The organism is Sediminispirochaeta bajacaliforniensis DSM 16054, from assembly GCF_000378205.1.
Taxonomy (GTDB): Bacteria; Spirochaetota; Spirochaetia; order DSM-16054; family Sediminispirochaetaceae; genus Sediminispirochaeta; species Sediminispirochaeta bajacaliforniensis.
Genome location: NZ_KB899413.1, coordinates 57,672 through 115,342 on the forward strand (window position 1 = coordinate 57,672; position 57,671 = coordinate 115,342).

Here is a 57,671-nt window from a genome sequence, read left to right on the forward strand (position 1 = left end):
CTGCAGCCGAACAACGGCCAGCAATCCATCTCCTGTTTGTACCAGAATTCCCCGTTTCCTGTCTACTCCCGCTATCGTGCCGGGCGCAGATAGGCTTTTTTCGGCCGACAAAGGGAAGCTATCCAAAATCAGCAACTCCTTCCCTTCCAGGGTAGTCCGGGTTCTGGGCCAGGGATTAAATGCTCTCACCATTCTATCGATCTGCACCGCAGAGAGGTTCCAGTCGATTAAAGAATCATCCGCATCGATCTTTTCCGAATAGGAGGCGAAAACCTCATCCTGCTCTTCCTCGGTAAACTCCCCACGTTCCAAAGCATCGATGGTCGAAACCAGCAGCTTTGCCCCCTCTTCCGCCGCCCAGGCGCTGAGAGAAGCGGTGGTTTCACGACCGTCGAGATCGCGGACAAGACGGGAAAGAACGGCACCTCTATCCATTTCCCGAGCAAGGCGCTGAATCGTTATACCACTCTTCTCATCACCAGAGAGGATTGCGGATGGAATCGGAGAGGGGCCGCGGTGGAGAGGCAGGAGGGAAGGATGCACATTGATTCCCCCCTGAGAAAAGAGGGCCAGAAATTTCGGTCCGAATATGCGGCCAAAGGCAAACACTGCAAGCAGATCCGGTTTTAAAGCGGCAACAGCCTCCCGAGCTTCCCCTTTAAGGTGATCAAACTGGAGAAGCGGGATGGGCTTCCCGCTGTCAAGCAGGGCCTGCTTCACAGGCGACGGAGAAGGGGCACGCCCCCTCCCCCTGGGCCGATCAGGATTGGTCAATACTCCGCACAACTGATGGTTTGAGAAAAGCAAAGCCTTAAGAGAGGAAACAGCGATTTCCGGCGTACCGGCGAAAAGAACCCGCATTACCCTCGCCACCGCTTTTCGTAGAGCTTCAGCAGGCGCCGTCTCTTACGCTCTTCGAGGTGGTCGATGAACAATACACCCTTGAGATGATCCATTTCATGCTGGATGACCCGGGCGAGCATGCCCTCGGCGGCAAGTTTAAAGGCCTTTCCATTCTCATCGATTGCCTGGACCTGGATTGATTCCGGGCGCAGCACATCGGCATAGACTCCGGGAATACTGAGGCACCCCTCTTCATAGCGCACCTGTTCCTGGCTTGTGCCGATGATCTCGGGATTGACGAATACCCGCGGAACATCGCCTCTGACGTGGCAGACGAAAAGACGCTTGAGTACCCCAACCTGAGGGGCCGCCAACCCAACACCGTCGTCCTCATGCATTGTTACTATCATATCATCGGCAAGGCGGCGAATGGATTCGTCGACATCCGCAACCGTTGCAGCACGCTCCCGCAGGAGCTCATTACCTAATGTCAATATCTTCATCGTTTCATAATAGTATAAAAAAGAGATAGGTACCGTCAATCGCCCTGTCAAAGAAGTGAAACAGGATCGACATCGTACTCAACGTAAAGACCTTTCCCCCTTTTTTGCCGCCGATACCCAGAGACAGCCGGTAACAGCATGGAAAGTTTCCGGGCGCGCAGGATCAACTGAAATCGATAGTTCTTCGCAATAATGGCGATCGGACATTCGGCGGGACCAAGAATTTCAGAACCTCGGGGAAGCTGCGACCGTAAAAAGGAAGCGGCTCCCTCACAGGCAGCTTCAGCCGCCTTTTCATTACGGCTGCGAAAAACAAGACGAAGCAGCCGAGAGGCAGGGGGAAAACCAAGCGCTCTGCGACTCTCCAGCTCCTGACGATAAAATTCCTCTACCCTTCCCTCTGAAGCCAAGGCTATGGCAGGGTCCTCCGGGGTAAAGGTTTGAATTACCACACGTCCATCGCTGTCGTAGCGTCCTGCCCTTCCCGCAACCTGGGTAATCAGGGCAAAGGTCCGTTCACGGGAACGAAAATCGGGTAGATGGAGCGAACTATCGGCTTGAACAATGCCGACGAGAGAGACTCCGGGAAAATTGAGCCCCTTGGCAACCATTTGGGTTCCAAGGAGAACATCGGTCTGTCCCTTTTTAAAGTGATCGAGGATACGCTTAAGACTTCCCTTCTTTTTAACCGCATCGGTATCAGCCCGCTCGAGACGGAAATCGGGGAAATGGTTTCGTACATCTTCCTCTATTTTTTCCGTTCCGAAGCCGGAATAGCCGACATCAAGGGAGCCGCATTCCGGGCAGGCCTCCACAGGAGGACGACTCCACCCGCAATAGTGACACACCATGCGTCCGCTGCTCTTATGAAAGGTAAGGGCCACCGAACAGCGTTTGCATGTCATCTGATAGCCGCAGCTTCGGCAGTGAAAAAAGTAGCTAAACCCCCGCCGGTTCAGAAAAAGAATTGACTGGCGACCGGCCTCTTTCGCCGAACGCATCCTGGCGATGAGCTCATCGGAAAGGGTTCCGTTCCTGCCCTTCATATCGACGACCTCAACGGAGGGAAGCACGCCTCCTGCGATCCGCTCGGTGAGGGAGAGACGCTGAATGCTCCCCTCTTCCATAAAGGCGTAGGCCTCCACCGATGGGGTTGCACTGCCCATGACAAGCCGGGCTCCGGAGACAGAAACGCGTCGCATGGCAACCTGCCGGGCATGGTATCGGGGAGAAGAACCCGACTTGTAGCTGGCCTCATGCTCTTCATCGATGATGATCATGCCGAGTTTCCTGATCGGAGCGAAGACGGCACTGCGGGCTCCCACGGCAAGCAGGGCCTGGCCCCCGCGTAACTTCTTCCATTCGGCAAGACGCTGGCTTGGAGTAAGGGCCGAGTGGAGAAGAGCAACCTGATCGGTAAAACGGCCTCGTATCGCATCGACAAGCTGGTGCGTAAGGGAGATTTCGGGCACAAGATAGATCACACCTTTACCAGCGGCGATCGTCGCCTCCGCAGCCCTGAGGAAGACCTCGGTCTTTCCTGAGCCGGTGACCCCGTAAAGGTATTTTGCCCGCTGGTCATTACCGAGGATTGCCTCGAGGGCGGACGACTGCTGCGTGGACAGCGAAGGGGGCTTGATCGCGGCTATCTCCTCCTCCACGCTAAAGGAGGGGACCGCACTCTCCCGCCTTCCGCCGGGAAGCATCGCGGCAAGGGCCTCACCCTTGCTTGCCAGGTACATCGACGCCATCCATGAGGCAAGTTCCAGCTCCTGATCGCCGAAAAGCGGTTCATCATCGATGCACCGAGTCACCCTGCGAATGGTAAAATCGCCTCTTGGGGGATGATCGGCAACGTCAATCACAAAACCGGTGACGGACCTGCGGCCGAAAGGGGCTATTACCCTTCTGCCTCTCCACCGGGCTGCAAAAGCTTCCAGAGAAGATGGCTCCTCTTGTGCTTCATCAAGAGGAGGAAGATAGGTAAAGCTATCATCAAGAGGAAGATTAAACAGAAGTTGAAGAAAGTAGTCGTTCAACCCAACTCCCCGAGCAGCCCCCGCAGGGCTTTAAGATCTTCCCATACAGGGGCACGATATTCCGGATTACGAAGCACTCCGCTTGGATGATAGGTGGGAACAAGAGGAATACCGCGATACTCAAAGCGCTTGCCGTGACGCCGTCCGATTCCATCGGTGGTATCGAGCAAAAGCTGCATGGCTATCCGTCCCACCGTCAGAATGGCCTTCGGACGTAGGATATCGATTTGCCGGTCAAGGAAGGGACGGCAGGCCGCCGCCTCGTCGGGAAGAGGATCACGGTTGCCCGGGGGCCTGCACTTGATGATGTTCCCTATGAAGAGATGCTCCGACCGTGAAAGGCCGATGGCCTTCATCCATTTGTCGAGATATTGCCCGGCAGGACCGACGAAAGGCCTTCCGCTGGCATCCTCCTGGGCCCCCGGTCCCTCACCGATGATCAGGACCATGGGACGGACCACTCCCTCACCGGGAACCGCGTGGTGCCGTCCTTCGTGGAGCCTGCAGGCGGTACAGGAGGAGACCTCCTGAGCAATCTCCTTTAAGAGCAGGGCGGGATCCGTATCCTTTGCAGGAGCGGACCGAAGTGCAGGAGAGGCCTTGAGCCCCGTGAATCCCGCATCCCGGAGGCTGGGATGGCTCCTTTTCCTGCCACAGCGCAGATAATCATCCCCAAGATTCAATAGGTTCCAATAGCCTTCAAGAAGTTTTTCATCCATAAAGCTGCTCCATGGTGTAATGAACCCGCCAGAAAAAAAGCCCCCTTGCCGGGGCAGTCGTTCCGGCGAGGCTCCGATCCTTCTCATCAAGAATGAGCCTCATGGCTCGGGCGGGGTCCTCGGCAGAAGCCACCTCAAGAGCGGTTCCGACAATCGAACGGACCATACGCCACAAGAAGGCGTTTCCCGTTATCCTAAACTCTATCATACCCCTGTGCTGCAGGAAAACCGCCTGATAGATCACCCTGACTTTTGAGGGCGATGGATCGCCAGCTGCGGAAAGGCTAGAAAAATCATGGCTGCCCAATAGCGGAGAGACGGCCCTGTTGAGAGACCCAATAGACGGCAGGGACCTAGGAGCATAACAATAGGGGCGTAGAAACGGGGAAACGCAAACTCCCGGGTAAAGGAAATAGCGATAACTTCGGGCCTTCGCAGAGTAGCGGGCGTGAAAATCATCGGGAACGGCAGAGGAGCCGACAATACGTACGTCGGCGGGCAGGATGGCGTTCAAGGCAGGAGCGAATCTATCCGCTTCAATTGAGGAAAGGGTCGTATCAAAATGGACGACCTGGCCCCTGGCGTGGACCCCCGAATCGGTACGACCGGCGGCGGTCACCCTCACCGTTTGCTTCTCCATCGACTCCAGGGCGGCTTCAATAACACCCTGGACGGTTCTCTCTTCCCTTTGGACCTGCCATCCGGAAAATTTTTTTCCGTCATAGGCAACGATCATCTTTATCCTTCGAGCCATGTTACCCCAAAGAGTCCTGAAGGTGTTTTACCTCATTGCCGATGGCGGAATGCAGCTCCTTGGCCTTTTCAAGAAGAGCCGCAGGCTTATTCTTAGAGGCCTTGCCCATTCCGAAGATACGGGCTACGGTCCTTTTGGCACGCTCAAGGCTCTTAATCCTGGAAGAAATATCATCGTCGCTGCCGTGATAGTACTCAAGCAAAGCCGCAATGTAGAGTGCACCGTCATAACCGTAATTCTTGTCAAGATCGGGGCCAAGGTGACCTGCGTCGCTGATACTCTGATGTCCGTCCCCTTCATACTCAATGGCAAGGGTGTAAAAAAAACGGGCCTTGTTGTAAAGGACATTTGCGAGGTAGTCGTAGTTTTCCTCAGGATACTTATGATGAAGGTCTCCTGCGAGCCAGGCGGCCCGGAGAGAGGAGAGTCCCTGTTTGATGGTGGGGCTCCTATCGGAGGGAAAGGCGTCCATGGAGGAAGTGGTGAGAATATAGCCGGCCGTTCCTTCGGCAAGCGTTCGCCGTCCACGAAAATCGAGGGAAGGGAAAAGTGAATCGACAAGCCGGTGTCTCTGATCCTGCTGATCACGCAGCTTAGCAGCAACAGACTCTTCGACCGTAGGAAAATCTGCCGCAAATGCCGCATAAAAGCAGACGGGGCAGACGGTGATGGTATAGATGAGGGGATAGACCTCGCCATATTTTTGGCTGGGCTCATAGAGACGACGAAGTTCGTCGGTCAATTCACCGGCAATTAAACGCCCCCTACCGGTACGGAGCTCTTCCCGGTAAAATGTGGCGCCACAGACAGGGCATTCGATCTCATCCTTGCTGAAAAAGGTCAAAGTGGAAACAGCTTGTTCATCACTCATATGGGATCTCCTTCTATGACAACCATTGCCACGGCAGCCTTTTTTTCATGGGTGAGGCTGAGATGGAGAAACCTGCCGCCGGAGCGCCTGAAGGCCCTGAGGGCCGTTCCGTAGAGCTGAATCTCCGGTTTTCCGTTATGTTGATTGATTACCTCTATATCACGCAAAACGAGCCCCCGCATACCGGTACCGAGGGCCTTGCCAAAGGCCTCTTTTGCGGCAAAACGCGCCGCAAGGGAGAGAACCGCGGCTGCCCCCCGATCCAGGGCGGCGGCTACCTCAGCGGGATGAAAGAAACGGGCGAGCATCTTTGGATTGTTGACCCAATGCTCAAGCCGTTCCGTGTCGACGACATCCACCCCTATTCCGATAATCACTGTTGCTGCTCCTGAACTTCGGCATAACGCACATCAACCCTCACCTCCGCAGGATCATAGCGCAAAACGAGGATTCCCTGAGGCACATCGGGAACCAGCGGCAGGAGATAGGTTCCCGGACGTTCAATGGCGCTGCAATCGATGGTAAATCGAATATCCCCCTGACCAAGCCCTTCAAGGAGAAGCTGCCGTCCCTGAATCCGCATCTGATTCGGCGGCATCTCTCCACTAAGTTCAAAAGAGGGATCAAGATCGAGGGCAATCACATCAAGGTTTTCAAGGCTTTTCAGAATCACACTCTCCTGGACCACTCCGTAGAATTCAACCACATCACCACCGGGGAAGCGGGTTGTCTGATCAGGTCGTTCCAACCTCACCCTGACGGTAAAGTCCTCGGTCTTACCGCCGATATCGATATCTTCGGTGGAAACAGAACTCAGATGTTCGATGGTGCTGCGCACGCCCTCCACCTCAACGGTGGTGGGGGTAAGAAAATACTGACCCAATTCGTATCCCTTGGCAGGAAAGCCCGTCACATTAGGCGAGACCTCCACACTTTTGCGCATTCGTTTTTCAAAGCGTATCGTCAAGGTCGCAGGATCGACCCTAATCTCTATGGGGTCGGCATGAAGTGCTGCACCTTTTTTCTCAATCTGGACCGCTGCCGAAAATGTTCCTTCGTGATCGAAATCGCTGAAATCGATCCAGGCCCTGATATCTTCGGCCAAAATCAAATTCACCTCCTGACTTCGCCCCCGAATTGTAACCCTTACGTTTTCGGGAAGTGATTCTGCAGGGATGAAATTCTCGCTGCTGAGGACCTCCAGAGGGACAGAAAAGAAGCGTTCCTCGAGGGTCGCCATACGGTTGAAAAGAAAAAGAAAGATCGCAATGGCAACGGAAAGCACCTTTGCAGGCCAGTTATGCAGAAGCCGTTCAAAGAGCAGATCAGATCTCATCCTCTCTCTCCTCTCCCCGTATTTCTCGCTTTTGCTCCTGCTTTTCATCTGCGGGGGATTCAAGAAGTTCCCGCAAGGTACCGGCCACCTCTGCAGAGGAAAGATCATATTGAAGGTTCGCGTCGAAGGCAAGGGAGATAGCTCCGCTCTCCTCCGAAACCACGAGTACCACCGCATCGGTATCCTCGGCCATACCTAAAGCCGCACGGTGACGGGTCCCAAAGCTCCGGCGAATATCGGTCTGCTCACTCATAGGCAGGAAGCAGCCGGCGGAAAGAAGCTTTCCCCCGGAAACGATAACGGCTCCGTCATGAAGAGGGGTGTCATGCCCGAAAATCGTCAAAAGCAGGCTGCTTGAGAGATCGGCATTCAACTTTGTCCCCTGATCGATCAAATTCTTAATACCCACCTTACGGGGGAATACAATTAACGCCCCCCGACGACGTGCTGCAAGAATTTCCACGGCATTTATGACTGTATCAAGTTGTTCCGGCCTTGCCCGGCTAGCGCTTCTAAACCATTCTCCTCTTCCGATTCTAGTAAAAATATTTCTTAGCTCGGGTTGGAAAACAATAGCAATAATAATGACAATAACAGTCGCCAAGCTGTTCATGATCCACAGCATGGTTTCCAACTTCAGAAAAAAGGCGACGGCATAAAGTATTCCGAGAAATAGCGCACCCTTTATCAGCTGAATCGCCCTGGTCTCCGCCACAATCATATAGAGCTGATAGAGTAAAAACGCGAGTATGGAAATATCAAGGAGAAGCCGAAGGACTTCTCCAACTGTTCCGATATCGACAAACAGATCCATGCTGGTTCAACCATACCGCAGGAACGAAAATTGTTCCAGCGCTTTTCACTGTATCCCCGGCATCAAAGTACGGGCGCAATCATCCTAAAGACGCCGTTACGCAGGCGAGCAGGAAAGCTAAGTTTGTTATAGATATCGGGGGTCAGCTTTCGACATTCCTGCAGATCCCTCCGGAACTGTTCAACAAGTCCTTTACAGACCGTCTCACCATAGAAGAGCATGTTAAGTTCATAATCAAGGTGAAAGCTCCTTACATCCATGTTGCAGCTGCCCACCGTGGCAATATTGCCATCGACAACCAGCATCTTCGGATGGAAAAATCCCTTTTCATAAAAATAGATGTTGACGCCGGCCTTTAGCAGGGACTCGAAATAGGTATGAGCCACCCAGAAAGGAACACGTTTGTCGGCAACCCCGGTCATGATGAGATGGACTTCGACCCCGGAAAGGCTCGATGCCTCCAAAGCACTCCGAATACTCTCGTCGGGAATGAAGTAGGGGCTTTGAATGAGAACTTCACCGTTTGCATTTGCTATTAAGTTAAAATAGAGCTTTTTCAGGGTGTACCAATTTGAATCAGGGCCGCTGCAGACCACCTGGATGGGCAGATAGTTGTCTACGGCATCCGGTTCGGGAAAGAAACGCTCGTCGATAATCTTCTCCCCTCCCGAATTATACCAGTCGGACAGAAAAACCCCCTGGAGCATGGCAACCGATTCACCGGTAACCCGTATGTGGGTATCCCGCCAGGATGAAAAGCGCTTTCCTCCGTCTATATATTCATCACCGATGTTCATTCCCCCGGTATAGGCTGTTTTTCCGTCGATAACGACGATTTTTCGGTGATTGCAGTAATTCAGCAACCTTCCGGTAAGAACGTTGAAAGGGTCGAGAAAATAGCGAACCTCGACACCGCTTTCCCGAAGCTCACGCTTAAAGCGCCAGCTCATCTTCCGAAAATTCCCGACGCCATCGAAAAGAACGCGGACCTTCACTCCTCTTCGGGCCTTTCGTTTCAAGATCTCCCCGATGCGCTGTCCGATCCTGTCACTTTTATAGATAAAGTACTCCAGATGGATCGTCTCCGCCGCCCCTTCCAAATCCTCGATCATCCGCTCAAAAAGGGAACCGCCCTCATAAAAAAAATCGACATGATTATCGAGGGTGATAATGGCGTTACTCGAGTTAAGGACAAGAGAAACCGTCTTGGCCATGTCGTTGTCGATCTTCCTGCTGACCGCCTCGAGGAAATGGCGCTGCTGTTCTAAAATCGATCCGAGATATGTTTCAAAGGTCACCTCGGGGAGCTGTTTGACGATTTTTCGCCTCTTCCAGTTGACCCCGCTGAGCAAATAGATCACAGCACCCACATAAGGAAGAAAGTAGATGGCAAGGAGCCAGGCGACAGTCACCTCAGGGGGCTTGTTATCCAAAAGAATAGTAATCGTCAGTACGATAACAAAGAGAAAATAAATATAATACAGGTAGGGGCTTATTACATTGAGAATCGGCATCGTGTATCCTGCCTGCGGTTCAGTCCAGCCACCCTTTGGTGCGCTCTACCGCTTTGTGCCAGAAACGGAGTCGTTTCTCCCGTTCTTCCGTATCCATTACGGCAATCCATCGTTTCTCCTCCCTCCAGTGGCCCGTCAACTCCGATGGACCACTCCAGAATCCTGCCGACAGACCAGCGGCATACGCGGCTCCGAGCGCCGTGGTCTCGGTCACTTCGGGGCGAATAACGGGGATGGAGAGAAGATCGGCCTGGAACTGCATCAAAAGCTCATCGACAACAGCTCCTCCATCCACCTTAAGCTCGCTAAGCGTGAGACCGGAATCTTTCTCCATCGCATCGCAGATATCTTTCGTCTGGAAAGCGGTTGATTCGATGACCGCCCGGGCTATATGGCCCGAATCGACATATCCGGTGAGACCGGCAATGATGCCCCGGGCCTCCGTCCGCCAATAGGGGGCAAAGAGCCCGCTGAATGCGGGAACGATGTAGACACCGCCGTTATCCTTCACGCGGGAAGCAAGCTCCCGGATTTCCCCGGACTCTTTGATCAGACCGAGCTTATCACGCACCCACTGGACAAGGAGCCCCGCAACGGCAACAGACCCTTCGAGTGCATAGGTTGCAGGTTGCTTGCCGATGCGGCAGGCGACGGTGGTGAGAAGACCGTGATGGGAATGAACAATTTCTTCCCCGGTATGCAGTAACAGGAAGCAGCCCGTTCCATAGGTATTTTTGCTGCTTCCCCTCTCGAAACAGGCCTGTCCGAAAAGGGCCGCCTGCTGATCACCGAGTATCCCGGAAATAGGAACAAGTCCCCCCAAAGGACCACCACCATCGGTAACGCCGTAGGCAGTAGCCGCAACAGAGCTTCGAATTTCGGGGAGCATGTTGCGGGGGATGGAGAAGAGGTTCAAAAGCTCCTGGTCCCAACAAAGTTCGGTGATGTTCATGAGAAAGGTGCGGCTTGCATTGGTGACGTCGGTTACCAGGATTCCCCGCCCGGGGCCACCGGTAAGTTGCCAAATGATATAGGTGTCGATGGTACCGAAAACGGCTTCACCTTTTGCGGCAGCCTTTCTGAGACCGGGGATAGTATCCAGCATCCATTTCATCTTCGAGCCTGAAAAATAGGCGGCAAGGGGCAAGCCTGTTTTCAGGCGGAAGCGGTCGTAGCCACCGTCGGCGGCAAGAGCCTCGATATAATCACTTGTCCTCATATCCTGCCAAACAATGGCATTGTAAAAGGGTTTTCCGGTCTTTGGATTCCAGCAGACCACCGTCTCCCGCTGATTCGTAACACCGATCGAGACAAGCTCATCGGCGACAACGCCGCTTTTCTGGAGGGTGGCACGGATAACATCGCAACAACGTTGCCAGATTTCAAGAGGATCATGCTCGACCCACCCTGGTTTAGGGTAGATCTGGCGGTGTTCCAGTTGATGGCCGGCAACAATCCTTCCCCCGTGGTCAAAAAGAATAAACCGGCTGCTGGTGGTTCCCTGGTCCAGGGCACCGATATAACGATGTTGCCCCATACGTTACCTCACTCTTTTTGTTTTCCTCAGGTATTATTGTAAACTGGATTAAAACTATTTCCAACAGGGAAATTATTCCCTATGATGGTGCCATGAATGTCGACACCTATCATATTACGATAGAAAGCCTTGCCTTCGGGGGAGACGGAGTGGGGACAATAGAGGCCCCCCAAAGCTCACTGAATGGCATACGTTGCTTTGTCCCCTTCTCCGCCCCAGGTGATGTGCTCTCCATACGGATACGTCACCGGGGAAAGCGTTTCGTGAGGGGAGAACTGCTTTCGATCGAAATTCCTTCTCCAAACAGAACAAACCCGAGGTGCCCCCATTTTGGCTCATGCGGAGGCTGCCAATGGCAGCATATAGACTACACAACCCAACTTAAAAGCAAGAGTGAGATTCTTCGCCAGAATCTTGCACGCATAGCAACAATAGACATCACGCCGGAAGAAGCCATAGCCTCTCCCAGAGTCTACGGCTATAGAAGCAGGGCCCGGCTTCGATCCGGAGAAAACGGACGATTAGGCTATCATGCGGCATCAAGCCACAGTGTGATAGCGATTGATCGGTGCCCCGTCCTGACTCCCGACCTGGAAAAGAGGGTGATCGGGGGCATAGAAAGCTCAACAGAGTTTCCGCACGATACTCAGTTTCTTTTCCAGGAGACGGGTGGGAACGGGCATCAGGTTCAGTGGGAACGAATAGGGAGCGGAGGGGATGAGTCAATCGGTTTTCGCCAGGCAAACGAAGGGGTCAACCACCTGTTGCAGGATGAAATTGCCCGGTTTATTACTCAAAGTGAAGCCAAAGTTCTCGACCTTTACTGCGGAGACGGTAACCTTTCCCTTCCCCTGGCCAGGCAAGGCTGCCGGATCAGAGGTTTTGATATCGCCACCTCATCGATCAAGCAGGCAAACAGGCTCTGGAGGGAAGGCCCGGCCGATACGCATCAGGTATCCTACCAAAGGCTCGATGCGATAGAAGCAGTAAAGGCCATAAAACGGGGAGCAATACGCCCATTTGGTACAGAAAGGCCCGATGTAATCCTCTTGGATCCGCCCCGCAGCGGTGTGGGAAGTGAGGGGATGCAAGCGCTCTGCACTCTGAAAGCCCAACGCATACTCTACCTTTCCTGTGATCCGGCGACCCTTTCCCGGGACCTAAAAACTGCAACCGCGGCAGGGTATCACCTTCTCACCGTGCGGGCCGCGGATATGTTTCCCCAAACCTACCACCTGGAATCCTTTGCTGTGCTGGAAAGGAGGTAAAGCAGATGGAAGGCGGAACGGAAGAGCAACAAGAGGCTGTGCATCGGTTAAGGAACGACAAACGCGCACTCAGGCGGGAAATCATCGATCTGCTTACAAAAACGACAGAAGCGCAACGCCTTGAGGAAAGCAGCCACGCTGCGAACCGCGTCATTTCAACAAGGCTGTGGCACAGTGCCAAGCGAATTTTTATCTTTCGTTCTATGGACAGGGAGATCGATACCACCCAGATCATCGACCATGCCTTGACCTGCGGTAAGGTCGTTGCCCTGCCGAGGATGGAGGGGAGAAAGATTGTATTTCACCGAATAGAAGATCTAAAAGGGCCTTTCACCAGACATGCTTACGGCATCACAGAGCCGGCTGCGACGCTTCCGGTGGAAGAACCTCGGGACAAAGAATATGACCTGCTCATCGCGCCCGGGGCTGCCTTTACCCGCGAAGGCAAACGCCTTGGATATGGAAAGGGATACTACGACCGATACCTTGCCGCCTACAGAGATCGAGTAATAACAGTCGGTCTTTGCTTTTCCTTTCAGCTTGTCGAAGATATTCCCACCGGCGCTTTCGACATACCCGTGGAATATGTTGTCGCGGGAGAAGATCAGGAAGAGAAATGGTGAGATCGCAGCCGTTCGACAAAGGCCCTGCATGAACCTTCGGGATCGATCAGACTCAGGCAGGGACATACCAGAGCCCTGCGCAAGGTTGCGTTTTTCAGAAAGCGCATCAGCCACGAAAGGGTTTTGAGATATTCATTCTGACGATCGGGATGGCTTGCAATCACAAAAAGCAAATGGACAGGCTGATTGTCGACAGCATCGAAACAGATCCCCTCATGGCATATACCGAGTCCAACGGAAACCCGCCCAACCCCCTCGAACTTTCCATGGGCGATAGCCACACCGTGGCCGATCCCGGTACTTTGCAGCCGTTCCCGTTGGCAAACGGCATCAATAAATCCCTCTTTGTTCACGATTTCCGAAAAAACCTGGCATCGTTCGACAACTTCACGAATGGCTTCGAATTTATCCTTTTGGGTGATCCGACAGATGGGGGAATCAAAATGAGGAAAGCCCTTGATCCCTGCAAAATAACCACCTGCAGCCAGAAGCTCAGGGATTTGTTCCCTGGTCACAGCACGTCGCATCTGTTGCATTTCCAAATAGTACACCTCTACATGCGTCGAAACATTATAAACACCCCAAAAGAAAAGGCCCGCGTTTAAACAAACGCAGGCCCCCTCTCATGTACTCCTATACTTCCTCGGCAAGCATGCGGTTGATCGCAGCAGCCGCTTTACGTCCTTGCCCCATGGCCAGAATAACCGTGGCTGCACCGAGAACGATATCGCCTCCGGCATACACCCGATCCATGGATGTCTTTCCGTCCTCATCGGCGATGATATTTCCCCACTTGTTGGTCTCAAGCCCTTCGGTAGTCTGCTTCAGCAGGGGGTTGGAATCATTCCCAATGGAAACGATGACAGTATCTACATCAAGGATGCTTTCGCTGCCTTCGATTGGTACGGGACGGCGACGCCCCGATTCATCGGGCTCACCAAGCTCATAGCTCAACACTTCGATGGCGCGAACCCGACCCTTCTCATCCCCGATAATTCGTTTGGGATTGCGGAGAAGAAGGAACTCAACCCCCTCTTCCTTTGCATGGCCGACCTCTTCCACCCTGGCAGGCATCTCAACCTCGGTCCGGCGATAGACGATATACACCTTCTCGGCACCAAGCCGAATCGCGGTACGGGCCGCATCCATGGCCACGTTACCACCTCCGAGGACCGCAACCCTGCGACTCTTGTAGGTCGGGGTGGCGGCATGTTCGGGATCATAGGCCTTCATGAGGTTGGAGCGGGTCAGATACTCATTGGCACTGAGCACTCCCACCAGATTCTCGCCTTCGATGTGCATAAACTTCGGAAGCCCCGCACCGCTACCGATGAAAACGGCATCAAAGCCATCTTTATCAATCAGGTCTTTCAGCTTTCGGGTCCGTCCGACCAGAAAATTAGGCTCAATATCGACGCCCATTTCTTCAAGGGTATGAATTTCCTCTTCAACAATACTCTTAGGAAGCCTGAATTCGGGAATTCCGTAAACCAGAACGCCACCGGGCTTGTGAAAAGCCTCGAAAACCGTTACATCATGCCCGGCCTTTCGGATATCGGCGGCTGCGGTAATACCGGCAGGGCCACTGCCGATGATGGCAACCTTTTTCCCTGTTGAAGGGGCTATCTGCGGAATATTCTTCGTGCCTTTTGCACGCTCGTAATCGGCGACAAAGCGCTCGATACGGCCGATCGACACAGCCCTGTTCACATCCTTCAGGCTCTTTCCGACGGTACAGTGTTCCTGACACTGTGACTCCTGGGGACAAACCCGTCCACAGATAGAGGGAAGCAGGCTGCTTTCGCGGATAACCGCAAGAGAATCCTCAAAACGCCCCTCTTCGGCCGCCTTAATAAAACGGGGAATATCGATGGAAACCGGGCAGCCCTTTACACAGGGAGCACTCTTGCACTGGAGGCAGCGGGAAGCCTCGACACGAACCTGTTCCTCGCTGTACCCCACGGCAACCTCAGCCATGTTGCGAATCCTGACCGACGGTTCCTGGCTCGGCATATCCTGACAGGGAATTGCAAGCCGATCTTTCGGTTTAAGCTCCTTTCCCTGCAGGTCGGCCCAAAGCACCTTTGCTTCACTCTTTAACGTATCGACGTTTTTGTGACTCATCGAAGTGCCCCCTGCTTCTTTTTCGCAATCTCCATATCGAGGTGGCACTGATGGTGGTCTTCCTGCTCCCGCTCTTTAAAGGCGCCGAGACGCAGCATCATATTATCAAAATCGACCAGATGGCCGTCGAATTCCGGCCCATCGACACATACAAATTTGGTTTCTCCCCCGACCGTAACGCGACAGCCTCCGCACATACCGGTGCCGTCGACCATGATCGTATTCAAGCTGACGATCGTTTTCACACCATAGGGTCTGGTGGTTTCCGCACAGAATTTCATCATGATGGGAGGACCGATGGCCACGGCCATGGCGGGGTTGGCACTCTCACAGTATTCCTTCAGAGGCTCGGTGACCAGCGCTTTTCTTCCGTAACTGCCATCGTCGGTACACACAATCAGCTCATCGGCAATAGCTTTCATCTCATCTTCCATGATGATAAGCTCCCGATTTCGGGCGCCCATGATGATAACGACATGATTACCGGCTGCCTTCATCGCCTGAGCAATGGGGTGAAGAGGTGCGACACCGATTCCGCCGCCCACACATACGACGGTTCCGACCTTCTCAATATGAGTCGGCTGACCGAGCGGTCCAAGAACATTTTCAAAGGAATCACCAACTTCGAAAAGGGCCATCTCATGGGTTGTTTTACCAACCGTCTGAAAAATAATGGTAATCGACCCCTCATCGGGATCGGCATCCGCGATGGTCAACGGAATACGTTCTCCATAATTGGTGTCTTTCTGGATAATAACAAACTGCCCGGGTTTTCGCTCTCTGGCAATCAGCGGCGCTTCAATCTTCATCCGAAACACTTCTTCGGAAAGCTGCCGCTTTTCGAGAATCTTGTTCATTCTGCTACCTCACTCATAGTTTGCCCCCCTGCACCTGTGAGACCACTATAGATTACACATGAATTTCGTCATTCTGACAACCCTTTTACCGATAATTATAGAGGGTAAAAAAAGCTGACAAAAACGAGAGTTCATGTTAAGATTCAGGCTATAAAGGACAGAATATTGGATAATATTGAATATATAAAGGAAATTGATAGATTTGCTGAAATTCTCAAACGGGAAGCACGGAATACCGTAAAAGAGGGGCTTAATCGCTCCCTAATGATCCCCACGCTCAGGCAGCTTTGGAGGATCCACGGCTATTTTGAGATAAGTCAGATTTACACATCCCGATCAACGGCCAAGGAAAAAAGGGAGGCAGGCGAAACCATCCCGGCTTATATTCCAACCCTTCATGAAGATAATTCGCTTATGCATCACTCGTCGCATAATCCAGAATAATCTCTTTGCTTGCTTCGGAGCGGGGTACATCACATACGATACGGCCACCCGCAAGCACAAGCACACGGTCGCACATACCCAGTATCTCTTCTATCTCTGAGGATATCAAAATAACAGAGGCACCTTTGCTGATGAGATCATTGATGGCGTTGTAGATATCAACCTTGGCCGCGGCATCAACACCACGGGTAGGTTCATCCATGATGTAAATCTTCGCCCGATACATGAACCAACGGGTGAGCAGGACCTTCTGCTGATTCCCACCCGAATAGAAACGGAGGATATCGTCGTGCTGTCCCGGAGAAATCCGCAGGCGCTTCACATACTCGGCGGCAAGCTGCCTCATATAGGGTTCGTTGAGGTGCATACCGTCTTTAAAACGAGAAAGGGTTGCAATGGTGGAATTCGTCAGCAAATCCAGGGGGGGGAACATTCCATTCTGAGCCCTGTTTTCAGGAATCAAAATCAAGCCGCTCTGCATTGCATTCAGAGGATGGGAAAAACGCTTCTTTTTTCCGTCGACAACGATTTCGCCATCGGATATCTCAGCCACCCCGAAAAGACAGTTACTCAAAAGCGTCCTTCCGGACCCCATCAAACCAGTGATCCCCAGTATCTCCTGCTTGCGAAGGGAAAACGAAACATCCCGAAGGATAGGCTTACTCACAAGATGCCGAACCTCAAGGATAGGCTTGCCCGGCTTAATACGCAAGCGCGGGTACCGCTCCTGATGCGGCTCTTCTATCATCATCCCCACCAAGGTACTTCGGTCGATTTCATGAATGGAATTCGTAGAGACAAGCCGCCCTTTATGAAGTACGCTAACCCGGTCACCAACCCGCTTTATTTCATCCATCCTATGAGAAATATAAAAAATACCTTCGGCTCTTACCCGAAGGCGGTCGAGAAGTGAGAAAAATATATCACGCTCGATCTCGCTCATTGCGGATGTCGGTTCGTCAAACATGATAATCTCCGCTCCGGAAACATAGGCTTTGACAGCGGAAAGAAGCTGACGCTGGGCATAGCCCAGATCCCGAACGCAGGATCGGGGAGAGATATCTATGTGTAATTCCTTAAAAAGCCTGTAACAATCGGCATCAAGCCGCGTTCTGTTGAAAAGCCGGAGAAGCGGAACGCTTGCCGCCAAACGATCAAAATAGACATTTTCGGCCACACTTAAATTCTCAAAAAGCTGATTATCCTGATGCTGATAAAAAACACCATTTTTCCTGGCCTCATGAAAGGTTTCAAAGTTCACGCTCTTACCAAAGAGCTCGATGTCCCCGGAATCACGGGAATAGAGTCCACAGATGGTCTTCATCAATGCGGATTTACCCGAGCCGTTTTCACCGAGGATGACATGAACCTCTCCTTCAAAAAGCTCAAGGTTGATGTGATCAAGAAAGAATTCATTTGCAAAGTTTTTCGTCACATTTTTCAACAATAGTATGGGATACCCCACGCCTATACCCTACCCTCAAAAACATTGATGGAAGTGTGTAACTGAATGTTGCTTATGAAAATCCTGTTTTTGAACTCATCCGATATGGAAGGATTGGTAATGATCTTATCGGCCAAACTGAGTTTACCCAGCTTAAAAAAAGCGCTTTTAGCAAAATTCTCAGCGATGCAAACGAAAATTCGTTCTTCGGCGGAGGCCATTGCAGCCTCAATTAATTCGGCCTTTTCATGGCTTACAACGGTAACATCAAGGGCATCGTTTATACCGTCGACTTCGGCAAAAAGACGATTGACGTGAAAGCGACGGAGATTTGCAACCGAGATGGAGCCGTAGAGCGACTTACCGTCGGCGGCAACATCGCCACCCAAAAGAACGACCCGGTTCGCCGGCTGGGACGCGATTTCGACGGCAACGGATATGTGGTTGGTGACAACCGTCACCCCGGAACGTTCCACCAAACGCTTTGCAACACACTCCCCGACGCCACCGCTTGTCAGCATGATCACATCCCCGTCTTCGATCATATTGATGGCAACGGAAGCAATCTCCCTGGCATCGTCGACCGCCTCGGCTGATCCGGAGGGTTCCTCGCCCAATTCGCTGCGGATAACCGCGCCCCCGTAGGTTCTCGTCAAAAGCCCTTCTTGTTCAAGCTTTTCAAGATCCCGCCGGATGGTCACCTCCGAAACATTGAGCATGGTGCTGAGAGAGTGCACCTCCACCTGCTGATTTTCAAAGAGGTAATTCTTTATGATTCGCATTCGTTCAAGTGCAAACATGTCCTTCCGATTACGTACTATAACGCAATAGCCAGAAAGTTGGCAATCGATAAAGTGCCGAGAAACTTTTTGTTGACGGTAAAAAAAAGCAGTGCTACGATTTATTCATATTCGTTCATGAACGATGATTGTTTATGATCATTTAGAAATGCGTTTACGTCCACGCAAGGGATTCATCCCTGGATCTTATGATCAAAGGGTTTTGAATACAACATAACAGAAGGAGAAGAAGTATGGATCGATTCGTAAAGACACTTGCGGCGATTGCACTCTGCTCGGCTATTGTCATGCCCCTGATGACCGGCTGTCAGAAAAAAGACTCAAAGCAGCAGATCGTAGGAATCGCAATGCCGACCCAGTCCTCTCAGCGGTGGATTCAGGACGGCGGAAACATGAAGAAGATCCTCGAGGACCGGGGATACAAAGTAGACCTACAGTATGCCGAAGATAATATCGATGCCCAGGTTAATCAGCTGGAAAATATGATTGTAAAGGGAGCCCATGCACTTGTCATTGCCTCCATCGATGGAGAATCCCTGACCAATGTTCTTGAAAAGGCCGCCGATCAGGATATTCCGGTTATTGCCTATGACCGTTTGATCCGAAACAGCCCTTATGTCAGCTATTATGCTACCTTCGATAACTTTCTTGTCGGTGTCCAGCAGGGAAGCTACCTTGTTGATAAGCTGGGGCTCAAAGAGGGGAAAGGACCCTACAATATCGAAATCTTCGCAGGATCACCCGACGACAACAACGCCTATTTCTTCTTCGACGGAGCCATGTCGGAACTTCAACCCTACATCGATAACGGACAGTTGGTGGTAAAAAGCGGGCAAACCGATTTTGATCAGGTGGCGACCCTTCGTTGGGACGGCGCAACGGCACAACAGCGTATGGATAATATTCTCACGGCTCACTATTCAGATGCGAATGTCGACGCGGTGCTTTCTCCCTACGATGGGATTTCTATTGGCATTCTTTCATCGTTGAAAAGCGTGGGCTACGGCACATCCAAGCCGATGCCGGTCGTGACCGGTCAGGACGCCGAAATTCCTTCTGTCAAGTCGATCCTGGCGGGAGAACAGGCCCAAACCGTCTTTAAGGACACAAGAGTCCTTGCCCAACGTGCCGCCGACATGGTTGATGCGGTGCTGCAGGGAAAGAAGGCCGAGGTCAACGATACCACGACGTATAACAACGGAGTAAAGATTGTTCCCTCATATCTTGAGGAACCCGTCTCCGTCGATATCACGAACTGGGAAGAAGCGTTGATCGATACCGGATACTACACCAAAGATCAACTGCAGTAGCATACAAATTGGGATTCGGAGGCCGATTGGCCTACCGGGTCCCATACTATTCTTCGATTCCGGAAAGAAAGGCAAAACATATGGCTGAGACACATCTTGAGATGCGCAGAATCACGAAACGATTCCCTGGGTTACTTGCCCTCGACGAGGTAACGATGAAGGTCAATACCCAGGAGATACACGCGCTGGTGGGGGAAAACGGTGCGGGGAAATCCACCTTGATGAATATTCTAAGCGGAGTCTACCCCTACGGGAGCTACGAGGGAGAGATCATTCTCAATGGTAATGAATGCAGATTCAAGGATATTAGAGACAGTGAAAAGTTCGGCATCGTGATTATCCATCAGGAACTGGCGCTTATTCCCTATCTCTCTATCGCCGAAAATATCTTCCTCGGAAATGAACAGGCAAAAAACAGCATCATCGATTGGAACAAAACATCCTCCCGAGCCATGGAGTTGCTCAAGGTTGTGGGACTGAATGAGAATCCGGCTACTCTGGTCTCCGATATCGGCGTTGGGAAACAACAAATGGTGGAGATTGCCAAGGCTCTGGCAAAAGATGTGAGGCTGCTGATCCTCGACGAGCCCACTGCCGCCCTGAACGATGAAGAGAGTAATAAGCTGCTTGATCTTTTGCTTGAGCTGAAGCAAAAAGGCATCACCTCCATTCTTATTTCACACAAACTGAACGAAGTCGAACAAGTTGCCGATGCCATTACCGTTATCCGCGACGGGAAAGTGATCGACAACCTTGTAAAAGGAAAAGATACCATTGATGAAGACAGAATCATAAAAAGTATGGTGGGCAGAGACATCGTCGACCGCTTTCCCTCCCGAACCTCTCAGATAGGCGAGGTTGTCTTTGAGGTAAAAGAGTGGACCGTCTATCATCCCCAGCATAATGAGCGCAAGGTTATTAAAAATGCCAGCTTTAACGTCAGGAAGGGAGAGGTCGTAGGCTTTGCCGGGCTCATGGGCGCTGGACGTACAGAACTCGCAATGAGCCTTTTCGGGAAATCCTATGGACAAAAGCACCAGGGGAGCATCGTAAAAGCGGGAAACGAGGTGGTCCTCAATAGTGTCAGCGATGCAATCGACAACGGAATCGCCTATATGACCGAGGATCGCAAAGGCTACGGCCTCGTCCTGATCGACGATATCCGCCACAACATAACCCTTCCATCCCTGCAAAAGGTAAGTGAGAAGGGCGTTCTCAATTCAAATGAAGAAATTATCTCCGCAGAAAAATATCGCAAGAAAATCACCATCAAGTGTTCGGGAATCGATCAGATGGTGGATAGCCTCTCGGGAGGAAACCAACAAAAGGTCGTGCTGGGAAAATGGATTATGGCGGAACCGGAGGTCCTGATCCTCGACGAACCGACACGGGGAATCGATGTCGGTGCAAAATACGAAATCTATCAGATCATTAATCAGCTTGCGTTGGAAGGAAAGTCGATTATCATGATTTCATCGGAGATGCCGGAATTGCTGGGAATGTGCGACCGGATATATGTCGTTGCAGCCGGAGAGATTGCAGGGGAATTACAAAGGGAAGAGGCCAGCCAGGAAAGCATCATGAAAATAATCATGACTCATCAAAAACGAGCAAAGGAAATTACGGTATGAATAGTATCAAAACCTATTTTAGGAGCAATATCCGTCAATACGGTATGGTGATCGCGCTATTCCTGATCATGATCTTTTTTCAGATCGTTACCAGAGGGATCCTTTTCAAACCCGCAAATATCACAAACCTTATCTTGCAGAATAGTTACGTACTGATTCTTGCGGTCGGGATGCTGCTCTGTATTCTGACGGGAAACATCGATTTGTCCGTCGGTTCCGTCGTAGCCTTCGTGGGGGCCATTGCCGCGGTCATTATGGTGGACATGAAGATACCGGTGGCCCCGGCCATTCTCATCTCGCTCTTGGTCGGAGTCGCTGTAGGAGCCTTCCACGGCCTTTTTATCGCCTATTTCAGGGTCCCGCCCTTTATCGTCACCCTCGCCGGGATGCTTACCTTCAGGGGGCTTACCATGGTCATCCTTAAAGGACAGACAAAGGCGCCCTTCCAGAAATCTTTTCAGGCTATTGCTGCAGGGTATCTGCCGGGAAGAGAATGGACGATAGGACCTTTCAACGCCATCGCTCTCATTCTCGGGATACTTTTTTCCACGCTCTTTATCATCGCTATTCTAAGCGGCAGACGAAACAAGGTAAAATACGGCTTCGAAATTCTTCCCTTCGGATTTGAGGTTGTTCGGATTTTCATCGTTGTCGTCGCCATCAACTGGCTCACGCTGAGTCTTGCACTCTACAACGGGATTCCCATTATCATGGTTCTTCTCATCGGTCTGGTACTGTTGTACACCTTCATAACCCAAAAAACCATCTTCGGCCGCCACATCTACGCCCTCGGCGGTAATGAAAAGGCGGCAAAGCTTTCCGGGGTTAAGACAAAGCGTGTTATGTTTCTCGTCTATACCAATATGGGGCTGCTCTCGGCACTTGCCGGCATGGTGGTGGCGGGGCGCCTGAATGCCGCAACCCCCAAAGCGGGAAACATGTTCGAACTGGACGCCATTGCCTCCTGTTTTATTGGCGGGGCCTCTGCTTCAGGCGGCGTTGGTACCGTCGTAGGGGCAATTGTCGGCGCTCTGGTAATGGGTGTATTGAATAACGGCATGTCGATTATGGGCGTCAGTGTCGACTGGCAGCAGGCGATCAAGGGCCTCGTACTTCTTGGCGCCGTCTGTTTCGATGTCTACACAAAATCGAAATCCCAGGCAGCATAGCGGTATCGGGGACGAAAGGGTGCCAAGCATTCTCTCGTCCCACCCTACTCAGCAATTACTAATGACAATTTCTCCTCTAACAGATAGTATGTTCCCATCATACGCATAAGAATGGAGCCTTAAGGTATGGGACATCTGACGTTGGTACTCGGAGGAACAAAAAGCGGAAAAACCGGCTGGGCGCAAAAACGGGCCGCAGAACGAGAAAAGCAGACAGGAAAAACTATTCTCTATCTGGCCACGGCTCAAGGCTTGGATCCGGGGATGGAAGAGAGGATACGGCACCACCGAGCCTCCCGGCCCGACTCCTGGATAACCGTTGAAGAGCCCTACTTTGTCGCTGATGTGCTGGATGAAGCGGCACGGGACAAGGGCGCGGTCATCCTCGACTGCCTTACCCTTCTGGCCACCAATATCATACTCATGAAAGGTGAGGCTCCCGATCCGAAAGAGGCACAGGAGGCCGTATTGGCCGAGGTGGAAGCGATCATTTCCGCCTCACGCCGGATAGAGCCGGAGCTTATCATCGTATCGAATCACGTGGAAGAGGGCCTTGTCTCTCCAACCCCGCTGGGAGGGATGTTTCAGGATATTGCAGGTCTCAGTCATCAGCTTATTGCCCGCCATGCGGACGAGGTGGTTTATATGATTGCGGGAATAGCAAACACGCTAAAGGGGCAGAGGTAATGAAATTACTCTACGCCCTGAGATTTTTGACGATCATACCGATTCCCTATCGTGAGGATGAAAATCTTGAGGCAGTTGCAGCTTCGGCCCTCTATTATCCCCTGGTCGGAACCCTTATCGGAGCACTCCTTTTTGCCATATCAAAGGGGGCTTCACTGCTTTGGTCGCAGGAAACCGCCTCCGTTCTTGTCCTCCTCATCTGGACGCTTGTGACCGGCGGGCTCCACCTTGATGGTTTGTCGGACCTTGTCGACGGAATCGGAGGAGGGAAAACCAAAGAAGAGAAGCTTGCGATTATGAAGGACAGCAGGGTCGGAGCCTTCGGTGCCATAACGCTCATGCTTTTCCTTCTGACCAAGTGGCGTATGGCCGCGGAGAGTATGGAAGCTGGCCTGGCCACGGTCCTTTTAGCGGCTCCGACGGCGGGACGTTGGGCAACATTGCTTGCCATTCGCCTCTTCCCCGCCGCCCGTCGTGAGGGTATGGGGCAGTTCTTCAAACGCTACGGTAAGTTTCGGGAAGTTGTAATCGGAGGAGTTTTTGCCATCCTTGTCGCGCTGCTGGTCTCCGGTCCCGCAGGACTCATAGCCGTCATGCTTGCGGTGGCATTGACAATGCTTGCTGCAGCGTGGGTCTCCTCCCAACTCGGGGGGCTTACCGGGGATGTCTACGGCGCGGTAATCGAATTCTGCGAACTTTGCGTACTCATACTCATCGTCCCCATCTCGAAATTTTTCTGACATGAAAACGATCATCCTGCTTCGTCACGCCGAATGCGAGGGAGTCGGTTATATCGGGCGGGGGAGCAATCCGCCCCTCTCTCAGGAAGGAAGAGAACGGGCCGGGGAGCTTATCGCCCCCCTGCTTACCTTTGCCCCAAAACAAATTTTCTCGAGTCCCCTGCTTCGTTGTCGTCAAACCATCGATCCCTTTTGGACCGCGAAGAAGGGAGAAGGTGGCTGTGCCATGGTAAGCTGGGACAAACGGCTCGAAGAGTTGGATTTCGGTCGCTGGGAAGGATGCCGATCAAAAACTGTCAAAGCACATGATCCGGATCTCTTTGACAGGTGGCTTACCGATCCAAGCTTCCCCGCGCCCGGAGGAGAAAGTCTCGCCATGCTTCAGGAACGGGTTGAAGCGTTTTGGAGACAGGAAATAGCAGGGGCGGAAGCCGAGAGAATTCTCATTCTCACCCACGGCGGCCCCATACGATGTCTTCTATCCCTGTTGGTCGGAAGGGGAACAGATGGTCACTGGCTCTTCTCCGTCGATCGGGGAAATTTCTGTACAATAAAAATTTTCGACGATGGAAATTACCTCATTGATGGGGTAAATCTTCATTAATGGCCAATGCCGTGGATCATGATAACCATGTGGTCGATCATGCCCAGCAATTCCCGCATATATTCTTCCACCGCCCGAACGCTGCCCGGAAGGGCAAAGATACTTGAGCTTCCCGATATGGCGCAGAGGCTTCTGGAAAAAAGGGCGTTTGGCTTTTCCGCCCCATATTTGAGACGAATATGGTCCATAACACCGGGCAGGATCTTGTCGGCGACGGCCATAACCGCCTCAGGTGTCACATCGCGGGGCCCGATACCTGTACCGCCGGTAGTAAAAATCAGATTATCTCCCGCTTCCACGGCACTCCGAAGAGCAGCCTCAATGGCAGCCTGATCATCGGGAAGAAGCTGGTAAATAGTTTTCAGATGGTAACGCTTCGTCGAAAAGCCTGCTTTTACCAATTCGGTGATTCTCGGGCCTGAGATATCCTCGTAGACACCGGCATGCGCCCTATCGCTGATGGTTATGACCCGAACGGTAAAGGGCCGGGGCAGATATTCCATCTCGGCCCCCTGTTGTATGGTGCCTTGCTTTATGACCCTGGCAAAGAGCCCTTCCTTGGGCATGACACACTTTCCCACCTCACGATAGATGGCGCAGTCGTCGCCGTGGCAGCTCTTTCCAATCTGTGTAATCTCCAGCTCAACATCGCCGATCCGAAATCGGTCCAGAACGGCGACATCGTTCAGATCTATCCCGTCGACGGTAATATTTTCACCGAATTCTCCCGGACCGATCTTTCTTGTCATGCGTTCTTCGAAACGTCTGATACTCGGGTTCCCGAGCAGACTAATCTGGCGATGCCAATCACCGGCATGGGCATCGCCACGAAAGCCGTGGTCATAGACTTCAATGTGAGGAACCGGATGCTTTGCCGTTCCCTTCTCCTCCGATATATTGATCGATTCAACTGTGATCTTCATTCGATTACTTCCTTCCGTTTTTCAACAAGGTGAATTCCTTCCATAACCATACCTTTATCCACGGCCTTGCACATATCGTATACCGTAAGCAGGGCCACATGCACGGCGGTCAGGGCCTCCATCTCGACCCCGGTCTTTCCGGTACACCGGGCCTCGCCCTCTACCATTACCCCGTCATCGGTGAGTTTGGTACGGACATCGACCTTGGTGAGGGGTAAGGGGTGGCAAAGAGGGATCAAATGATGGGTATGTTTTGCAGCCTGAATTCCCGCAATCTGGGCCACCGTCAAAACGTCCCCCTTTTTTACCTTATTCTCCCGTATAAGTGCCACCGTAGAGGGGGCCAGTCTAATACGCCCCGCCGCTATGGCGACTCGTCTGACAGGAACCTTGTCTCCCACATCAATCATGGACGCCCTACCCGTCTCATCGACATGGGTTAATCTTCCCTCCGCCTTTCTGATTTCACCGGAAGGGTCATATTCGCTCATAGCTATCCTCCGAGGCCATAGAAGGTATTTCCGCTGCCGGGAACACCACATTTCGGTTTACCGCGTACGGCGGCAAGGATTGCCTCCCGTGCGCCTAATGTCCTTACATCAAATCCTATATCATTGAAGAGGCAGGGGTAAATAACCCCGCGACTTGAAAGCCTGAGACGGCTACAGTGTGCACAATCCCCTCCCTCGCCCCCTTCGACAACGGTAAATTCACCGGCATGAAGATCCATCTGGTGAATAAAACGTACCTCAAATCCCTGTTCTTCGCCAAAACGGGCGACATCCCCGGCAGCCAGGGGGCCGGCATTAAAGGGAACCACGGCATTGAGCTTAATCGGCGAAAGCCCAGCAGCCTTTGCGGCGGCGAGCCCTTCAAGGACATCTTCTATCCGTCCACCCCTGGTTATCTCCGCATAACGGACCGGATCCATGGTATCCAGGCTGACATTCACCCGCATCAAGCCCGCGGCTTTCAGATCAGCGGCAAAGGCTGAGAGCAATATGCCGTTGGTGGTCATTGCAAGATCACGAAGGCCTTCGAAGGAGGCAATCATCGCCACCAGATCGACAATTCCTTTTCGAACCAGCGGTTCTCCGCCGGTCAACCTTATTTTGTCTATTCCCAGGGAAATGGCGACCTTCACGATATCACGAATTTCCTCAAGGGAGAGAATTTGATCATGAGGGATAAGGGGAACGCCCTCTTCCGGCATACAGTAGAGGCAACGTAGATTACAACGATCGGTAACCGATATACGAAGGTAGTGTATGTGACGTTTATATAGGTCTAACAACAACCATTTTTCCTTTCTTCATCTCTGATATTCCCCGATCAATTCTCATGAATCCATCGGCGGCAGGTAACGCCTGGAAATGGCCTGAGCCATGGTAGGCAATGGGCCTTGCGTAGCCATCGTCCCCGATGGCTACGGGAAACCACTCCTCACGCTCGGCATCACGGCGGAGAAACGCTTCCGCCAAGGGACAGAGGAGCATACGAGGCTGAAAGTGTGCCCCCATAAGGCGGTAGAGATAGGGTTTGACAAGCAGTTCCGTTATCACAAAACTGGAAACGGGATTTCCCGGAAGGCCAAAAAGATCGGCACGTTCTGAGACGGCAAAGGTCGACGGACGTCCGGGCTTCACTGCTATTCTGTCATAAAGGATGGTAAACCCGTTTTCGGTAATGGCATCGGGTGCAAAATCATAATCCCCCATGGAGACACCGCCGCTCATCAGTATGAGATCATTTTCCATAGCGGCATGCTTAAGCACGGAAGAAAGCTGCCCGACATCATCGGGAACGATACCGTAGTAGCGGGGGCGTATTCCCAAGTCTCCTAATTGAGCCATTGCCTGGTTCGCATTTGCGTTTCTAACCTGAAAAAGGTCAGGGTTTTCTTCAGGTTCTATCACTTCATTCCCGCTCGCAAGAAGACCGACCCTTGGAAGACGTTTCACCAAGGCCCTTGCATACCCGACCGAAGCAAGGAGAGCGATATGCTTGGACGAAAGGACGGTCCCGGCGCTAAGAACCAGCGAACCAGCCTTTACATCCTCACCCCGGGGACTAAAGTTGGAAGAACCGCCAATAATACGGTCATCCTCCAGAGTAACAAAGGTGGTGCCACCGTCGGTATGCTCTGCAGAGTACTCGACCATTGCAACCATGTCGGCCCCATCCGGCAATACAGTCCCCGTCATCACCTTGACACATGTTTCCGGTTCGACTTTCAGCCGATCACGACTGCCGGCTGCGCTGTCGCCGATAAGTCGCAACGTACCCGGAAGATCACACCTCCGGCAGGCATATCCATCCATAGCAACCCTATCAAAGGGGGGAAGCTCGCGGTCGGTACATATATCCATGGCAAGCACCCTGCCCCGGCATAGTCCCGGCTCCACCTCTTCAGTGGAAGCATATCTACCGGCAAGCTCAGCTGCCCTTGCAATGGTCAAATCATAAACTTCATTAAAATCCCGAAGTTGCTTATCATTCTTCTCTCTCACAGCGTATGAACTCCACGATGCATATTTTAGCGTCAGCCATTGTATCATGAAAGGATACAATGGAAAAGATAGAAGGTGGACTGCGAGTGGAGAATAAGAAGCAAATAGATATTTTTTCTTGACTAATTTGGTCAGAATGCATAAAATTTTATTACCAGGTATTTTCTATAATAAGGAGTGTGTTATGAAGCGAAAGATTCTTCTCATTTCATCCATTATGTTGTTGGCCCTTTCCGTCGGCCTATTTGCCCAACAGTCGACCAGGTCCGATGCCGATTTCGTAAAACAGGCAATGACCAGTTTTCAGCTTGATGCCGTTCGTCCCGCGTACATTGAAGCAGACAGAATGGAAGCAAACTATCGTTTTTATCCTGCCGTAAAAGGTGGTAAGGTTATCGGTTACCTCTGGTGGGCACGGGATTTTCGTATTGCAAACCACTTTGAGGACATCATTCTGTTGGTGAAAGCGGATGGGCAGAAGGCAAAGCTTGCCGATTTCTGGATTTCACACAACGATCATCATATGAACATGTCGGAACAGGCAACCAAAGATCAGTTTGCCGGTATGACCTACGACTCATCGATCGATACCGTTTCAGGCTCGACCCTCTCTTCCATGCAGGTGACCACAGCCGCGAAAACAACCCTTTTTGTTTTTGAAAAATACGTTATTGAAAAGGACCTGCTGAAGTAAACACGGCAAAACAATGAATGCAGCCGGTGCAGTATACCCTGCACCGGCCTTTTTTTATATTACTTCACCCCGCCGAAGGTAAGTCCGCTCACATAGTAACGCTGGAGGAAAAGAGATAAGGTTACCACAGGAATAATTGCAACCACTCCCATGGCGGCCATGTAGGTCCAGCCCTGCTGCAGCACTCCATAGGTACTGAGCATTCCAAGGGGAAGCGTTGCGGTATCCGGACTTGTCAGGGTAAGGGCAAAGAGGAAATCGTTCCAGGAAAAGATAAAGGCGAAGAGGGCCGAGGTAACAAGGCCCGGCTTGCTGAGGGGCACAGCGACAAGAAGAAAGGCCTGGATGGGTGTACACCCGTCGATACGCGCAGCCTCCTCAAGATCCTCCGGAATCGACTCGAAAATACCGCTCATAAGCCAAAAGGTAAAGGCAGCATTATAGACCGTATCAATAAGAACAACGGCAAACCTCGTTCCCAAGACCCCTATCGATTGCATGATGACCCGAAAGGGTAGAACGATGACAATGGTAGGTAAAGCTCTGGTAAGCAAAATTACTATAAGCAACAACCTCTTTCCGGTAAAGTTGACCCGTGAAAAGGCATAGCCTGCGGGAACACCAATGATAAGGGAAAGGACCATGGTCCCTAACGAAATGATGAGGCTGTTCAGCGTCCAGGTAAGCACCGGCATCTGGGTAAAGATATAAGAAAAATTCTTCCATGTAGGCTTCGAAAAGAGCTGAGGAGGAAGCTTAAACATGGCAATACGCTGAGCAAGACTGGTTGTAAGAATCCAGACCACCGGCAGCATAAAAAAGATTACCAAACAAATAACGACCAGAGTGCGCAGGGTCCAGAGCGTATATTTGGTTCCGTTCGTATATCCGGCTACCGCCATGTCAAGCCTCCTTTCCCTTGTATAAGGACTGAACGAAGAATACTCCGGCTATGACGCCGAAAACCAAAAGGACATTGGAAAGAGCGGCAGCATAGCCAATCTTCAGATGCTGCATACCAACCTCGTAAATCCGCAGGTTTGCGACGGTCGTTGTCGTCCCCGGACCGCCACCGGTTATTGCCCAAATAATGTCGAAAATCTTTAGGGCATCAAGGGTACGTATCAAGAGCGCGACCACCAACGTGGGGCGTAACAGGGGAAGGGTTATCCGAAAAAAGATTTGCAAGCGGGAAGCGCCGTCCAGCATGGCGGCCTCATAGGGGTCCTTCGGAAGGCTCTTAAGGCCGGCAAGGATAACAATAACCATCAAGGGTGTCCATTCCCACACATCAACCAAGATTACCGAAAAAAGGGCGGATGATCGCTCTACGGTCAAACCGCGCCCGATATCCAAACCAATCTTCCGAAGATAGTAGGTATACATGCCTAAATCGGGGTGATACAAGGCCTTCCACACCAAACCGGCGACGAGGGGAGTAAAAACGGTGGGAATAAGAATGATGGTCCTGATACCTTGCATCAACGGATGCTCATTGTTCAAGAGAAGTGCTATGATCATTCCCAGGACCAATTCGGCAACCACTGCCGCAACAACGAATACCATGGTGGTTATAAGCGAGCCCATGTATTGGGAATCATTCAGCATGGCACGGTAGTTACCAAAACCAACGAACTGCGCCTGACTACCCAACCGATAATCAAAAAAACTGATATAGATATCGTAGATTACCGGGTATAGAAAGAAAAAAAGAAGATAGACGGTGATTGGAACCAGAAACCACATGAGCGACCGGTTCTTCTTCGTCTTAATAAATCCTGTTGTATCTGTTTCCATTCTCGTCTCCTGCTGTTATCAAGCCGGAGGAGCAGATATCCACTCCCCCGGGAAACATATCAGTTCTTAATGGAGAGCAGGCTATTTCAACGCCTTGATCTCTTTTGCAGCCTCGGAGAGAGCCTGCTCCGGAGTCAACTCGTGGGTAATGGCCTGGTTGATCCGCAGGGCAAGAATCGACTGGATCTCATTCGAGTTGGGGTCTCTGGGGCGATAATCGCCGTTCCCATTTTCAAAAACCGTGAGGATCTCACCGAGCCAGGGCATCTGTTTTTCCAGATCAGGATCGGTAAGGGTAGAGCGACGGATTGGAGCTCCGTCATGAAGCATCCACTCTTTCTGTGCTTCCTTCCCGGTAATAAACTTAATGAAGGCCCAAGAAGCCTCTTTTTGTGCATCGGAGATATCGGCATTTATACCGACGCCCCAACCACCAAAACCGTATTCGGCAGCAGTGCCTTCGACACGAGGAGAGGGGGTCATTCCGGTTTTTCCGGCAACAAGACTAATCTCTTCGTTCTCATATCCTGCTCGTGCAATACTCCAGGAGGACTGCATAACGGCCTGGCCGGTACGATATGCGGTTTCCCGGTCGTCCCACCAGTATCCAATGGCTCCAGGTGGTGCCCATTTATCGAAAATATTGACAAAGAACTTCAAAGAAGCAAGGGAGGCAGGACTGTCGACTACAACATTTCCATTTGCATCGAAAATCGCCGCTCCGAAACTGCGCATATACTCCATCCAATCCTGGGCCACGGCAGAACCTCTGGCACCGTTTGCAACCAAGCCGTAGAGGTTTTCATCGGGCCGGGTAAAAAACTCGGCAGCATCGCCAAGCTGCTTGATTGTCGTCGGGGGAGCCAGCTCATAGCCATACTTAGCCTTGAAAGCCGACTTCTCTTTCGGGTCGCTAAAAAGGTCTTTTCGATAGATCAGACTGTTGGCATAACCTGCCATGGGAAAGGCAACCTGCTTGCCGTTCCAGGAGCCGAGGGTCCAGGTAACCGGCATAATGTCGTCATAGTCGATTTCCGCCTTGTCCCGATTGATCATCGGCGTCAGATCCTCTGTCCAGCCGTTTTTGGCAAATTCTCCGGACCACATAATATCAACAGTCAAAAGATCATACTGTTTCGTATCGGTGGTGAAATCCTGGGTAATCTTCTGATAAAGTTCGGTATACCCGAGGATATCGACATTGACCTTTGCTCCGGTCTTCTGCCCGAATTCCTGCGCCAAAACCTTCGTGTAATCGGCGAACTGGTCCGCCATAACGGCAAAGCGCAGTTCCACCCCCGCGTAGGGAAGATCGCTTCCACCACCGGCTGGTGCTGCTGCTTCCTGCTTTCCACCGGCAAAAAGCATGGTCGAACATAGCAGCATTCCGGCTGCCATTCCCATAAGTCGTTTCATATTCATCGCTACCTCCTTATATGACTATCGATCCGAATGCCTACCCTGTAGGTATCCGGCCGAAGCGATGCCGTAAAAGCCTCCTGCGCCTTTTCCATCGGAAAAATTTCCGAGATAAAGGGTTTAGGATCGATCAACTTTGCGGAAAGTAATCGTGTCGCCCGAAAAAAATCCACCGTCGAAGGACTGTATGAGCCAGTTATCACGTACTCCTTGTAATGAACAGCATTCGGATCGGTGGGGATGGGCTCATTGGGATGGAATGAACCGTACAGTACCAAGGTTCCCATTTTCCGCAGCATCGATACCGCGGAAGCAGCCACAGAACTTTTCGTCACTGTACTAAATACGGCTTCGACCCCTTCGCCATCGGTAAGCCGCAGGACCTGTTCGACAGGATCGGAAGCCAAAGGATCCACACCGAGATGAGCGCCAAGACTGAGAGCAAGCTCTCTTCTCGTTTTATCGGGTTCGACCACAATAACGCGGGCACCACGCAAGCGGGCGAGCAGTGCGTGAAGCTGCCCCATAATTCCCGCTCCGATAACGGCAACGGTGTCTCCCAAATTAAGCTCCACCCGTCCCATGCTGTGGACACAGCAGGCAAGAGGTTCGGCAAAAGCGGCACAAACGGGATCAAGATCAGCGGCAACGGGAAAAATCTTGGAAACATCGAGGGTGATGTATTCAGCCAGTCCCCCGCTTCCCGCCATCCCGCCGTAACTCCGCTTCTTTGCTGTTCCTGTGCATTGGTTCGTATGCCCCTGATAACAGTATGAGCAGTGCCCACAATGATCGAGGGTCTTAAATACGACCTTATCGCCGACCTTAAACGAGGTGACGGTTCCTTCGGGGATCTCCTCAATTGTTCCTGATGCCTCGTGGCCGGGGACGAAGGGCAGCGTCGTGCTCGAATCTCCGCCGAACATGCGTTGCTCCCAGGTACACAAAAGGCAGGTGTCGATCTTTATCAGGACCTCGCCGGCCATTGCCTCAGGGCGGGGCACCTCACGAATTTCGGCACGTTCCTTACCCGTTATTGCTACAACCTTCATCATCCCAATGCCTCCTATAGATTAGAGCCGACTTCTCCGGCGCTCTTTCCCTCGTGAACCAATTCGACCAAGGCCTGGGTAACGGCACCGGGATCCGGATGTTTCCAGACGTTTCTGCCGATTGCAACGCCGGAAGCACCGGCTTCCATCGCCTGCTCGATTATCAGAAAGAGCCCTGCAAGATTCGAGGATTTTTCTCCTCCGAGAATAACAACGGGTCGGAAACAGCCGTCGACCACGCTCTTAAACTCTTTGGGCGTACCGGTATAGACGGTTTTGATGATATCGGCCCCGCATTCCGCCCCTATTCTTGCAGCAAGGCGGATATTTTCCACGCTGTTGGGAGGTTCCGGAGCAAAACCACCGGGCAACATCTCGGCCATCAGAGGCATCCCCCATTTTCGTGCCTCCACCGCATAACGAGACAGTTGGGTCAAGGTGGCTACTTCGTTTTCAGCGCCGGGAAACCCCATACATGCACAGCCGTCGCTTCCTATCCTTACCGCATCCTCCGGAGAGAATACCTGGTTACCGGCAGGATTTTTCGATAATGCACTGTTCCCGCCGTCAAGCCGAAGAATCAGACCTGTTCCGGAAATTTCTTCTTCATATCGTGTTGCTATCCCGTAACTGGTCAGGATGGCGTCCGCCCCTCCCGCAACGATCTTCTGCAGGACATCTCCCGTCTTGTTCAAATTAGGCAATACCGACAAACCTGTCCCGTGGTCCATTGCCACAATAACTGTCCGGCCGTCGCCGCGAAAAATTTTGTTCATGCGTCTCATTTTCTTCTCCTTTCCTCTGCCAGCAATTTCATTTCATCCTTCACGATTTCATACAACCGGCGATAAGAACCGGCAAGTCTCCCATACTGTTCGTTCACGGCCGGATCCGGTTCAATGATACGTTCGATCTTTGCAAATCGCTTTGTAAGCTCACAAAGCGATCCCTGTCCGGAACCGAAGGCCGCCAGAATCGCGGCGCCCAGGGGCGATGCGTCCTTTTCTTTCATGACCGCAAAAGGCGCCCCGGTAATCCCCGCCTTCATACCGAGCCAGGGGAGATTCCCTGCCCCCCCTCCGACGGCTCTGACAATGCTACCTTCAATCTCCGGGGTGATGAGGGAGAGACATTGCCCCACCGCACAGGCAGTTCCCTGAAGTACGGCATGCATCACAGCCCCTGCATCATGACTGCTGCGAAGACCGATAAAAAGGGCAGAAGCATCTTCATCCCAGATCGGACTCCGCTCCCCTATGAGATAGGGAAGAAAGATAAGCGGGATCGGTCCGGAAACATGGTAGCCCTGTTTCCAGCGATCGACAGATAAACCGAGCAGCTGCTCCGCCCAGCGAATGCTTCCCCCTGTAAAGGAGATGGTTTCGATACGATAGCTTTTGTCGGGGATCACATGCGCCAAGGGCTCCTCACCCTCGGCCCGGCAGATACTCAGGCAGGTGGAGGTCCCTGAGCCGTCAACCAACATCCCCTCTTCTACTGCTCCCGCTCCCAAAGCTTCGCACCAGGCATCTATCCCTCCGCCGAAAATCGGTATTCCGTCCTCAAGCCCGCAGGCCTTACTGAAGGCGGTACCGGTACGCCCCACCTCTTCCCAGGAATCAAGAACCTCCGGAAAAAAGCGTTCGTCGATGCCGAATAAGGGCTGACGCCAGGTAGATGCATCGGCATCGTAAAAGCCAAGGGTCGTTGCCGTCGAACGGTCGGTAAAGATTCGGCCGCACAAAAGATAAAGGGCGAAATCCTTCGGATAAAGGGCCCTCTCGCCGTGCCACACAGAACCGAGGCGGCGCCAGGCGGATAAAACCTTGGCCTCCCAACATTCGCCGGTTTTCGAAAAGCCGGGGATGGCAGCCGCAATCTCTCCCGCTTCCACCGAAGCGGAGGCATCCTGCCAGGTCAGGAAACTCGGCTCGGCCTCTCCCCGATCATTGAGCACCACTAAACTGGGACCATGTCCCGAAGCCGAAAGGGCTTTGATCGCCTCTCCCGAAGAACGGGCGAAATTCGTCGCTTCTCCGAGTAAGCGACTCAAGGCGTCCATCAACGCCCTGCTTTCCTGACAGCCTACACTTCCGTGTAATCCCTCGTAGCCTGCCGAAAAAGTTTTCACACTTCCCGCTTCGGAAAGTAGTGTGCACTTTACGCTGCCGGTACCGATATCAAAACCCAAAAACATGCGCTACCTCTTGAGCCGCACAATATATTTATAACGATCGGCGCGGTACACTCCCTCGGCATATTCGATCGGAAGGTTACCCTCGGCAAAGGTCGTATGTCGAATAATTAGAGTCGAATCGCCCTCCTGAAGATGGAGAAGAGCAGCCTCCTCACCCTGGGCACAACTTGCCTCGATACTCTTTTCAGCACCGATAATCTTCAACTTGTGGTCCTTTTCGAAAATTTCATAGATGGATCTGGTAAAGTCCTCGTCCTCACCAATACCGAGCTCGGCCCTGATATAGCTTTCAAAAACGGCAACGGGCTCGTCATCGATAAGACGAAGTCGTTTGATATAAATCAGTGTATCGGAAACGGGAATCTTCAGATGCGCCCCGATTCTTTCCGAAGCGCTAATCCGCTCGGCACGGAGGACACGGGTTTCAATCCTGCCGGGGTCTGTTCCCAAATCCCTCATCTTTTCGGTAAAGCTTTTGAGACGGGAAAAATCCTCGACGATTCGGGGTAAGGCAACCATGGTACCATGGCCCTGCTTTTTTACCAAAAGATCCTCGAAAACCAGGCCGTTAATGGCATTTCTGACCGTAATTCTACTGACACCGAACCGTTCCTGTAGTTCCTTTTCACTTGGAATAAGGTCTCCCGGTTTGTACTCCCCGGCTCCAATTTGTTTGCGAAGAATCTCCTGCAACTGGAAATAGAGGGGGACAGGGCTGGAAGGATCAAGTCCGCTGTTTTGTTTCACAGACACCTCACAAATAATATATCGTTATTTTGTTATAACGATATAACCTTTACAAAAATAATATACCGACCTTTCTCTCTTGTCAAGGAAAGATAGCCATCAATCCGGGAGCGCTTAGCGCCCCCGGTGATATTCACCCCCTCCCTCTTTTCGTTCCAACAGGCCGTAATCGATGAGATAACGCCGTATGGTGACATACTCATCGGTGATGGATCCGAGAATATCATTCACCTCGACTTCAGAATAATGCTTCCCCGCTTCAAATCGGCGAACGATCCGATCGAGAATAAGGAGTTTTTCTTTTTGTTTTTTTGGCCATTTTTTCAAGCATACCACATGTCCGTCGGCGGCACGATCAAGACATTTCCGCATGATTGTTTCTGCCTCCCGGCGAGTTACCACGGTACGGTCGTCATGGACCGACAAGCCGGCGGCAAAGGAGTACAGCCCATCTTGGTCATTACCCTCTTTTTCTCTTTTTTCCAAGAGGTTGAGGATAGCCAACTGAATTAAGGCCTCCCTTCTCCTGCGACGGAATTGGAAACGATGATTTCGAACGGTCGATGTCGCCTTTCCGCCGCTCATCGCAGCAATTTCCTGATCGCTTTTCCCTTCATACATAAGAGAAAGCATGTCACACTGTAGTTGAGAAAAACCGTGAAGCTCTTTTCCGGCCTTAAGAAGAGCGGCGAAGACCCCTCCATGACGTTCCTGCAGATGATAACGCATGGAAGCCTCGGCATCCAGCAAAAGATCATCCTGGGGATATACACGTCCCTTTTCACGGACCATGCTGCAGAAAAGACAACAACAGAGCTCTCCCCCTGGTGAAGACTCGATCCGGTAACCGCGGGAAAGATCTTCCTGAATGGTCTTTGATAGATAAATATCGTTATTGTTTAACATAAAAAAGACAATACGATATGTTGTTTAATTAATCAAGTACCTATATTTCGACAATAGCCCCATCTGCAAAAGAAAGAGTCACACCACTGGTTGCTTTTTTATAGAGTCGTAAGTCATCCATCATCTGGACCGATACACGCGGAACAAGCTGCCCATGTATCGTGATTTTCAAAAGTTCGGGATTGTGCTGATAGACCGCTTTCTTCCGTCGATCCAGCTCAAGAAAAAGCTCCTCTCGTTTGGCGGTATGCATCTTTAATTCAACAAGTTTTCCTTTCAATTTTGCACGTTGATCCGGTCGCATATTTATAATTCGGTCCTTTGCCTTTGACAGATCCAGATCAAGTCCGATATGACTCATGAGCTTATTGATATGAAGCTCAAGAGCCGCTATTGCCTCCTCGATATTTCGAAGGGATTGTTCCGCATAGCTGTTGTAACCGGCAATGAGAGAGGTATCCTGGACCAAAGAACCGACACTGTGAAGGCGAAGTTCCAGCATTGCCGCGCAACTACCGCCGCTCACGGCCTGGTGCCGTTCCTTTATTCCCTTACCAAAGACGGAAAGAACTCCTCCTGCAAAAAGATGTGCATTGAGTGCATACTTGTTGATCAGCAGATTACCTTCACAATAGACACGGGCATCCTGTACAAAGCCGAAAGCGGCATCCCCTCCCGCCTGGATCTTGGTATCGGAACCAATGACACCACCTTGAACAGAAAGATTACCTTCGCTTCGAAGCTCCACACCGTTTTCCACCAGGCCGGTAATGAAGACCGATCCTTTGGAAAAAACGGAAAAACCGCTTAGTACCGATCCCTTGATGAGTACATCTTTTTCATAGACGACGTTGCCAGTTTTCAGATCGACATTGCCTTCGACGACCATAAGCTCGGTAACAGACACACTGTGATCGGAAAGATGAACCACGCCACCGATGGCCGCAAAAAAACAGGTCACGCCATCTTTTGATTCGGCCCGGATATTTTCTTCTCCGCTAAAGGGACGATCCTTACCGGGATCAACCTCGATACGCTTGCCGTCGACGGTAACGCCTGTTCGTCCAGCCGTCGCCTCTTCTTTTTCAACCAGAAGCTGATCGGTAGAGGCGACAATATAGTGATGGAAATCCCGATAATCGACCTGATCGAGCAGAGAATCCACGGGCGTCTCTTCCTTAACCAGAACACGAATCCTGGCATCTCTGCCGGGAATCGGCTCAAGGCCTCTGATTAATGGGGTCTCAACCTCAGGCATAGAGGGAAGCTGCGCAGCCTCTTCTGGAGAGAGAATGGTAATATTCGGATCAAGGTTGCTGCGGCGGCGTGTTTCACAGAAGGTTGAAAGGTGGAGGGAGAGGCCCTCACTGCCGTCGCACAGTGGCAGTTTTCGAAAACTGAGAAGATAGGGAGAGAGTCGAAGAATCGGAGAAATAACGGTAAGGCCCTCATTCCACACAAGATAGCCGGAGAGCTTTGCCTGGTACAAAAACCATTTTCCATCCCGTGAAAACTCGATACTTTGGCGGTCAAAGGGGAGTTGCCGAGAAAGGGAAAGCCCCTCTGCAGAAGCAACATCGGCCATAAGACGGCAGACAGGATCACCTTCGGCAAGAAAAACGGTTTTGGGAAGCTGGTCGAACGCTTCTCCTCCGCCCTCCGGTGCCATTGCAGTATAAAGCCGCATAAGAGATTCCCTAAGTTGAAGAAGATCTTTCAGGCTGTGAATATCTTCAAATCCCGTCACTTCAAGCAGCGTGTCATCAGGTAGCGGCATCGGCTTCCTCGATCATCATATCGATGGAACTGATAATTTCGGACGAGGATCCGACAAGTTCCTGCTGAGAAAGATAGAGCCGTATCCCCGAGAGTACATTTGCCATCCGGTGAAGCAGGGCCGGAACATCGCCTCGGCCCGCTCCGGTAAGAGACAGGATACCAAGAAGCCGATCGCGTCTAAGAAGGGGGATATAAAGATCGGCACCGGATACTACGGCCTTCAGGCTCTTTTTCAGCTGATCAAGAATTTTCTCCCCGATTTCCACGGGGGGCACCCCCTTCTGTGAGGTAAAACTGTTTCCACTCACTAAGGAGTAGGCTAAAACAGGAACATTCCCTGCAAGTTTAGAAATAATGAGAGCCCCCTGTTCCAGGATATCCTGCTCCCCAGTGCCCTTGAGAATGGAATTAAGAAGCAGATTGCTGGCCTTAATCTCCCAGGTGCGTGCCTGAACGATCTTCTCTAAATTTTCATTCAACTCTTTCAGAGCTTCATTTTTCTCTTTCAGCTCCTGCAACATCTCTTTTTCCCGAATGCGCCGTTCGTACATCTCGCATGCATTCATCAAGGTGATCATGAGGTCGGCCTCTCTCCATGGTTTGGTAATATAGCTATGGATATGGCCGCCGTTCACGGCGCTCATAATGTCGTCGATATCCGAATAACCGGAGAGGATAATCTTCACACTCAAAGGATCAATCTCGTTTGCGGCACGGACAAGCTCGACCCCGTTCATCTCCGGCATCCGCATATCCGAAACAATCACGCTCAAGCGCTCTTTTTTTATGATCTCGAGCCCTTCTTTGGCGCTGGATGCAAAAAAACAGGTGTAGCCGGTCTTTCTCATCAGCCGGCCGAGCGCTTTCAGAATATTTTCTTCATCATCGACAAAAAGAATCGTGTGATCCATTTTTACTCCTCAATCGATTCCAAATTTCTGGGAATGGAAACGAGAAAACAGGCACCGTTTTCCGAAGGTTTCACCTCCAGCTTTCCCTTATGCTTATTCACAATAATATCATGGGCCAGGGTCAGCCCAAGTCCGCTACCGCCGCCTATCGGTTTGGTCGTAAAAAAGGGATCGAATATTTTTCGCACATGTTCTTCACTGATTCCGGGGCCATTGTCACAGATGCGGAAGTAGCTGTACTTGTTGTCCTGACTTGTTTCAATAGTGATCAAGCCCCGTTCGGCCCTCCCCTTCTTTTGCTGGATAGCCTCTACTGCATTGATCAGAAGATTCAACAGGACCTGGTTTATCTCGGCAGCAATACAGAGAAACTGCTGAACCTTACCGTAGTGTTCTTCAATATCAATCGAATACTTATACTCGTTTTTTGAAATGATAAGGGTGTCTTTTACTGCAGCGTTAAGATCATAGTAGCTCAGCCGGTCGGTTTGATCCTTACGGGCAAAGCTTTTAAGACTTCCGAGAAGTTTCTTGATGCGATCGATACCCTCATGATTTTCCTGTTCAATGGAAGTGATATCGTCGAAAACGAAATCAAGGTCAAGCCGCTTATCAAGCGACTGGATCTCGGAGATCTTAAGAGCGGGCTCACCTTCCTGTCCGTAGAGTTCCCTCACGGTGGTAACGAAACTCTTCAGATCCTTAAAATGATTCATCAACACGGTAACATTATTGAAGATAAAACCGAGGGGATTGTTAATCTCATGGGCCATACCGGCAGCAAGAAGCCCCAAAGCCGCCATCTTTTCCTGGGAAAGCATCGAGGCATAGGCCCTGTTCAGCTCCTCATTTAATTCGCTCAACTCCATGTTCATCTGAAGCTGGCCGGTAAAAGCCTCGGTTTGGAGTGTCGTATCCTTGATATGGAAATAGTACATCTGGGGTTCATCGTCACCGTACGAGAGGGCGAAAATCGAAGCAAGTCCGGAAATATGTCCGCCCCCCTTTTGGTTTAAAAGCAACTCGAATTCGGTAATGGAGTTCCCCGTGGCCAGCTCACCTGCAATATACTTCATCGCCTCTTCCGAAAGGATAAAAACGGTATCGATATCTTCATTCAGGGCTTCATCCTTGGAAGCGTATCCGAGCTTAAGGTAGCCTGCGCTATTGATGTCGGCAATGTGCCATGTACTGTCCACGCAGATAACAAGATCGGGGTTGCTGTTGTAATAGCCTTCAAACTGTGTATACATCTGCAAGAGCTGGAGGATGCTTGATTTATCAAAGGGCAGGGCTATAAAGGTGATGGAATTTTCCAGATGGCCTAATCTCTCAAAACAGAGGTAGGAGACCTTTCTTTTTCCGAAAAAAAAGGGCTTTATAGAAACACTTTCGTTGGTCAGCTGAGAGAACATGGTTTGTGGATATGAAGCCGGGAAGGTTTTGGGGAAGACATCGCTCAGGCGAACGGGATCGGAAAGCCCGGAAAGATCGATGATGCGTCTAAGTTGATCATTCGTATTGGAAAGAACCCCCTCATGATCGTATTCTCCCTTTAAAACCTCAAAGGGACTATTCGGGATAGAGGAAAGTTTATTGAAAACGCTAAACAGTCTCATGCTTCATACTTCTCCAAAATATCGATGATATCCTCAACATCGCAAGGCTTCTCAAGAAAAAAGTCGATACCAAGTTCATCGGGAAAGCTTGCACCGACCTCTCCGCTTAAAATAATCGTTACGAGGCCGGGAACGCGTTCCTTCAGCAACCTGATCAAGTCCATGCCGGAAAGTCCCGGCATCATGGCATCCGTAATCAAAACATCAGGGAGAATATCGGAGGCGAGGACCTCGTTTCCGTTATTGAAAAAGGAGAAATCAAACTGTTTTCGATAATACTGAAGCAAGCGACGAAAACTATTCAGTATACTTGTATCATCGTCAACCAAAAACACCTTCAGCATGCTCTCATCCTTTCGGAACCTCGATGGTGAATGTGGTACCCTCTCCGGAAAGAGAATCCACATGGATCGAACCCCTATGCTTACCGGTTATGGCCGTATAAACAAGAGCAAGGCCCTGCCCCGTGCCCTTGCCCGGAGGCTTTGTGGTAAAAAAAGGCTCAAATATCCTACTTTTCACCTCTTCGGTCATCCCCATACCGTTGTCGCTGATATGAATTACCACCCTGCTGCCAGCCTCTTCAAGTTCTATCTCAATAATCCCCTTGGAAAGAGCGTCATCGCCGAATCGTTCTTCTATGGCATGGGTAGCGTTTATAATCATATTGACCATGGCCTGAGAAAAGAGCGAAGGGAAGCCCTGAACCATGATAGGCTTTTCCGAAAAACGGGTATGAAGTCGGGCTATATGTTTCCACTGATTCTCGGAAATCGTCACTGCATCCTCAAGGGCCTGTGTGGGAGAAAAGGGCACCGGCTTATCATAGCCCGGATGTGCATAATTACGGAGAGATCGAATGATGCTGGTGATACGATCGATTCCTTCTATGGATTGGTGAAGGACCTCCGGAAAATCCTCCAGGGTCGAAAGAATCTCCCTCTTTCCCTCGCTTCCCGGCGTGTTAAACCAAGAACGTAGCTCATCACTACAGGCATTCAGATATTGCAGATTGTTCTTTATAAATTGGACAGGGGTATTGATTTCGTGGATAATCCCCGCAGCCATCTCTCCTATGGCACGGAATTTCTGACTTTCTTCATTTTGTCGCTTTATCTCCCTGGTTTCGGTAATGTCCTTTCCATCGATAAGAAAACCGGCATGAGTACCGCTTTGGAGATAGATCGGAACAACATTCAACCCGATATATCGTCCGATATCATTCTCCTGTCTGATGTAAAGGTCGGGGAGAAATACCTGCCATCGTTTTTCCACCGCTTCTTTGACGGCCTCCATGACCGGTTTTATAAATTGAGGAATGGCTATAGCGCTTAGTTTTCGTCCCCGGACAGAGGACTCTTTTATATTAAAAAACTGTTCCGCTTTCTCGTTCCAAAATTTAATGTGAACATCGGCATCGGCAATAATGATAATGGTATCGGTGGATTTGAGAAGATTTTGAAAAAATGTGAGGATCTCTTCAGAACTCTCGATTTCCATGTGTCGCTCCCTGCTCAAAGGTGTCTTTCAAACAATCCAGACCCTTTCTCTCACAATTTTATATGTCGAAAGCAGAAAACGCAAATAAAGAAAAAATATATTGGTATTAATGCACCAATACATACAAAAATAGCGGCGATCCCAGAAGGGCCCGCCGCTATACGTGATAAAAAAGTTACCTCAGGAGAGTCGTTCGATCACCGCGTCAGCCATCTGGCGGGTTCCGACAGATGGGCCGCCACCGGCTACGTCGCCGGTGCGAACGCCGTCGTTTAAGGCAGCCTCAATGGCAGCTTCAACGGCACGTGCGGCATCCACCCGGTCGAAGGAATATTCGAACATCATGGCTCCAGAAAGGATCTGGGCAATCGGATTTGCAATGCCCTTTCCCGCAATGTCGGGTGCAGATCCCCCGGACGGTTCAAAAAGATTCACGCTTTCACCAATGCTTGCCGAAGGAAGCATTCCCAGGCTGCCTGCAAGGGCCGCCGATTCGTCGGAGAGGATGTCACCGAAAAGATTCCCCGTTACGACAACATCGAAGCCTCCTGGATTAAGGATAAGCTGCATGGCAGCATTGTCAACATACATATGGTTCAGCGCAACGGAAGGGTAATCGGCTCCCATTTTTGCCACCACAGTACGCCAGAGGATGCTGGCGGAAAGTACATTTGCCTTGTCCACACTGGTCAATGTTCCCCTGCGCCGAGCTGCCGCCTCGAAGGCCACCTTTGCAATTCGGCTCACCGTCTCTGCCTCATACAGCATCGTATCGAGGCCATGGCTCTCATCAAGCTCTTTCGGCTCTCCAAAGTAGATTCCCGAAGAAAGCTCTCTGACCGTTAACAGATCGACACCCGATCCCGAAGGAATCCGAACCGGACACTGATCAAAAAGCGCGGGATAGAGGCGAACCGGCCGCAGGTTTGCATAGAGCTTGAGGGCCTTGCGAATGGCAAGCAAGCCACCCAACTCCGGCCGCTGTTTCGGCGGCAAGTTGTCCCATTTCGGTCCGCCGACAGAACCGAGGAGAACGGCATCCGCAGAGCGGCAGAGGTCGAGGGTTTCATCAGGAAGGGGAGATCCCTTAGCATCGATGGCGGCCCCACCGATAAGCGCCTGGTCGAATTCCATCGCTATGTCATACTTCTTTCCGGCCGCCTTGAGGACCCGAAGGCTCTCGGTCATGACCTCCGGACCGATACCGTCTCCGGGAAGGACTGCAACACGAAAGGTCTTCATGCTCCCTCCTTCATCAATTCGGCCTTGGCATAGGAAAGCCACCCCCCGTAATCGATCACCTTTTTCAAAAACTCAGGGTAGGGATTGAACGTAAACTCTTTATTCTTCGTAAGGTTACGCACAAGACCCCGATCAAAATCGATCTCGACCTCGTCGCCCTCGCCGAATTGGTCGGCTTCGGGAAGCTCAATGATGGGAAGACCGATATTGAAGCTGTTGCGCAGGAATATCCGAGCAAAGCTCTTGGCGATGACGCAGCCGATACCCGAGGCCTTGATCGATATGGGGGCATGTTCGCGGCTGGAGCCGCAGCCGAAGTTTTCACCGGCAATCATAATCGATCCGGAAAGATCGTCCCTGCGACCGAAGCCGCTTCTGGCATCCTCCATGCAGTAGAGAGCCAACTCTGCCGGGTCGCTGGTGGAAAGGTAGCGTGCGGGGATGATCTCGTCGGTATTCACGTTATCCCCAAAGACAAAGCAGCTGCCCTTGCGTTTCATAGTGGTATTACTCATTTACGCCCCCTCACGGATGTCGGTGATGTAGCCGGTAATCGCCGAATGCGCGGCGACCGCCGGTCCTGCAAGATAGACCTTACTTTTTAGATGCCCCATTCTTCCGACGAAGTTTCGGTTTGTGGTACTCAAGGCAACCTCATCCTCGGCAAGGATCCCCATGTGGCCGCCAAGGCAGGGACCGCAGGTTGGTGTGGAGAAGGCACATTCGGCATCTACAAAAATCGAGGCGAGGCCCTCCTCCACAGCCTGGCGATAGATCTTCTGGCTTCCCGGGAAGATGATACACCTCACGGATGGCGCAACCTTTTTTCCTTTCAGGATTTCGGCAGCTACCCTGAGGTCTTCGATCCTTCCGTTGGTACAGCTTCCGATGACGACCTGATCGATTTTCACCTTCTCCTTCTCTGCCTCTGCCGCACTCTTACCGTTGGAGGGAAGGAAGGGGTATGCAACCATGGGAGGAACATCGGAGAGATCGATATCAATGCTGCGTTCCCAGGCGACATCCTCGTCGGCCGCAAAGGGCTCAACCTTGATACCTCGCTCCGCTTCGTAGGCAATGGTGATGTCATCTACGGGAAAAAGTCCAGCCTTACCGCCGGCCTCAATAGCCATATTGCTGACGGTAAAACGGCTGTCCATGGAAACATTGGCGACTCCCGGACCGGTGAATTCCATTGCCCGATAGTTGGCCCCATCTACTCCGAGGATGTGAATCAGATAAAGTACCAGATCCTTTCCAGCCACACCCTTTCGAAATTTTCCTGTAAGCCGGACTTGTATGGCTGAAGGGACCTTGAACCACGCCTTGCCGGTGAGATACACACCGGCAAGGTCCGTAGAGCCGACACCGGTAGCAAAGGCACCAAGGGCCCCGTAGGTGCAGGTATGGCTGTCCGCGCCGACAACCAAATCACCGGACTTTACGATCCCCATCTCCGGCAGGATCACATGCTCTATTCCCATACGTCCCACTTCGAAGAAGTGTTTCACGCCCTGCTCATTGGCAAAATCCCTCACCAGCTTCACCTGCTGGGCGGACTTGATATCCTTGTTCGGCGCAAAATGGTCGGGAACAAGGACCACACGGTCGGGGTAACGAAGGTTTTTCCCTCCCGCCTTCCGAAACTCGTTAATGGCCACCGGGGCGGTAATATCGTTTCCCAGGGCGACATCAACATCGAGCATCAGGTACTCTCCCGGGCTGACCCTTCGGTCCGCCTTTCGGGAGAAAATTTTCTCACTCATACTCTGGCCTGTTGCCACATCAATCTCCTTTACTCAAGTGTATTGTCTCATCACGTTTCGTTGCTTCATGTTTTTGTATGTCCACTTCTCACCGCTTACGCAGCTCAAAACGATTAACAGCATTCAGGTAGGCCATGGCAGAGGCCTCGATAATATCCGTTGACGAGGCCTTTCCCCCGTAGGTAGCGCCCTCTATCTCAACCTCAAGCTTTACCTCTCCCTGAGCATCCTTTCCCGATCCAATGGCGTGGATAATGTACTCTTTCAGTTTGGCGTTTATGCCGACACACTCATCTATGGCATTAAAGACCGCATCAACGGGGCCATCGCCGGTTGCCGAGGCAACCTTTTCTCCTGCCTCGGAACGTACCTTTACCGTGGCTCCGGGGATGAGACTGTTACCGGTAAATGTATGAAAATACAACAGGGAGAAGCCCTTCACCACCCCACCTAAAACGGTACCGACGATGGAAAAGAGATCTTCGTCGTACACCTCTTTCTTTTTATCCGCAACCGCGGTAAAGCGGGCAAAGACATCCTCAAATTGCTGACGGGTCAGTTTTATATTGTACTGGGAAAGCTTATCTTCCAGCGCATGCTTTCCTGAGTGGCGCCCCATGATGATGGTTTCGCTGGACCTTCCGATCCGTTCCGGCTTCATAATCTCATAGGTTTCCCGCTTATTGAGTACCCCATGCTGATGTATCCCGGATTCGTGAACAAAGACATTGTCTCCGAAGATCGGCTTATTTCGCGGGATCAACAATCCGGTAATGCTTTGAAGCAGTTTCCCCGTGGGATAGAGATACTCGGTGTGAACCCCGGTTTCGACATCGAACATGTCTTTTCTTACATCGAGGCTCATAATAAGCTCTTCCATGGGACAGTTTCCCGCCCTCTCCCCTATACCGTTAAGGGTAACCTCAACCTGACTGGCTCCACTGCGAACAGCAGCCAGGCTGTTTGCCAGGGCAAGGCCCAGATCGTTATGACAATGAACAGAGAGATCAACCGAACCGTTGGAAAACTGAGGGACCTGTTCGACAAGAAAGCTTATAAGCTCTCCGAATTCTTTAGGAACCGCGTAACCGACGGTATCGGGAATATTGATGCTGGTGGCACCGCACTCGATGGCAGTTTTTACCACCTCGACAAGGTAATCAGGCTCGGTACGGCTGGCATCCTCAGGACTGAATTCCATCCGTGAAAAGCCTTTTCCACCGTAATTAAGGCATTCCCGGACCGTATCGAGAATCTCCTCCTTACTTTTCTTCAGTTTGTACTCCCGGTGCAGGGGACTGGTGGCGATGAAAATATGGAGCATGGGATGGGCGGCATCCCGAAGTGCATCATAGGCGGCGTCAATATCACGCTGTACACAGCGGGCCAGTCCCACGACTTCCGCCTTCTTTACCGTTGCACTGACCCGTTGAACGGCCTCGAACTGCACAGGACTTGAAACGGGAAAGCCCGCTTCAATCCTATCGACACCAAGGCGCTCCAGGGCACTGGCCATCTTTATTTTCTGCTCCAGCGACATGGATGCGCCGGGGGATTGTTCGCCATCTCTCAGGGTTGTATCGAAAATCTTAATTCTGCGCGGCATACGCCACCTCCTTATCCACTTCAATGCTCCCGCCGCCGGAATGGCGGCGGGATTCATCCTCTTTCTTCAGTTTATAAATAAGCGAATCACAAAGAGCATGCCATGATGCATCCAGGATATTGTCGGAAACACCCACGGTGGTCCAATGATCGACCCCGTCGGTGCTGCTTATCATGACTCGTGTGGTCGCATTCGTGCCAGCCTCTTCATTGAGAATTCGCACCTTATAGTCCGAAAGCTTTACCGTCCCAAGAACGGGGTAAAATTTTTCAAGAACCTTCCTAAGGGCCCTGTCAAGGGCCTCCACAGGGCCGCTTCCGTCGGCCGAGGTGTGTTCCACGGGATCGGAATAGCCGCCGGATAGGCTGACCTCTTCGGGAACCGCTGCCTTGATGGTGGCTTCGGACCAGGACTTGCCATCTCCCTCCGCCCAGGTAAGAACCCTGAAGCCCTGAAGGGTAAAGTAATCCTTCAAGGTCCCCAGTTCCCTTGCCGAAAGCAGTTCAAAGGATGCATCGGCACCCTCGAAATGATAGCCTCTGGCCTCCAACTCCTTCACCGCTTTGAGGATTCCTGCGGTCCGTTTCGGATCGTCGGAAAGATCGATCCCCAGCTTTTTCACCTTCTCAAGAACATTGCTCTTCCCCGATAGTTCGCTGATAGTCACGATACGGTCGTTGCCTACAAGCTCGGGGGAAACATGTTCATAACAGCGGCTATTTTTCCGAACTGCAGAGACATGGATACCTCCCTTATGCGCAAAGGCATTCCGTCCGACATAGGGAAGCCAGTCGGGCTGGCTTCGGTTCGCCGCCTCGCTGACAAGATGACTTATATGAGTAAGCTTTTCCAGTTGTCCCTCGGGAAGACAGTGAAAGTTTCCTTTCAATTCAAGATTGGGGATCACGCTGCAGAGATTGGCATTCCCGCATCGCTCTCCAAGACCGTTTATCGTTCCCTGCACCATTCTTGCCCCCGCACCGACGGCGACGAGGCTGTTGGCAACGGCAAGCTCACTATCGTTGTGGGCGTGAATACCGAGGGGAACGGTAACCCGGGCGGCGGCTGCCTCCTGCGCTTCAAGAATCTCCGAAGGCAGGGAACCGCCATTGGTATCACAAAGGGCAATCCAGTCCGCCCCCGCCGACGCCGCTGCTTCGATGACCGCCAGGGCATAGCCCCGGTCGGCCTTGAAGCCGTCGAAAAAATGCTCCGCATCGAAAACGATCTTCTCAAAACGGCCGCGAAGATAGGCGATGGTCGAGGAAACCATTGCAAGGTTTTCATCCAGCGAGGTTTCAAGAGCCTCGGTTACATGGAGGTCCCAACTTTTACCGAAGATCGCCACCGCCGGTACCCCTGTCTCGCAAAGGGTCCTGATATTGGTGTCCTCTTCCACCGCCATATTCTTCATCCGCGTGGAGCTGAAGGCGGTCAGACTGGCATGGGAAAGAGGTGCCTTTTTCATCTCGTGAAAGAAAGCGACATCCTTGGGATTGCTCCCGGGCCAGCCCCCCTCGATGAAATCGACACCAAGTTGGTCCAGTCCCCGGGCGATCCTGATTTTATCCTCCACCGAAAAGGCGACACCCCTGGTCTGGGCGCCATCCCTGAGGGTGGTATCAAAGATCATGATCTTTTCACGCGAAGAATCACTCATGACGTTTCTCCCGATTGAAGCCGCTTCACCGACTCGGAGGCAGCCTCAACAAAATCCTTACGGTAGATGGCCCCCTCGGCGGCACTGCCGACAAATATCGAATAGCGTGCAAGATAACCATCGGGATTGTGCTTGGCGGTCACAGGTTTTCCGGCCGAGGCCGCAGCCAAGGCACCTGCACGCCGTTTCTTTTCGTCCTCCCCCACCAGGAGGTCGAGGCTACGTTTGTTGAAATCGACTCGTATGCGATCTCCCTCCTGAACAAGGCCGATGGGGCCTCCATTTGCCGCCTCGGGAGAAACGTGGCCGATAACCGCTCCCGTCGACCCGCCGGAAAAGCGACCGTCCGTGATCAAAACGACTTTCTCTATCAAGCCCAGGCCGACGATGGCGCTTGTGGGGCTGAGCATCTCACGCATACCCGGGCCGCCTTTGGGGCCTTCGTTACGAATCACAACAACATCTCCGCTTTTCACCTTACCGGCCAGGATGGCCTCGGTCGCGACTTCCCCATCTTCATAAACAACGGCAGGCCCTTCGTGAACGCGGAGGGCTTCAGGAACCCCGGCAAGTTTGACAACGGCGCCGTCCGGTGCAAGCGAACCGTGAAGGACGGCAAGCCCCCCTTCCGCATGATATGGATGGCCTACAGGACGAACCACCTCATCATCCCAAACCCGGGAAGCATCGGCAATCTCACCGATGGTTTTTCCGGTCACGCTTTTCGCATCCCTTTTTAATTCTCCCAACTCGTTGAGACGGGAAAGAATCGCACCGATGCCGCCCGCGGCCTCCAAATCCTGGATATGGTGTTTTCCCACAGGGGAGAGATTGCAGAGATGGGGAATCCTGCGGCCGAGCAGGTCGAAGTTGTCGATTGAGAAATCAACATCGAAAGCCTTGGCTATGGCAGGAAGGTGCAGTGCGGTATTGGAAGAGCCGCCAAGGGCGAGGTCTGCGGCAACGGCGTTCATAAAAGAATCTCCGGTTGCAATATCTCTGGGGCAGATACCCTCTTCCACCAGCCTGACCACCGCCATTCCGGCCTCCTTGGCAAGGCGGATGCGACCGGAATCGACGGCAGGAATGGTTCCGTTTCCGGGAAGGGCAAGCCCAAGCACTTCGGCAAGGGAGTTCATGGAGTTTGCGGTAAAAAGACCGGAACAGCTTCCCGCTCCCGGACAGGCATAGCTTTCGATAGCGGTCAGCTCATCATCGTCGATATCGCCCTGGGCGTGGCGCCCTACCGCTTCGAAGACCGAGATAAGATCCAGGCTCTTGCCGTGGTAGTTACCGGCAAGCATGGGACCGCCGCTTATCAGAACCGAAGGGATATTGAGTCTCCCCATGGCCATAAGCATACCCGGAGTTATTTTATCGCAGTTGGAAATAAAGACCATACCGTCGAAGGGGTGGCCTTCGGCCACGATCTCGATGGAATCGGCAATGAGTTCCCGGCTGGGCAGGGAGTAGTACATCCCCTTATGATCCATGGCGATCCCGTCACAGACACCGATGGTGGAAAATCGCAGGGGCGTGGCGCCGGCCATTCGAACACCGGCCTTTACCGCATCCTCAACCTGAGCGAGGTGCATATGACCGGGAATGAGTTCACTCGCCGACGAGGCAATCCCGATAATAGGACCGGCAATCTCCCGGTCGGTGAGTCCCAGCGCCTTCATCAAAGATCGGTGGGGAGCCCGTTTCGATCCCAGTTTCATTTTATCACTTCGCATAGTTCCCTTCTCCTTTGTTTCGAAAAACCCCGGCGACCCTGGCCGCCGGAGTTTCTTCATGGTTTTCTATTCTTCGATCTCGATATCGCTTTTCAGCCAACTCATCATCGATCGAAGCTGCGCACCAACAGCCTCGTTCTGGCTGTTTCGCGCATTCTGTCTCATGGCGTAAAATGACGGACGACCGGCCCTATTCTCAAGGATCCAGTCCCGGGCGAATCGACCGCTCTGGATATCCTCGAGGATTCCCTTCATCGCTTTCTTGGTCTCGTCGGTCACCAGTTTTCCCTGCGTGATATAATCGCCGTACTCTGCGGTGTTGCTGATGGAGTGCCGCATAAGGGTCATGCCACCTTCGTAGATAAGGTCTACAATCAGCTTCATTTCGTTGATACACTCGAAATAGGCCATCTCAGGCTGATATCCGGCCTCGACAAGGGTATCGAATCCCGCCTTCATCAGGCTGGTGACGCCACCGCACAAAACGGCCTGCTCACCAAAAAGATCGGTCTCGGTCTCTTCACGAAAACTGGTCTCAAACACCCCGGCACGGGTACAGCCGATTCCCTTTGCATAGGCCAGAGCCCGAGGCTCGGCCTTACCGGTTTCATCTTTATGAACGGCTACAAGTCCGGGGACCCCTCTGCCCGCCTCGAACTCACGTCGAACGATGTGCCCGGGCCCTTTGGGAGCGACAAGGGAGACATCCACACCCTTAGGGGCAACGATCTGGTGGAAGTGAATTGCAAAACCGTGGGCGAACATCAGCATATTTCCAGCCTCAAGCCCCGGAGCAATTTCCTTGGCATAAATCTCTGCCTGAAGCTCATCGGGAAGCAGCACCATAACGACGTCTCCCCGCTTGGCAGCCTCCTCGACGGTGTAAACGGGGATGCCGTAGGCTTCCGCCTTTTTCCAGCTCCTACTGCCTTTCCGTAGGCCGACAATGACGTCCACGCCGCTGTCTTTCAGACTCATCGCGTGGGCGTGCCCCTGACTTCCAAAACCTAAGACCGCAACCGTCTCGTTCTTTAGTGCCGAAAGGTCCGCGTCCTTGTCGTAAAAAATCTTTGCCATCTTTTGTTCTCCTTTACAAACAAATTCCGTTTCATCTATGCAATCCCGCAGCTATCGGGTCTGCTTCTTTTCCCACCGGTTCATCGCAACGATGCCGGTTCTCGCCACCTCAACCACCTGCTGAGGTGGAAAAAGGCCGATAAACGAGTCCACTTTTTCACTGCTTCCGACGATCTCCACAACAAAGCCGCCGGGGCCGGAATCGATCACCTGGCCCTTGAATACGTTGACCATCTGCAGAACCTCATTCCGAGATCCGTTGGTGGCCCTGAGTTTGATAAGTCCAATCTCTCGTTCAACCTTATTGCGCGGGTCAATGGGACTCACCTTTACCGTATCGACGATCTTGTAAAGCTGTTTCTGAATCTGTTCCACACTCTGGTCATCGCCCTTTACAATGATGGTGAGCCTGAACATATCGGGATCTTTGGTCGGCCCGGCAGCGATCGACTCGATATTAAAGCCCCTCCTGGTAATCAGACTGGTCAGCTTCGAAAGAACCCCCGGGTGGTTGTTCACCAACACGGAAATGGTGTGATCGGTATATTCTTCTTCGCGCATACGCCTCTCCTTTCTATCGATCAGATCTTCTCAACAACTTGTTCAAGGGGTTTACCCGCAGGGACCATCGGAAGGACGTTTGCCGACGGACTGACATGGGCATGAAGCAGCATCGGCCCCTCGCATTCGGCAAGTTCCCTGAGAACATCTTGCGCATCCTTGGCATCCCGGAGCGTGCGGCCGTGGATGCCGAAGACCTCGGCAAGGGCGGCAAAATCGGGATTATCATCCATGACGGTACCGGCGTAACGCTTCTCGAAGAGAAGCTCCTGCCATTGGCGAACCATTCCGAGATAACCGTTGTCTATCACCAGCATCTTTACAGGAAGACGATAACGCCTGATGGTGGCAAGCTCCTGAAGGTTCATCTGAAAACCTCCGTCGCCGCTTATCATCAACACCGGTTTGTCGGGATTTCCGACAGCCGCCCCTATTGCCGCGGGAAGGCCGAAGCCCATGGTCCCAAGTCCCCCGCTGGTAAGAAAGGAGCGTCCCCTGGAAAAGCCGAAAAACAGGGCGGCCCACATCTGGTTCTGTCCCACATCCGTGACGACTATGGTCTCTTTGGGGAAAATTTCCCCGGCAAGCTGGATCAATCGTTGCGGGGCCAGCCCCCCGGGATTCTTCGGATCCTCGGCAACCAGAGGGTGGGCGGATCGATACTCGACGAGTTCGCGGATCCACTGTTCGGAATCAACCGGAATATCGGCCTTGTTCAAATCCCCCAGCACCGATTGGATCGTACCGACGATGGGAAGGTCGGCCTTGATGCTCTTTCCGATCTCTGCGGGATCAATGTCCACATGGACCAGTTTTGCCTTCGGGGCAAAACCTGCCCCGTCACCGACGATACGGTCTGAAAAACGGACCCCAAGGGCAAGGATGAGATCGGCATGTTGAACGGCATAATTACCGTAGAGGGTACCATGCATTCCGATAGGTCCAAGAAGCAGCTCACTTCGCTTCGGCATCACGCCATGCCCCATAAGGGTACAGACAACGGGAATACCCTTCTCGTCCGCAAGACGATTCACCATTTCCGTTGCTCCGGAAAGATTGACACCACCGCCGGCGATGATCAAAGGTTTACGTGACTGTTTCAACATGCCGATGACCGACTTAATCTGCTTCGGATGGCCGTTCATGTTCGGCTTGTATCCTCGTAGCTCAATCGTATCCGGATAGTCAAAGGAGACATCCTGGGCCTGTACATCCCCGGGGATATCGATAACCACAGGGCCGGGGCGGCCGGTGGTTGCAAGGTGAAAGGCCTTCTTTACCGTATAGGCGATCTCACTTGCATCCCGTACCAGAAAATTGGCCTTTGTGATCGGCATGGTAATTCCAACTACATCTGCTTCCTGAAAAGCATCGCTTCCGATTTGATCTAGGTTGACCTGCCCGGTTATGACAACCATGGGAACGGAATCCATATAGGCTGTCGCAATGCCGGTGACAGTGTTGGTGGCGCCGGGACCGGAGGTAACAATAACAACACCAGGCCTGCCGGTGGAGCGGGCATAGCCATCAGCCGCATGGGTCCCCCCTTGCTCATGACGGGGGAGAATCAAACGGACACGATCCTCAAATTCCTGCAGTTGATCAAAGATGGAAATAACTTTCCCGCCGGTATAGGCAAAAATCGTGTCCACACCTTCGAGTAAAAGACTTTCAACCAATATTCGTGCACCTTTCAAGATCATAACCTCCTTGATCTTCCCCGGGCACGACAAAACCTCTCCGGCATTCCCGGTGCATATGGATGCACCTTCCGGGAGGGAGACAGCGAGTCAGTTTCGTCGTTCGGGGTAATTTAGGTCAGGTAACCGAGCCTAACAGGCTTGGTTACCTGCCGCCATACTCGAACGGCGAAACTTTCCAATAATGGATAGAATAATAATCGAAATTGGTAGGCTGGAGAGGAGGATGTTTACGATAATAATAATGCTCATAACCGGGACAATAAGGTTTATGGACCGAGCAATAATCGTAAACATACCTTGGACTCCTTAAAGGAAAAATCTTAGAACTAAGGGTATCGGGGGGGAAAAAACGTGTCAAGCCTTTACAACTTGTGAAATCACAAAAAGCGTCCAGAAGAGGAGAATCAGGACCACAATATAGATACGAATCCCGATCAGAGGCACCGCAGCCTCCCTCCTCTTCCCGGCAAGGGGGTCAGCCGGTGACTCGTCAGCCTCTTCAAAGCAAAAAAGAAGGATCTGATCCAGCCGCTTTCCAAGGTGAGTAAGGGCATACCAGAAACCCTTCTCTTTCGCCGGAGGATCGAAGTCTATAATTTTCTCAAAATAATACAGGGTCCTGGCGACAAGAGCTCCCCCCTTTCCTGGAAGGGCGAGGGATGCGCTTATCGAAGAACGGGAAAGGTAGACAAGGCCGATAAAGAGTAAGGCCCGCATCAGGCCCTGGACCAGAGCAACGGAGGTGACCGGGAAGGTTCCGATACGAAAGAGGACCTCCCCTACCGGAGTAAGGAGATTTGCTGCAGTGACTCCCAGCAAGAGGGCAATATTGGGAAGAAATCGGAACCGGCGCCCCAGAAGCAGGGAGTAGACGATAAGCAGGACGACTTGAATAATCCTGAAAAAAAGCGACTGCTGAAATACGAAGGCGGGAATCAAAAGGACTCCCGCCATAAAACGAAATTTATTCAATGTTCAAGCCTCCGTGAAGGTACGAGCCCAAAGGCTTCCGGCAATAAACCGATCACCGAAAAATCCCATGATGGCCCCGCTGATCAAACCGATAATCAGAAAGGGAGGGGCTATAAGAAGGGCCGCATTACCGAAAATAAAGCGGTTGGCAAGCAATATCTGCGACAAATTTCCGACAAAGGCTCCCGCCACACTAATACCGACGAGACTGATACCCTTCCTTGCAAAGCGCCGAAGCAGGACCATAACAGCAACACTGACAAGGGTTCCCGTAGCGGAAAAAAGGATGATATATGAAAAGAGTGTCCCATTTACAATCCCTTGTCCTGCAATCTTTAGAAAGGCCAAAAGCCACACGTCGCGATCATCGAAGAGGGCAAGTGCAATAAGAATCGGAATATTCGCAATTCCCAAGCGCATAAAGGGCACGGGCTTGGGTATCATAAACTCCAAGACCGAAAGGAAAAGCGCCAGCCCGCCCAAGACCGCAATGGGCTTGTGACGATCACCACTCATCAGATTCTCCGTCCACTTCATCCTCATCATCGAGGAAATCTTCGATACGGTAGCTGATCTCTTCGGGAGGATCTATAGGCACAAGATCGACAAGATGGGGCAGAATATCCGCGGCAGCTTTTCTGCTCTCGTCGGGAAATTCAAAAAAGGTAACCACCCCCTCGTCGGATTCTTCCATAATACAGCAGGCGGTAAAACTCTTGCCCATGGAAAGGTCAAGTCGGTACCACACTCCGGAAATAAGCCGGACATCGTCAAATTTACTCATTCCGTCACCTCGTTATCCTGCACAAAATGGTACCGACTGTCCTCTATCGTAAGCCACCCGTCGGGGTCGGAGGATGTCAGCACCGATTTATCTTCCATAACAAACACTGCCTGGAGAAAGGGGGTCTCTCTGGCCAGCCGCAGGCCTTTCTCCGGGCCTAAGGCAAACAACATGGTAGAGAAAGCGTCCGCCCGGGTCGAGTCCCTGGCTACAATCGTCACCGAGGCTATCCCGTTTTCTATCGGATAACCGTCGACGGTACTGAGGATATGGTGATAACGCACGCCGTCCTGAATGAAGAAACGTTCATATTTCCCGCTGGTGACAACGGCACTATCCTCGACTCGGGCAATGGCGATATAGTTTCCCCGCTCGGCGTCGGGGTCCTGAATTCCAATCTTCCAGGGCCCATCTCCGTAACGCTGCCCCATTGCAAAAACATTCCCGCCGAAGTTGATAATGGCATACGGCACCTCGCCATCCTTCAGAACCTGTGCGGCGGCATCCGCGGCATAGCCCTTGGCGATGGCTCCAAGATCGACGGCCATTCCTTTTTCCAGGAGTTCGGCTGTACGATGCTCACTATTGAGAACCAGATTGTGATAATCAATCAATGCAAGTGCATCCAAGATTTCGGGTCGCTCCGGAAGCCTTGCTGCGTCACTTCCTATTCCCCAGAGAGAGACAAGAGGCCCGACGGTGGGGTCAAAGGCACCACCCGAAAGCTGGGCATACTCCTTTGCCTTGGAAAGAAGAAAAAAGGTATCATCGGAGAGCTGCAAAGGATCCCTGCCTGCATGATCATTGAGAACCGAGATCTCCGAATCATCCAAATTCACACTCATGAGAGACTCCACACGGTGAACGGCGTCAAAGGCTTCTTGTATATGATGGGCATCCGCCTTTCGAAAGACCGTGATGGTGCAGGTTGTCCCCAAAGCAAAACGTGTCTCCGCTATAGGATCTTGCGATTTCTCCGTCCCGCATGACGATAGAATACATAGTAAGGAAAAAAAAGCATATAGACGATATTTCATGGTGCGAAAATTTCTCTTATTTCTCTTGAAAAGTCAACCTTCTGACAGAAGCATGTAGTTGCAGAAAAGATAATTATCTTCTATCATCACTAAAGCATGATCGAATCGATCATATTTAGAAAATATTCACAATAACGTGAAAATCATAACAGAATCTGGAGGAAGGAATGGGTAAAACCAAAATTGTGATTCTTGGCGGTGGATATGGGGGTGTTGAAACTGCAAAGAAATTACATAAACAGTTCAAGAAACGACCTGAGATAGAAATTACCCTTATAGACCGAAACCCCTATCATACCCTGATGACGGAACTCCACGAAGTCGCGGGAGCAAGGGTTGAGCCTGATTCGGTCAGGGTCTCCTTTGCACGTATTTTTTCCGGAAAACGAGTACATATTGTTCTCGATGAGATTACCGCTATCGACTTCACAGGAAAGAAATTAACAGGAAAAAGCGACTCTTATGAGTACGACTACCTGGTTCTTGGGACCGGTGCCGAGCCATGTTTTTTTGGTGTCCCGGGAGCACAAGAACACGCTTTCACGCTCTGGTCCTTTGAAGATGCGATGAAGATCCGTGAGCATACCGAGCGGATGTTTTTGGAAGCAAGCCAGACATCGGATCCAGAAGAGCGTAAAAAGCTTCTGACATTTGCCGTGGCTGGTGCCGGTTTTACCGGTATCGAACTGGCGGGAGAGTTGGTTGAACGGCGAAGTACACTCTGCAGAGAGTACGGCATCGATGAATCGGAAGTAAGGATCATGGTTGTCGAGGCCCTCGGTGAAATACTTCCGATCCTGCCGGAAAAGCTTCAGCAGAAAACGATGAAGTATCTCGAAAAA

General features: G+C 51.8%; 57 protein-coding genes (2 of these 57 cut by a window edge). 10 read left to right on the plus strand and 47 right to left on the minus strand.

The features are described from left to right. From fmt to glpK, 11 genes are all read right to left on the minus strand, one after another. Positions 1-861 carry the 5' portion of a methionyl-tRNA formyltransferase gene (gene fmt, locus F459_RS0108940; protein WP_020612393.1) on the minus strand. The gene continues 87 nt to the left of window position 1, outside the view, so only the first 861 of its 948 coding nucleotides appear in the window; its start codon is at positions 859-861; the stop codon falls past the left edge of the window. Then, on the minus strand, positions 861-1,346 hold the full coding sequence (gene def / locus F459_RS0108945) for a peptide deformylase (RefSeq protein WP_020612394.1): 486 nt from the start codon (positions 1,344-1,346) through the stop codon (positions 861-863). Before def ends, fmt begins: the two co-directional genes overlap by 1 nt. A gap of 47 nt (positions 1,347-1,393) precedes the next feature. Further along, the gene (priA, locus tag F459_RS0108950; protein WP_020612395.1) at positions 1,394-3,385 is read right to left on the minus strand and encodes a replication restart helicase PriA; all 1,992 of its coding nucleotides are present in this window, start codon (positions 3,383-3,385) and stop codon (positions 1,394-1,396) included. Then, positions 3,382-4,104, minus strand: coding sequence for a uracil-DNA glycosylase (locus F459_RS0108955; RefSeq protein ID WP_020612396.1), 723 nt, complete (start codon positions 4,102-4,104; stop codon positions 3,382-3,384). The genes priA and F459_RS0108955 overlap by 4 nt, the downstream gene beginning before the upstream one ends. Beyond that, positions 4,097-4,858, minus strand: coding sequence for a tRNA pseudouridine(38-40) synthase TruA (gene truA / locus F459_RS0108960; RefSeq protein ID WP_026294970.1), 762 nt, complete (start codon positions 4,856-4,858; stop codon positions 4,097-4,099). Before truA ends, F459_RS0108955 begins: the two co-directional genes overlap by 8 nt. A gap of 1 nt (position 4,859) precedes the next feature. After that, on the minus strand, positions 4,860-5,729 hold the full coding sequence (locus F459_RS0108965; protein ID WP_020612398.1) for a DUF2225 domain-containing protein: 870 nt from the start codon (positions 5,727-5,729) through the stop codon (positions 4,860-4,862). Next, positions 5,726-6,106 carry a holo-ACP synthase gene (locus tag F459_RS0108970; RefSeq protein ID WP_020612399.1) on the minus strand — a complete coding sequence of 127 codons (381 nt, stop codon included), beginning with the start codon at positions 6,104-6,106 and terminating at the stop codon, positions 5,726-5,728. Before F459_RS0108970 ends, F459_RS0108965 begins: the two co-directional genes overlap by 4 nt. Further along, a complete protein-coding gene (locus F459_RS0108975; protein ID WP_020612400.1) occupies positions 6,103-7,065 on the minus strand; it encodes a CdaR family protein in 963 nt (320 codons plus the stop codon). The genes F459_RS0108970 and F459_RS0108975 overlap by 4 nt, the downstream gene beginning before the upstream one ends. Further along, on the minus strand, positions 7,055-7,879 hold the full coding sequence (cdaA, locus tag F459_RS0108980; protein ID WP_020612401.1) for a diadenylate cyclase CdaA: 825 nt from the start codon (positions 7,877-7,879) through the stop codon (positions 7,055-7,057). Before cdaA ends, F459_RS0108975 begins: the two co-directional genes overlap by 11 nt. A 62-nt stretch (positions 7,880-7,941) precedes the next feature. Continuing rightward, positions 7,942-9,393 (minus strand): cardiolipin synthase, encoded by a 1,452-nt coding sequence (cls, locus tag F459_RS0108985; RefSeq protein WP_020612402.1) that lies wholly within the window; start codon positions 9,391-9,393, stop codon positions 7,942-7,944. Positions 9,394-9,412: 19 nt separating this feature from the next. Continuing rightward, positions 9,413-10,930, minus strand: coding sequence for a glycerol kinase GlpK (gene glpK / locus F459_RS0108990; protein ID WP_020612403.1), 1,518 nt, complete (start codon positions 10,928-10,930; stop codon positions 9,413-9,415). 92 nt (positions 10,931-11,022) lie between these two features. Between glpK and F459_RS0108995 the strand changes: the two genes are divergently transcribed. Together F459_RS0108995 and F459_RS0109000 are read left to right on the plus strand one after the other, a co-directional pair. Further along, on the plus strand, positions 11,023-12,198 hold the full coding sequence (locus F459_RS0108995; protein WP_020612404.1) for a class I SAM-dependent RNA methyltransferase: 1,176 nt from the start codon (positions 11,023-11,025) through the stop codon (positions 12,196-12,198). A gap of 5 nt (positions 12,199-12,203) precedes the next feature. Further along, positions 12,204-12,821, plus strand: coding sequence for a 5-formyltetrahydrofolate cyclo-ligase (locus F459_RS0109000; protein WP_020612405.1), 618 nt, complete (start codon positions 12,204-12,206; stop codon positions 12,819-12,821). On the opposite strand, the gene F459_RS0109005 is transcribed toward F459_RS0109000, so the two are convergent. From F459_RS0109005 to F459_RS0109030, 5 genes are all read right to left on the minus strand, one after another. After that, complete coding sequence (locus F459_RS0109005; protein WP_245540131.1) at positions 12,803-13,357, minus strand: PTS sugar transporter subunit IIA; 555 nt, start codon at positions 13,355-13,357, stop codon at positions 12,803-12,805. The genes F459_RS0109000 and F459_RS0109005 overlap by 19 nt on opposite strands. A 97-nt stretch (positions 13,358-13,454) precedes the next feature. Continuing rightward, positions 13,455-14,945, minus strand: coding sequence for an NADPH-dependent glutamate synthase (gene gltA, locus F459_RS0109010; RefSeq protein WP_020612407.1), 1,491 nt, complete (start codon positions 14,943-14,945; stop codon positions 13,455-13,457). After that, positions 14,942-15,802 (minus strand): sulfide/dihydroorotate dehydrogenase-like FAD/NAD-binding protein, encoded by an 861-nt coding sequence (locus F459_RS0109015; protein WP_020612408.1) that lies wholly within the window; start codon positions 15,800-15,802, stop codon positions 14,942-14,944. Before F459_RS0109015 ends, gltA begins: the two co-directional genes overlap by 4 nt. A 412-nt stretch (positions 15,803-16,214) precedes the next feature. After that, entirely contained in the window at positions 16,215-17,681 is a 1,467-nt protein-coding gene (locus F459_RS0109025) for a sugar ABC transporter ATP-binding protein (RefSeq protein ID WP_245540132.1), read from the minus strand. Between the two features lie 32 nt (positions 17,682-17,713). After that, positions 17,714-18,490 (minus strand): DeoR/GlpR family DNA-binding transcription regulator, encoded by a 777-nt coding sequence (locus F459_RS0109030; protein WP_020612411.1) that lies wholly within the window; start codon positions 18,488-18,490, stop codon positions 17,714-17,716. Between the two features lie 233 nt (positions 18,491-18,723). Between F459_RS0109030 and chvE the strand changes: the two genes are divergently transcribed. The 6 genes from chvE (at position 18,724) to F459_RS0109060 (ending at position 24,631) form a co-directional block, all read left to right on the plus strand. After that, entirely contained in the window at positions 18,724-19,800 is a 1,077-nt protein-coding gene (gene chvE / locus F459_RS0109035; protein WP_020612412.1) for a multiple monosaccharide ABC transporter substrate-binding protein, read from the plus strand. 80 nt (positions 19,801-19,880) lie between these two features. After that, entirely contained in the window at positions 19,881-21,431 is a 1,551-nt protein-coding gene (gene mmsA / locus F459_RS0109040) for a multiple monosaccharide ABC transporter ATP-binding protein (RefSeq protein WP_026294972.1), read from the plus strand. Continuing rightward, complete coding sequence (mmsB, locus tag F459_RS0109045; RefSeq protein WP_020612414.1) at positions 21,428-22,600, plus strand: multiple monosaccharide ABC transporter permease; 1,173 nt, start codon at positions 21,428-21,430, stop codon at positions 22,598-22,600. The genes mmsA and mmsB overlap by 4 nt, the downstream gene beginning before the upstream one ends. A 126-nt stretch (positions 22,601-22,726) precedes the next feature. Further along, positions 22,727-23,287, plus strand: coding sequence for a bifunctional adenosylcobinamide kinase/adenosylcobinamide-phosphate guanylyltransferase (locus F459_RS0109050; protein WP_020612415.1), 561 nt, complete (start codon positions 22,727-22,729; stop codon positions 23,285-23,287). Next, positions 23,287-24,027 (plus strand): adenosylcobinamide-GDP ribazoletransferase, encoded by a 741-nt coding sequence (gene cobS / locus F459_RS0109055; protein WP_020612416.1) that lies wholly within the window; start codon positions 23,287-23,289, stop codon positions 24,025-24,027. The genes F459_RS0109050 and cobS overlap by 1 nt, the downstream gene beginning before the upstream one ends. A gap of 1 nt (position 24,028) precedes the next feature. Then, entirely contained in the window at positions 24,029-24,631 is a 603-nt protein-coding gene (locus F459_RS0109060; protein WP_020612417.1) for a histidine phosphatase family protein, read from the plus strand. Here the strand turns inward: F459_RS0109060 and F459_RS0109065 are convergent. The 4 genes from F459_RS0109065 to F459_RS0109080 are packed head-to-tail and all read right to left on the minus strand — an operon-like array spanning position 24,628 to position 28,064. Next, entirely contained in the window at positions 24,628-25,554 is a 927-nt protein-coding gene (locus F459_RS0109065) for an MOSC domain-containing protein (RefSeq protein ID WP_020612418.1), read from the minus strand. The two genes, F459_RS0109060 and F459_RS0109065, sit on opposite strands and share 4 nt — an antisense overlap. Beyond that, positions 25,551-26,045 carry a cyclic pyranopterin monophosphate synthase MoaC gene (gene moaC, locus F459_RS0109070; protein ID WP_020612419.1) on the minus strand — a complete coding sequence of 165 codons (495 nt, stop codon included), beginning with the start codon at positions 26,043-26,045 and terminating at the stop codon, positions 25,551-25,553. Before moaC ends, F459_RS0109065 begins: the two co-directional genes overlap by 4 nt. Before the next feature lie 2 nt (positions 26,046-26,047). Beyond that, positions 26,048-26,851 carry a GTP 3',8-cyclase MoaA gene (locus F459_RS0109075; protein WP_020612420.1) on the minus strand — a complete coding sequence of 268 codons (804 nt, stop codon included), beginning with the start codon at positions 26,849-26,851 and terminating at the stop codon, positions 26,048-26,050. Further along, positions 26,832-28,064 (minus strand): molybdopterin molybdotransferase MoeA, encoded by a 1,233-nt coding sequence (locus F459_RS0109080; RefSeq protein ID WP_020612421.1) that lies wholly within the window; start codon positions 28,062-28,064, stop codon positions 26,832-26,834. The genes F459_RS0109075 and F459_RS0109080 overlap by 20 nt, the downstream gene beginning before the upstream one ends. 184 nt (positions 28,065-28,248) lie before the next feature. Here F459_RS0109080 and F459_RS0109085 point away from each other — a divergent pair, with 184 nt between their 5' ends. Further along, positions 28,249-28,758: an FMN-binding protein gene (locus F459_RS0109085; protein WP_020612422.1), complete on the plus strand. Its 510-nt coding sequence runs from the start codon at positions 28,249-28,251 to the stop codon at positions 28,756-28,758. Between the two features lie 59 nt (positions 28,759-28,817). On the opposite strand, the gene F459_RS0109090 is transcribed toward F459_RS0109085, so the two are convergent. The 27 genes from F459_RS0109090 to F459_RS0109220 form a co-directional block, all read right to left on the minus strand. Continuing rightward, the gene (locus F459_RS0109090; protein ID WP_020612423.1) at positions 28,818-29,660 is read right to left on the minus strand and encodes a carbohydrate ABC transporter permease; all 843 of its coding nucleotides are present in this window, start codon (positions 29,658-29,660) and stop codon (positions 28,818-28,820) included. A gap of 1 nt (position 29,661) precedes the next feature. Continuing rightward, complete coding sequence (locus F459_RS0109095) at positions 29,662-30,555, minus strand: carbohydrate ABC transporter permease (protein WP_020612424.1); 894 nt, start codon at positions 30,553-30,555, stop codon at positions 29,662-29,664. 81 nt (positions 30,556-30,636) lie between these two features. After that, positions 30,637-31,977 carry an ABC transporter substrate-binding protein gene (locus F459_RS0109100; protein ID WP_020612425.1) on the minus strand — a complete coding sequence of 447 codons (1,341 nt, stop codon included), beginning with the start codon at positions 31,975-31,977 and terminating at the stop codon, positions 30,637-30,639. Positions 31,978-31,979: 2 nt separating this feature from the next. Then, positions 31,980-33,029: a zinc-dependent alcohol dehydrogenase gene (locus F459_RS0109105; protein WP_020612426.1), complete on the minus strand. Its 1,050-nt coding sequence runs from the start codon at positions 33,027-33,029 to the stop codon at positions 31,980-31,982. Positions 33,030-33,040: 11 nt separating this feature from the next. Then, positions 33,041-33,811, minus strand: coding sequence for a class I fructose-bisphosphate aldolase (locus F459_RS0109110; RefSeq protein ID WP_020612427.1), 771 nt, complete (start codon positions 33,809-33,811; stop codon positions 33,041-33,043). Continuing rightward, complete coding sequence (locus tag F459_RS0109115; RefSeq protein WP_020612428.1) at positions 33,808-35,223, minus strand: xylulokinase; 1,416 nt, start codon at positions 35,221-35,223, stop codon at positions 33,808-33,810. Before F459_RS0109115 ends, F459_RS0109110 begins: the two co-directional genes overlap by 4 nt. A 3-nt stretch (positions 35,224-35,226) precedes the next feature. After that, positions 35,227-35,970, minus strand: coding sequence for a GntR family transcriptional regulator (locus F459_RS0109120; protein ID WP_020612429.1), 744 nt, complete (start codon positions 35,968-35,970; stop codon positions 35,227-35,229). A 114-nt stretch (positions 35,971-36,084) separates the two neighbouring features. After that, on the minus strand, positions 36,085-36,876 hold the full coding sequence (locus F459_RS0109125; RefSeq protein ID WP_033301483.1) for a DUF2087 domain-containing protein: 792 nt from the start codon (positions 36,874-36,876) through the stop codon (positions 36,085-36,087). Between the two features lie 40 nt (positions 36,877-36,916). Further along, positions 36,917-38,653, minus strand: a complete 1,737-nt coding sequence (locus tag F459_RS0109130) for a DUF342 domain-containing protein (protein ID WP_020612431.1) — start codon at positions 38,651-38,653, stop codon at positions 36,917-36,919. Continuing rightward, positions 38,640-39,566: a response regulator gene (locus tag F459_RS0109135; RefSeq protein ID WP_020612432.1), complete on the minus strand. Its 927-nt coding sequence runs from the start codon at positions 39,564-39,566 to the stop codon at positions 38,640-38,642. Before F459_RS0109135 ends, F459_RS0109130 begins: the two co-directional genes overlap by 14 nt. Positions 39,567-39,568: 2 nt before the next feature. After that, positions 39,569-41,185 (minus strand): sensor histidine kinase, encoded by a 1,617-nt coding sequence (locus F459_RS0109140; RefSeq protein WP_020612433.1) that lies wholly within the window; start codon positions 41,183-41,185, stop codon positions 39,569-39,571. Then, the gene (locus tag F459_RS0109145; RefSeq protein WP_020612434.1) at positions 41,182-41,529 is read right to left on the minus strand and encodes a response regulator; all 348 of its coding nucleotides are present in this window, start codon (positions 41,527-41,529) and stop codon (positions 41,182-41,184) included. Before F459_RS0109145 ends, F459_RS0109140 begins: the two co-directional genes overlap by 4 nt. Positions 41,530-41,533: 4 nt before the next feature. Then, positions 41,534-42,685, minus strand: coding sequence for a PAS domain-containing sensor histidine kinase (locus F459_RS0109150; RefSeq protein WP_020612435.1), 1,152 nt, complete (start codon positions 42,683-42,685; stop codon positions 41,534-41,536). A gap of 180 nt (positions 42,686-42,865) precedes the next feature. After that, positions 42,866-43,927: a 3-isopropylmalate dehydrogenase gene (leuB, locus tag F459_RS0109155; RefSeq protein WP_020612436.1), complete on the minus strand. Its 1,062-nt coding sequence runs from the start codon at positions 43,925-43,927 to the stop codon at positions 42,866-42,868. Then, positions 43,924-44,442 (minus strand): 3-isopropylmalate dehydratase small subunit, encoded by a 519-nt coding sequence (locus F459_RS0109160; RefSeq protein ID WP_020612437.1) that lies wholly within the window; start codon positions 44,440-44,442, stop codon positions 43,924-43,926. Before F459_RS0109160 ends, leuB begins: the two co-directional genes overlap by 4 nt. Continuing rightward, complete coding sequence (gene leuC / locus F459_RS0109165; RefSeq protein WP_020612438.1) at positions 44,443-45,711, minus strand: 3-isopropylmalate dehydratase large subunit; 1,269 nt, start codon at positions 45,709-45,711, stop codon at positions 44,443-44,445. It lies immediately after the preceding gene. Positions 45,712-45,781: 70 nt separating this feature from the next. Then, positions 45,782-47,299, minus strand: coding sequence for a 2-isopropylmalate synthase (locus tag F459_RS0109170; RefSeq protein ID WP_020612439.1), 1,518 nt, complete (start codon positions 47,297-47,299; stop codon positions 45,782-45,784). Then, entirely contained in the window at positions 47,283-48,959 is a 1,677-nt protein-coding gene (gene cimA, locus F459_RS0109175) for a citramalate synthase (RefSeq protein ID WP_020612440.1), read from the minus strand. The genes F459_RS0109170 and cimA overlap by 17 nt, the downstream gene beginning before the upstream one ends. Continuing rightward, positions 48,956-50,695 carry a dihydroxy-acid dehydratase gene (ilvD, locus tag F459_RS0109180; protein WP_020612441.1) on the minus strand — a complete coding sequence of 580 codons (1,740 nt, stop codon included), beginning with the start codon at positions 50,693-50,695 and terminating at the stop codon, positions 48,956-48,958. The genes cimA and ilvD overlap by 4 nt, the downstream gene beginning before the upstream one ends. A gap of 66 nt (positions 50,696-50,761) precedes the next feature. After that, positions 50,762-51,772, minus strand: coding sequence for a ketol-acid reductoisomerase (ilvC, locus tag F459_RS0109185; protein ID WP_020612442.1), 1,011 nt, complete (start codon positions 51,770-51,772; stop codon positions 50,762-50,764). Positions 51,773-51,823: 51 nt separating this feature from the next. Next, the gene (gene ilvN / locus F459_RS0109190) at positions 51,824-52,333 is read right to left on the minus strand and encodes an acetolactate synthase small subunit (protein WP_013254196.1); all 510 of its coding nucleotides are present in this window, start codon (positions 52,331-52,333) and stop codon (positions 51,824-51,826) included. Positions 52,334-52,353: 20 nt separating this feature from the next. Next, entirely contained in the window at positions 52,354-54,036 is a 1,683-nt protein-coding gene (gene ilvB, locus F459_RS0109195; protein ID WP_020612443.1) for a biosynthetic-type acetolactate synthase large subunit, read from the minus strand. 129 nt (positions 54,037-54,165) lie between these two features. After that, complete coding sequence (locus F459_RS24120) at positions 54,166-54,330, minus strand: hypothetical protein (protein WP_020612444.1); 165 nt, start codon at positions 54,328-54,330, stop codon at positions 54,166-54,168. A gap of 60 nt (positions 54,331-54,390) precedes the next feature. After that, positions 54,391-55,008, minus strand: coding sequence for a hypothetical protein (locus tag F459_RS0109205; RefSeq protein WP_245540134.1), 618 nt, complete (start codon positions 55,006-55,008; stop codon positions 54,391-54,393). A gap of 3 nt (positions 55,009-55,011) precedes the next feature. Next, positions 55,012-55,524, minus strand: coding sequence for a Gx transporter family protein (locus tag F459_RS0109210; protein WP_020612446.1), 513 nt, complete (start codon positions 55,522-55,524; stop codon positions 55,012-55,014). After that, entirely contained in the window at positions 55,514-55,792 is a 279-nt protein-coding gene (locus tag F459_RS0109215; protein ID WP_020612447.1) for a hypothetical protein, read from the minus strand. Before F459_RS0109215 ends, F459_RS0109210 begins: the two co-directional genes overlap by 11 nt. Then, positions 55,789-56,829 carry an FAD:protein FMN transferase gene (locus F459_RS0109220; RefSeq protein WP_026294976.1) on the minus strand — a complete coding sequence of 347 codons (1,041 nt, stop codon included), beginning with the start codon at positions 56,827-56,829 and terminating at the stop codon, positions 55,789-55,791. The genes F459_RS0109215 and F459_RS0109220 overlap by 4 nt, the downstream gene beginning before the upstream one ends. Before the next feature lie 167 nt (positions 56,830-56,996). Between F459_RS0109220 and F459_RS0109225 the strand changes: the two genes are divergently transcribed. Next, positions 56,997-57,671: the 5' end (the start) of an FAD-dependent oxidoreductase gene (locus tag F459_RS0109225; RefSeq protein ID WP_020612449.1), read on the plus strand. It continues 1,410 nt past the right edge of the window; the window shows 675 of its 2,085 coding nt (coding positions 1-675); the start codon lies at positions 56,997-56,999; its stop codon lies off the right edge, out of view.

Coding starts and splice junctions, on each gene's coding strand:
- def (WP_020612394.1), bottom strand. CDS start 1,346: ATGAAGATATTGACATTAGGTAATGAGCTCCTGCGGGAGCGTGCTGCA.
- F459_RS0108955 (WP_020612396.1), bottom strand. CDS start 4,104: ATGGATGAAAAACTTCTTGAAGGCTATTGGAACCTATTGAATCTTGGG.
- truA (WP_026294970.1), bottom strand. CDS start 4,858: ATGGCTCGAAGGATAAAGATGATCGTTGCCTATGACGGAAAAAAATTT.
- F459_RS0108965 (WP_020612398.1), bottom strand. CDS start 5,729: ATGAGTGATGAACAAGCTGTTTCCACTTTGACCTTTTTCAGCAAGGAT.
- F459_RS0108975 (WP_020612400.1), bottom strand. CDS start 7,065: ATGAGATCTGATCTGCTCTTTGAACGGCTTCTGCATAACTGGCCTGCA.
- cdaA (WP_020612401.1), bottom strand. CDS start 7,879: ATGGATCTGTTTGTCGATATCGGAACAGTTGGAGAAGTCCTTCGGCTT.
- cls (WP_020612402.1), bottom strand. CDS start 9,393: ATGCCGATTCTCAATGTAATAAGCCCCTACCTGTATTATATTTATTTT.
- glpK (WP_020612403.1), bottom strand. CDS start 10,930: ATGGGGCAACATCGTTATATCGGTGCCCTGGACCAGGGAACCACCAGC.
- F459_RS0108995 (WP_020612404.1), top strand. CDS start 11,023: ATGAATGTCGACACCTATCATATTACGATAGAAAGCCTTGCCTTCGGG.
- F459_RS0109000 (WP_020612405.1), top strand. CDS start 12,204: ATGGAAGGCGGAACGGAAGAGCAACAAGAGGCTGTGCATCGGTTAAGG.
- F459_RS0109005 (WP_245540131.1), bottom strand. CDS start 13,357: ATGCAACAGATGCGACGTGCTGTGACCAGGGAACAAATCCCTGAGCTT.
- gltA (WP_020612407.1), bottom strand. CDS start 14,945: ATGAGTCACAAAAACGTCGATACGTTAAAGAGTGAAGCAAAGGTGCTT.
- F459_RS0109015 (WP_020612408.1), bottom strand. CDS start 15,802: ATGAACAAGATTCTCGAAAAGCGGCAGCTTTCCGAAGAAGTGTTTCGG.
- F459_RS0109030 (WP_020612411.1), bottom strand. CDS start 18,490: ATGTTTGCACTTGAACGAATGCGAATCATAAAGAATTACCTCTTTGAA.
- chvE (WP_020612412.1), top strand. CDS start 18,724: ATGGATCGATTCGTAAAGACACTTGCGGCGATTGCACTCTGCTCGGCT.
- mmsA (WP_026294972.1), top strand. CDS start 19,881: ATGGCTGAGACACATCTTGAGATGCGCAGAATCACGAAACGATTCCCT.
- mmsB (WP_020612414.1), top strand. CDS start 21,428: ATGAATAGTATCAAAACCTATTTTAGGAGCAATATCCGTCAATACGGT.
- F459_RS0109050 (WP_020612415.1), top strand. CDS start 22,727: ATGGGACATCTGACGTTGGTACTCGGAGGAACAAAAAGCGGAAAAACC.
- cobS (WP_020612416.1), top strand. CDS start 23,287: ATGAAATTACTCTACGCCCTGAGATTTTTGACGATCATACCGATTCCC.
- F459_RS0109060 (WP_020612417.1), top strand. CDS start 24,029: ATGAAAACGATCATCCTGCTTCGTCACGCCGAATGCGAGGGAGTCGGT.
- F459_RS0109065 (WP_020612418.1), bottom strand. CDS start 25,554: ATGAAGATCACAGTTGAATCGATCAATATATCGGAGGAGAAGGGAACG.
- moaC (WP_020612419.1), bottom strand. CDS start 26,045: ATGAGCGAATATGACCCTTCCGGTGAAATCAGAAAGGCGGAGGGAAGA.
- F459_RS0109085 (WP_020612422.1), top strand. CDS start 28,249: ATGAAGCGAAAGATTCTTCTCATTTCATCCATTATGTTGTTGGCCCTT.
- F459_RS0109090 (WP_020612423.1), bottom strand. CDS start 29,660: ATGGCGGTAGCCGGATATACGAACGGAACCAAATATACGCTCTGGACC.
- F459_RS0109095 (WP_020612424.1), bottom strand. CDS start 30,555: ATGGAAACAGATACAACAGGATTTATTAAGACGAAGAAGAACCGGTCG.
- F459_RS0109100 (WP_020612425.1), bottom strand. CDS start 31,977: ATGAATATGAAACGACTTATGGGAATGGCAGCCGGAATGCTGCTATGT.
- F459_RS0109105 (WP_020612426.1), bottom strand. CDS start 33,029: ATGATGAAGGTTGTAGCAATAACGGGTAAGGAACGTGCCGAAATTCGT.
- F459_RS0109110 (WP_020612427.1), bottom strand. CDS start 33,811: ATGAGACGCATGAACAAAATTTTTCGCGGCGACGGCCGGACAGTTATT.
- F459_RS0109115 (WP_020612428.1), bottom strand. CDS start 35,223: ATGTTTTTGGGTTTTGATATCGGTACCGGCAGCGTAAAGTGCACACTA.
- F459_RS0109125 (WP_033301483.1), bottom strand. CDS start 36,876: ATGTTAAACAATAACGATATTTATCTATCAAAGACCATTCAGGAAGAT.
- F459_RS0109130 (WP_020612431.1), bottom strand. CDS start 38,653: ATGCCGCTACCTGATGACACGCTGCTTGAAGTGACGGGATTTGAAGAT.
- F459_RS0109135 (WP_020612432.1), bottom strand. CDS start 39,566: ATGGATCACACGATTCTTTTTGTCGATGATGAAGAAAATATTCTGAAA.
- F459_RS0109140 (WP_020612433.1), bottom strand. CDS start 41,185: ATGAGACTGTTTAGCGTTTTCAATAAACTTTCCTCTATCCCGAATAGT.
- F459_RS0109145 (WP_020612434.1), bottom strand. CDS start 41,529: ATGCTGAAGGTGTTTTTGGTTGACGATGATACAAGTATACTGAATAGT.
- F459_RS0109150 (WP_020612435.1), bottom strand. CDS start 42,685: ATGGAAATCGAGAGTTCTGAAGAGATCCTCACATTTTTTCAAAATCTT.
- leuB (WP_020612436.1), bottom strand. CDS start 43,927: ATGAAGACCTTTCGTGTTGCAGTCCTTCCCGGAGACGGTATCGGTCCG.
- F459_RS0109160 (WP_020612437.1), bottom strand. CDS start 44,442: ATGAGTAATACCACTATGAAACGCAAGGGCAGCTGCTTTGTCTTTGGG.
- F459_RS0109170 (WP_020612439.1), bottom strand. CDS start 47,299: ATGCCGCGCAGAATTAAGATTTTCGATACAACCCTGAGAGATGGCGAA.
- cimA (WP_020612440.1), bottom strand. CDS start 48,959: ATGAGTGATTCTTCGCGTGAAAAGATCATGATCTTTGATACCACCCTC.
- ilvD (WP_020612441.1), bottom strand. CDS start 50,695: ATGCGAAGTGATAAAATGAAACTGGGATCGAAACGGGCTCCCCACCGA.
- ilvC (WP_020612442.1), bottom strand. CDS start 51,772: ATGGCAAAGATTTTTTACGACAAGGACGCGGACCTTTCGGCACTAAAG.
- ilvN (WP_013254196.1), bottom strand. CDS start 52,333: ATGCGCGAAGAAGAATATACCGATCACACCATTTCCGTGTTGGTGAAC.
- ilvB (WP_020612443.1), bottom strand. CDS start 54,036: ATGATCTTGAAAGGTGCACGAATATTGGTTGAAAGTCTTTTACTCGAA.
- F459_RS24120 (WP_020612444.1), bottom strand. CDS start 54,330: ATGTTTACGATTATTGCTCGGTCCATAAACCTTATTGTCCCGGTTATG.
- F459_RS0109210 (WP_020612446.1), bottom strand. CDS start 55,524: ATGAGTGGTGATCGTCACAAGCCCATTGCGGTCTTGGGCGGGCTGGCG.
- F459_RS0109215 (WP_020612447.1), bottom strand. CDS start 55,792: ATGAGTAAATTTGACGATGTCCGGCTTATTTCCGGAGTGTGGTACCGA.
- F459_RS0109220 (WP_026294976.1), bottom strand. CDS start 56,829: ATGAAATATCGTCTATATGCTTTTTTTTCCTTACTATGTATTCTATCG.